At 42.9% G+C, this 57,671-nt stretch carries 50 protein-coding genes and 1 rRNA gene (1 of these 51 running past the window's edge); 30 read left to right on the top strand and 21 right to left on the bottom strand.

The features are described 5' to 3' along the window. Positions 1-204, bottom strand: partial view of a CatA-like O-acetyltransferase gene (locus tag MHM98_RS18225; RefSeq protein WP_239440828.1) — the 5' portion only. Its footprint begins 459 nt before the window's first position; the window shows 204 of its 663 coding nt (coding positions 1-204); it begins with the start codon at positions 202-204; its stop codon lies beyond the left edge, outside the window. A 20-nt stretch (positions 205-224) separates the two neighbouring features. Beyond that, a complete protein-coding gene (locus MHM98_RS18220; protein ID WP_239440827.1) occupies positions 225-1,154 on the bottom strand; it encodes a D-2-hydroxyacid dehydrogenase in 930 nt (309 codons plus the stop codon). 318 nt (positions 1,155-1,472) lie between these two features. Here MHM98_RS18220 and ccsA point away from each other — a divergent pair, with 318 nt between their 5' ends. The 8 genes from ccsA (at position 1,473) to MHM98_RS18180 (ending at position 11,942) form a co-directional block, all read left to right on the top strand. Next, positions 1,473-2,270, top strand: coding sequence for a cytochrome c biogenesis protein CcsA (gene ccsA, locus MHM98_RS18215; RefSeq protein WP_239440826.1), 798 nt, complete (start codon positions 1,473-1,475; stop codon positions 2,268-2,270). Between the two features lie 103 nt (positions 2,271-2,373). After that, positions 2,374-3,672 carry a CNNM domain-containing protein gene (locus MHM98_RS18210; RefSeq protein WP_239440825.1) on the top strand — a complete coding sequence of 433 codons (1,299 nt, stop codon included), beginning with the start codon at positions 2,374-2,376 and terminating at the stop codon, positions 3,670-3,672. A gap of 175 nt (positions 3,673-3,847) precedes the next feature. Beyond that, positions 3,848-5,083 (top strand): HlyD family efflux transporter periplasmic adaptor subunit, encoded by a 1,236-nt coding sequence (locus MHM98_RS18205; RefSeq protein WP_239440824.1) that lies wholly within the window; start codon positions 3,848-3,850, stop codon positions 5,081-5,083. A 33-nt stretch (positions 5,084-5,116) separates the two neighbouring features. Continuing rightward, positions 5,117-5,815: an ABC transporter ATP-binding protein gene (locus tag MHM98_RS18200; protein ID WP_239440823.1), complete on the top strand. Its 699-nt coding sequence runs from the start codon at positions 5,117-5,119 to the stop codon at positions 5,813-5,815. Beyond that, positions 5,812-8,280: an FtsX-like permease family protein gene (locus MHM98_RS18195; RefSeq protein ID WP_239440822.1), complete on the top strand. Its 2,469-nt coding sequence runs from the start codon at positions 5,812-5,814 to the stop codon at positions 8,278-8,280. The genes MHM98_RS18200 and MHM98_RS18195 overlap by 4 nt, the downstream gene beginning before the upstream one ends. 3 nt (positions 8,281-8,283) lie before the next feature. Then, positions 8,284-9,636, top strand: coding sequence for a sigma-54 dependent transcriptional regulator (locus tag MHM98_RS18190; protein ID WP_239440821.1), 1,353 nt, complete (start codon positions 8,284-8,286; stop codon positions 9,634-9,636). Beyond that, complete coding sequence (locus MHM98_RS18185) at positions 9,626-10,885, top strand: HAMP domain-containing sensor histidine kinase (RefSeq protein ID WP_239440820.1); 1,260 nt, start codon at positions 9,626-9,628, stop codon at positions 10,883-10,885. Before MHM98_RS18190 ends, MHM98_RS18185 begins: the two co-directional genes overlap by 11 nt. 97 nt (positions 10,886-10,982) lie before the next feature. Next, positions 10,983-11,942 carry a cache domain-containing protein gene (locus MHM98_RS18180; protein ID WP_239440819.1) on the top strand — a complete coding sequence of 320 codons (960 nt, stop codon included), beginning with the start codon at positions 10,983-10,985 and terminating at the stop codon, positions 11,940-11,942. Between the two features lie 327 nt (positions 11,943-12,269). On the opposite strand, the gene lpdA is transcribed toward MHM98_RS18180, so the two are convergent. From lpdA to ampD, 6 genes are all read right to left on the bottom strand, one after another. Continuing rightward, positions 12,270-13,694 (bottom strand): dihydrolipoyl dehydrogenase, encoded by a 1,425-nt coding sequence (lpdA, locus tag MHM98_RS18175; protein WP_239440818.1) that lies wholly within the window; start codon positions 13,692-13,694, stop codon positions 12,270-12,272. A gap of 166 nt (positions 13,695-13,860) precedes the next feature. Next, positions 13,861-15,831 (bottom strand): pyruvate dehydrogenase complex dihydrolipoyllysine-residue acetyltransferase, encoded by a 1,971-nt coding sequence (gene aceF / locus MHM98_RS18170; protein ID WP_239440817.1) that lies wholly within the window; start codon positions 15,829-15,831, stop codon positions 13,861-13,863. An 11-nt stretch (positions 15,832-15,842) separates the two neighbouring features. Then, the gene (aceE, locus tag MHM98_RS18165; RefSeq protein WP_239440816.1) at positions 15,843-18,512 is read right to left on the bottom strand and encodes a pyruvate dehydrogenase (acetyl-transferring), homodimeric type; all 2,670 of its coding nucleotides are present in this window, start codon (positions 18,510-18,512) and stop codon (positions 15,843-15,845) included. Positions 18,513-18,652: 140 nt separating this feature from the next. After that, positions 18,653-19,420, bottom strand: coding sequence for a pyruvate dehydrogenase complex transcriptional repressor PdhR (gene pdhR, locus MHM98_RS18160; protein ID WP_239440815.1), 768 nt, complete (start codon positions 19,418-19,420; stop codon positions 18,653-18,655). A gap of 280 nt (positions 19,421-19,700) precedes the next feature. Then, a complete protein-coding gene (gene ampE, locus MHM98_RS18155) occupies positions 19,701-20,558 on the bottom strand; it encodes a beta-lactamase regulator AmpE (RefSeq protein ID WP_239440814.1) in 858 nt (285 codons plus the stop codon). A 58-nt stretch (positions 20,559-20,616) separates the two neighbouring features. Beyond that, complete coding sequence (ampD, locus tag MHM98_RS18150) at positions 20,617-21,168, bottom strand: 1,6-anhydro-N-acetylmuramyl-L-alanine amidase AmpD (protein WP_239440813.1); 552 nt, start codon at positions 21,166-21,168, stop codon at positions 20,617-20,619. Between the two features lie 95 nt (positions 21,169-21,263). Here ampD and MHM98_RS18145 point away from each other — a divergent pair, with 95 nt between their 5' ends. The 9 genes from MHM98_RS18145 (at position 21,264) to yacG (ending at position 29,139) form a co-directional block, all read left to right on the top strand. Then, complete coding sequence (locus tag MHM98_RS18145; RefSeq protein ID WP_239440812.1) at positions 21,264-21,734, top strand: TIGR02281 family clan AA aspartic protease; 471 nt, start codon at positions 21,264-21,266, stop codon at positions 21,732-21,734. An 81-nt stretch (positions 21,735-21,815) separates the two neighbouring features. Beyond that, positions 21,816-22,658 (top strand): carboxylating nicotinate-nucleotide diphosphorylase, encoded by an 843-nt coding sequence (nadC, locus tag MHM98_RS18140; protein ID WP_239440811.1) that lies wholly within the window; start codon positions 21,816-21,818, stop codon positions 22,656-22,658. A gap of 229 nt (positions 22,659-22,887) precedes the next feature. Next, positions 22,888-23,403: a prepilin-type N-terminal cleavage/methylation domain-containing protein gene (locus MHM98_RS18130; protein ID WP_275441680.1), complete on the top strand. Its 516-nt coding sequence runs from the start codon at positions 22,888-22,890 to the stop codon at positions 23,401-23,403. A 131-nt stretch (positions 23,404-23,534) separates the two neighbouring features. Continuing rightward, positions 23,535-25,238, top strand: coding sequence for a type IV-A pilus assembly ATPase PilB (pilB, locus tag MHM98_RS18125; protein WP_239440857.1), 1,704 nt, complete (start codon positions 23,535-23,537; stop codon positions 25,236-25,238). A 21-nt stretch (positions 25,239-25,259) separates the two neighbouring features. Continuing rightward, the gene (locus MHM98_RS18120) at positions 25,260-26,495 is read left to right on the top strand and encodes a type II secretion system F family protein (protein ID WP_239440810.1); all 1,236 of its coding nucleotides are present in this window, start codon (positions 25,260-25,262) and stop codon (positions 26,493-26,495) included. Positions 26,496-26,511: 16 nt separating this feature from the next. Further along, on the top strand, positions 26,512-27,405 hold the full coding sequence (locus MHM98_RS18115) for an A24 family peptidase (RefSeq protein ID WP_239440809.1): 894 nt from the start codon (positions 26,512-26,514) through the stop codon (positions 27,403-27,405). Next, positions 27,402-28,010: a dephospho-CoA kinase gene (gene coaE, locus MHM98_RS18110; protein ID WP_239440808.1), complete on the top strand. Its 609-nt coding sequence runs from the start codon at positions 27,402-27,404 to the stop codon at positions 28,008-28,010. Before MHM98_RS18115 ends, coaE begins: the two co-directional genes overlap by 4 nt. A gap of 128 nt (positions 28,011-28,138) precedes the next feature. Then, positions 28,139-28,873 carry a cell division protein ZapD gene (gene zapD, locus MHM98_RS18105; protein ID WP_239440807.1) on the top strand — a complete coding sequence of 245 codons (735 nt, stop codon included), beginning with the start codon at positions 28,139-28,141 and terminating at the stop codon, positions 28,871-28,873. A gap of 44 nt (positions 28,874-28,917) precedes the next feature. Continuing rightward, positions 28,918-29,139, top strand: coding sequence for a DNA gyrase inhibitor YacG (gene yacG, locus MHM98_RS18100; RefSeq protein ID WP_239440856.1), 222 nt, complete (start codon positions 28,918-28,920; stop codon positions 29,137-29,139). 11 nt (positions 29,140-29,150) lie between these two features. Here the strand turns inward: yacG and mutT are convergent, their stop codons facing one another. Beyond that, a complete protein-coding gene (gene mutT / locus MHM98_RS18095; protein WP_239440806.1) occupies positions 29,151-29,537 on the bottom strand; it encodes an 8-oxo-dGTP diphosphatase MutT in 387 nt (128 codons plus the stop codon). A gap of 88 nt (positions 29,538-29,625) precedes the next feature. Here mutT and MHM98_RS18090 point away from each other — a divergent pair, with 88 nt between their 5' ends. After that, on the top strand, positions 29,626-30,486 hold the full coding sequence (locus MHM98_RS18090; protein ID WP_239440805.1) for a D-hexose-6-phosphate mutarotase: 861 nt from the start codon (positions 29,626-29,628) through the stop codon (positions 30,484-30,486). A 23-nt stretch (positions 30,487-30,509) separates the two neighbouring features. On the opposite strand, the gene MHM98_RS18085 is transcribed toward MHM98_RS18090, so the two are convergent. Further along, positions 30,510-31,148 (bottom strand): lysoplasmalogenase, encoded by a 639-nt coding sequence (locus tag MHM98_RS18085; RefSeq protein WP_239440804.1) that lies wholly within the window; start codon positions 31,146-31,148, stop codon positions 30,510-30,512. A gap of 211 nt (positions 31,149-31,359) precedes the next feature. Here MHM98_RS18085 and pssA point away from each other — a divergent pair, with 211 nt between their 5' ends. Continuing rightward, on the top strand, positions 31,360-32,706 hold the full coding sequence (gene pssA / locus MHM98_RS18080; protein ID WP_239440803.1) for a CDP-diacylglycerol--serine O-phosphatidyltransferase: 1,347 nt from the start codon (positions 31,360-31,362) through the stop codon (positions 32,704-32,706). Between the two features lie 22 nt (positions 32,707-32,728). Here pssA and MHM98_RS18075 read toward each other — a convergent pair whose 3' ends face one another. Together MHM98_RS18075 and tyrS are read right to left on the bottom strand one after the other, a co-directional pair. Beyond that, positions 32,729-33,529 (bottom strand): crotonase/enoyl-CoA hydratase family protein, encoded by an 801-nt coding sequence (locus MHM98_RS18075; protein ID WP_239440802.1) that lies wholly within the window; start codon positions 33,527-33,529, stop codon positions 32,729-32,731. 184 nt (positions 33,530-33,713) lie between these two features. Further along, complete coding sequence (gene tyrS / locus MHM98_RS18070) at positions 33,714-34,901, bottom strand: tyrosine--tRNA ligase (RefSeq protein ID WP_239440801.1); 1,188 nt, start codon at positions 34,899-34,901, stop codon at positions 33,714-33,716. A gap of 217 nt (positions 34,902-35,118) precedes the next feature. Here tyrS and MHM98_RS18065 point away from each other — a divergent pair, with 217 nt between their 5' ends. Both MHM98_RS18065 and MHM98_RS18060 read left to right on the top strand, forming a co-directional pair. Beyond that, complete coding sequence (locus MHM98_RS18065; protein ID WP_239440800.1) at positions 35,119-36,555, top strand: peptidoglycan DD-metalloendopeptidase family protein; 1,437 nt, start codon at positions 35,119-35,121, stop codon at positions 36,553-36,555. After that, entirely contained in the window at positions 36,556-37,659 is a 1,104-nt protein-coding gene (locus MHM98_RS18060; RefSeq protein WP_343229223.1) for an anhydro-N-acetylmuramic acid kinase, read from the top strand. It begins immediately after the preceding gene. Positions 37,660-37,794: 135 nt separating this feature from the next. Here MHM98_RS18060 and MHM98_RS18055 read toward each other — a convergent pair whose 3' ends face one another. The 4 genes from MHM98_RS18055 to MHM98_RS18040 form a co-directional block, all read right to left on the bottom strand. Then, complete coding sequence (locus MHM98_RS18055; RefSeq protein WP_239440799.1) at positions 37,795-38,028, bottom strand: hypothetical protein; 234 nt, start codon at positions 38,026-38,028, stop codon at positions 37,795-37,797. A gap of 90 nt (positions 38,029-38,118) precedes the next feature. Then, positions 38,119-42,558: an EAL domain-containing protein gene (locus MHM98_RS18050; RefSeq protein ID WP_239440798.1), complete on the bottom strand. Its 4,440-nt coding sequence runs from the start codon at positions 42,556-42,558 to the stop codon at positions 38,119-38,121. A 231-nt stretch (positions 42,559-42,789) separates the two neighbouring features. Then, a complete protein-coding gene (locus MHM98_RS18045; protein WP_239440797.1) occupies positions 42,790-43,449 on the bottom strand; it encodes an OmpA family protein in 660 nt (219 codons plus the stop codon). Between the two features lie 103 nt (positions 43,450-43,552). Further along, positions 43,553-44,371, bottom strand: a complete 819-nt coding sequence (locus MHM98_RS18040) for an MOSC N-terminal beta barrel domain-containing protein (protein WP_239440796.1) — start codon at positions 44,369-44,371, stop codon at positions 43,553-43,555. 93 nt (positions 44,372-44,464) lie between these two features. On the opposite strand from MHM98_RS18040, the gene MHM98_RS18035 reads away from it, so the two are divergent. Both MHM98_RS18035 and MHM98_RS18030 read left to right on the top strand, forming a co-directional pair. Further along, positions 44,465-47,170 (top strand): bifunctional acetate--CoA ligase family protein/GNAT family N-acetyltransferase, encoded by a 2,706-nt coding sequence (locus MHM98_RS18035; RefSeq protein ID WP_239440795.1) that lies wholly within the window; start codon positions 44,465-44,467, stop codon positions 47,168-47,170. Positions 47,171-47,347: 177 nt separating this feature from the next. Further along, positions 47,348-47,539, top strand: a complete 192-nt coding sequence (locus MHM98_RS18030) for a (2Fe-2S)-binding protein (RefSeq protein WP_239440794.1) — start codon at positions 47,348-47,350, stop codon at positions 47,537-47,539. 12 nt (positions 47,540-47,551) lie between these two features. Here the strand turns inward: MHM98_RS18030 and MHM98_RS18025 are convergent, their stop codons facing one another. Continuing rightward, entirely contained in the window at positions 47,552-48,475 is a 924-nt protein-coding gene (locus MHM98_RS18025; protein ID WP_239440793.1) for a histone deacetylase family protein, read from the bottom strand. A 142-nt stretch (positions 48,476-48,617) separates the two neighbouring features. Continuing rightward, positions 48,618-48,914, bottom strand: coding sequence for a PilZ domain-containing protein (locus MHM98_RS18020; RefSeq protein ID WP_239440792.1), 297 nt, complete (start codon positions 48,912-48,914; stop codon positions 48,618-48,620). An 84-nt stretch (positions 48,915-48,998) separates the two neighbouring features. Between MHM98_RS18020 and arfB the strand changes: the two genes are divergently transcribed. Beyond that, complete coding sequence (arfB, locus tag MHM98_RS18015) at positions 48,999-49,412, top strand: alternative ribosome rescue aminoacyl-tRNA hydrolase ArfB (protein ID WP_239440791.1); 414 nt, start codon at positions 48,999-49,001, stop codon at positions 49,410-49,412. Positions 49,413-49,418: 6 nt separating this feature from the next. On the opposite strand, the gene MHM98_RS18010 is transcribed toward arfB, so the two are convergent. Continuing rightward, entirely contained in the window at positions 49,419-49,670 is a 252-nt protein-coding gene (locus MHM98_RS18010) for a hypothetical protein (protein WP_239440790.1), read from the bottom strand. An 83-nt stretch (positions 49,671-49,753) separates the two neighbouring features. Continuing rightward, positions 49,754-50,569 carry a hypothetical protein gene (locus MHM98_RS18005; RefSeq protein ID WP_239440789.1) on the bottom strand — a complete coding sequence of 272 codons (816 nt, stop codon included), beginning with the start codon at positions 50,567-50,569 and terminating at the stop codon, positions 49,754-49,756. A gap of 319 nt (positions 50,570-50,888) precedes the next feature. On the opposite strand from MHM98_RS18005, the gene MHM98_RS18000 reads away from it, so the two are divergent. The 6 genes from MHM98_RS18000 to MHM98_RS17975 all read left to right on the top strand — a co-directional run bounded on the left by MHM98_RS18000 (position 50,889) and on the right by MHM98_RS17975 (position 57,165). Continuing rightward, entirely contained in the window at positions 50,889-52,325 is a 1,437-nt protein-coding gene (locus MHM98_RS18000) for a HAMP domain-containing sensor histidine kinase (RefSeq protein WP_239440788.1), read from the top strand. Further along, positions 52,322-53,653 carry a sigma-54 dependent transcriptional regulator gene (locus tag MHM98_RS17995; protein WP_239440787.1) on the top strand — a complete coding sequence of 444 codons (1,332 nt, stop codon included), beginning with the start codon at positions 52,322-52,324 and terminating at the stop codon, positions 53,651-53,653. Before MHM98_RS18000 ends, MHM98_RS17995 begins: the two co-directional genes overlap by 4 nt. Before the next feature lie 136 nt (positions 53,654-53,789). Further along, on the top strand, positions 53,790-54,416 hold the full coding sequence (gene upp, locus MHM98_RS17990) for a uracil phosphoribosyltransferase (RefSeq protein WP_239440786.1): 627 nt from the start codon (positions 53,790-53,792) through the stop codon (positions 54,414-54,416). Positions 54,417-54,427: 11 nt separating this feature from the next. Continuing rightward, positions 54,428-55,666, top strand: a complete 1,239-nt coding sequence (locus MHM98_RS17985; protein ID WP_239440785.1) for a uracil-xanthine permease family protein — start codon at positions 54,428-54,430, stop codon at positions 55,664-55,666. A gap of 240 nt (positions 55,667-55,906) precedes the next feature. Beyond that, positions 55,907-56,587: a rhombotarget lipoprotein gene (gene rhlP / locus MHM98_RS17980; protein WP_239440784.1), complete on the top strand. Its 681-nt coding sequence runs from the start codon at positions 55,907-55,909 to the stop codon at positions 56,585-56,587. 416 nt (positions 56,588-57,003) lie between these two features. Next, the gene (locus MHM98_RS17975; protein ID WP_239440783.1) at positions 57,004-57,165 is read left to right on the top strand and encodes a hypothetical protein; all 162 of its coding nucleotides are present in this window, start codon (positions 57,004-57,006) and stop codon (positions 57,163-57,165) included. Between the two features lie 384 nt (positions 57,166-57,549). Here the strand turns inward: MHM98_RS17975 and rrf are convergent. Next, positions 57,550-57,665 (bottom strand): 5S ribosomal RNA (rrf, locus tag MHM98_RS17970). Positions 57,666-57,671 lie beyond the last annotated feature (6 nt).

Raw genomic sequence — 57,671 nt, 5'->3', positions numbered from 1 at the left:
TGGCTCAAGTTCATTGATGGCGATTTGCGTTAAATATAAATAAGCGTGGAAGAAGCTCTTTGAATTCACCTTGCAATAATCTAGCAGCTGAGCTGCATCGATGTCGCTAATAATGTTAAACCACGGATGCGTAGCCTGTTGATAAAATTTAAAATGTTCGGCGCGATTCCAACTCGCCAAATCGATAACACGATAATTAGACATAAAGACTCAATAAAATAAAATTAAACATGCTTAGAAAGGTTAGCTGCCAGCATATTGACTAACCGTTGACGCGCTTCACGCGCCGCCCACGCGATATGCGGTGTAATAATCAAATTATCACCACGATAAGCAAGCAGCGGATGATTTGCTGGTGGCGGCTCTTGTGACAAGACATCGAGTGCAGCGCCACCAATACCGTTGTTTTCAAGCACCTTAAGCAGTGCCGATTCGTCAATCAACGGGCCACGCGCCGTGTTAATAAGCAGTGCACTGGACTTCATTAACGCTAAGGCGCCTTCATCAATTAAATGATGATTGTTATCGGTTAATGGGCAATGCAAGCTAATCACATCAGCCTGCTTTAGCACGGTTTCAAATGCCACTCTGCCATCGCGTATTGTTGTGGCATTGGGCCTATCAGCTATCAAAATTTCCATATCAAAAGCACGCGCAATTTTCTCAACTGATTGGCCTAAACCGCCATATCCTATAATGCCGAGTGTTTTCCCCGCCAGTTCGTAAGTAGTGAAATCTAAACAGCTAAAGAACGGACTCTGTGACCATTGACCTTGCTCGATGTAGCGCTGATATTGATTGGTCTTGCCAATAAGCTGCAACAATAACGTTATGGTGTGCTGCGCAACGGCACCATTGCCATAGCCTTTTACATTAACCACGTCGATGCCAAGCTCAGCGGCGCATGCCATATCGATATTATTAGTTCCCGTCGCTGCGACACCGATGACCTTTAGTTGAGGTAATGCAATCAAATGTTCGCGGCTCAGGCAGACTTTGTTGGTAATAACTACCTGCGCATCTTGGCAGCGTTGAATCAGTAAATCTGCTGAGGTGGTCTCATAGCTCTGCCATTGCTCAAACATTTGCGATAGCGCAGCTAAATCAATATCTTGACCAAGGGTGATTTGATCAAGTAAAACGCCTTTTTTCATAACTAATTAATGTGAACTTGTGAAAATGTTGTTAGTCTACCGCTAACAACCTAGTAAAACTACAAAGCATGCATAAACCAATGAGTGACAATCAACACAACAATGACAAACCACATTGGTCTGAATGTCCCAAATGCAGAAAAATCCGCGCGATCGTACTGTGGGGATTAATCGCTGGTAGTATTTACTTGTATTTTTATTGAGAATAATTTGCAATTAGTAGTGCTAAAACAATGTACTTTTCAAATAGTTCTATATAATGCAATTTTTACCTGTGACCTGAATAATTTCGGCCTTTGAAACTCGACGTTAAAAACTATGTGGATTGACATTTCATCATTTGGCGCAGCCGTTAGTTACGGTGTTTGCCTAACCCTAGTATTACGCAGCTTATTCGCTCATGCTCCTCTAAACGAGAAATTAGTATTTGGCTGCGCGCTCATTGGTATCGGCTTTCACAGTGTTGCCTTAGGTAACGTAATTCTAAGCAGCGATGGCCCGAATATGAGCATGTTAGTGGTCGCTTCTATTGTCAGTTGGCTCATTGCCGCCCTACTTACTGTTGCTATTCGCAAATTTGCCATCGTCACTTTACTCCCCGTAGTCTTTGGTTTTGCCTTGTTAGCGGTTCTCGGTGTATGGCTGGTGCCTTCAAGCTATATCACTCATTTTGAGACTCGCCCAGGCCTGTTACTTCACATAACTATTGCTTTAAATGCATACAGCACCTTGGTCATTGCCGCATTCTATGCCATTCAATTACACATGATTGACTCGCGCCTAAAGAGTAAAAAACTCAATATTGCTAGCACCCCACTGCCGCCACTGATGACAGTAGAAAAGCAGCTTTATCAACTTATTATGACTGGCGCCGTATTACTGACGCTTTCACTCGCCAGTGGCTTCTTCTTCCTAGAAAATATGCTTGCTCAAGGGCAAGCACATAAAACGGCATTATCTGTTCTCGCTTGGGGCTGCTATAGCTACTTGTTGTGGCAACACCACCAGCAAGGAGTGAAAATTAAAACCTCGGTTCACATCACTATTGTTGGCGCTGGCTTGCTGACCTTGGCCTATTTCGGTAGTCGCTTTATCACTGAAATATTGCTGAGCTAGCTCAAGATTGGGCGCTGTTGAGCCAACTTTGACTATTTGCAGCTTGACGCTAAACTTTTATCACCGTATAACGGGCAAATAATTACACAGAGGAACACCTTACTTGGACGACATATCTACCCTAACGCTCTTTGGGATCCTGTTCGGACTAATTTTACTATCAGCTTACTTCTCTAGTTCTGAAACAGGCATGATGTCGATTAATCGCTATCGATTACGCCATCAAGTCAAAAACAAAAATCGAGCGGCAAAGCGCGTCGATACCTTGTTACAGCGCCCGGATCGTCTTATCGGCCTCATTCTTATAGGCAATAACCTAGTAAACATTGCCGCCGCATCGCTAGCGACAATTATCGCAACGCGTTTGTATGGCCCTAATTTAGGCCCTGCAATTGCTACTGGTGCTCTAACGCTAATCGTTTTGATTTTTGCCGAAGTGACGCCAAAAACCATTGCTGCACTGCACCCCGAGCGCGTTGCTTTTCCGAGTTCATTGATTTTATTGCCACTACTAAAAATCATGTACCCATTTGTATGGTTGGTAAATATCATTACCAACGGTTTACTGCGGATGATTGGTATTAGCTCGTCGAAAGAAGGTGATAATCAATTAAACTCCGATGAACTGCGCTCCATTGTGAGTGAAACCTCAGGCATGATCCCAGAAAAGCATCAGCAGATGCTGACCAGTATTCTCGATTTAGAGAAGGTAACGGTTGAAGATATTATGATCCCGCGCAGTGAGATCGGCAGTATCGATATCAACGACGAATGGAAGAATATTCAACGCCAGTTGAGCCATTTGCAACACACGCGCATCCTGTTATATCGCGACAAAATTGATGACGCAGTAGGCTTTATTCACGCTCGTGATTTAATGCATTTACAATCGAAAGATCAGTTTGATAAATCAAACCTGATCCGCTCTGTTCGCGAGCTTTACTTTATTCACGAAGCAACCAGCCTCAACGTGCAGTTGCTTAAGTTCCAAGAGAATAAAGAGCGCATCGGTCTCGTCGTTGACGAATATGGTGACATTCAAGGCCTAGTAACCCTAGAAGATATCCTAGAAGAGATTGTTGGAGAATTTACCACCAACGTATCACCAACCATCAGCGAAGAAATTCAGCTGCAAGATGACGGTAGTTACCTCGTTGAGGGCAGCATGAACATTCGTGAAATGAACCGCGAAATGGACTGGCACTTCCCAACCGATGGCCCAAAAACCATTAACGGTTTGTTATTAGAATACTTCCAAGACATTCCTAACGAAGGCTTGAGTATTCGCCTTGCTGGCTATCCGGTAGAAATCATTAATGTGGAAAACAACATGGTGCAAACCATCCGCATTATTCCAGAGCTCTACCAAGCGGAAAAAGACCAAGAAGTCGAAGAAGACTAACACTTACTTCTAACGCTGTTCTATGTTTCAAAACCGAACAGCGTTGTTGCAACACCGAACACATCTACCTCAAAGCCAATCCCAAAAATCTATAACCACTTGTTTATAAACAAAAATATATATTGGCACAGTTCTTCCTATAACAGCGACATGTTAAACAATATTCGCTTGATTTATGAAAATAGAACTTCCCGCTGCTCGCAGTTATAACAAGCTCATTATCGCTTTGATTTGTTGCGCGGTGTTAATTGCTGCGTTTTACAAAGTCCTAAGCCCCGCAATCCCCTCGGTTAATCGCGACGCAATTGCATTGTCAAAAGTTCAGCATGGTGGATTAGACATCTACGTCGATAGCTATGGCGAGTTTGCCTCTCAGCAAGAGCGTTTACTAACCGCGCCAGCACTCGGCAAAGTCGCAGAAGTGCTAGTGCGCCCCGGTGCGTTAGTCACGCCCGAGACAGTGATCTTAAAACTGGTAAACCCACAACTTGAACAGCAAGTTAGCCAAGCACAAGGTGAACTAGATCGAGTCAAAGCACAGCTAGCTGCCTTTAAGTTTGAGCAAGAGAGTGCTCGCCTTAATCACCTCGGCCGCATTGAGGAGCAAAAAGCAGCACTTGAAAAAGCGCAGTTAGAGCTAAAGGTAAATCAGCAACTGATGACATTTGGCACGGTTTCCAAAATCAAACTGCAACGAGCTCAACTCAATGTTAAACAAAGTGAAAGTAGCCTCGACTTTGAGCAAAAGAAATATCGCCAGTTTGTTGAAATGCAAGGTCACCAGCTCGCTCAAAAAGAAATTGAGGTAACACAGCAAGCACGAAAAGTGGGACTGCTCAATCAGCAATTGGCACAAATGACAGTGCGCGCAGGCCTCGATGGCACTTTGCAAACGCTCGAAGTGACCTTGGGGCAAAGCGTTACGCTGGGCCAATCCATCGCCAAAGTGGGCAGCATGGACAAACTGATTGCTAAAATCAAATTGCCGCAACGCCAAGCGGATCAAATAGCCATTGGCTCAGCTGTAACTATCGATACGCAAAAAGGGCAAATCACCGCGCATATCACGCGCATAGAAAGTTTGGTTAATAATGGGTTCGTACTCGCCGAAGTCGCATTAGATGGTGCATTAACAGCCAACGCCCGTCCTGCACTGCCTATCACTGCTAAAGTGTTTTTAGAGCATCGCGATAATGCCACTTATTTAAAACAATCTGCAGGGTTACGCCCCAACAGCAAAATGAGTCTATTTGTCTTAAATGACAATCAACTGTTAAAGCGGGAAGTCACCTTCGGCAACTTAACTCAAAACCAACTTATCATTGATCACGGCCTGCAAAGCGGCGACACTGTTGCCGTTAGCGATTTGCGTGATTATCAACAATTCTCAACGCTGAACCTAGTTCAATAAACCCAGTTCAGTAGCGCCTCAAGGAGCAAAAATATGACAACTACTCTAGTCACCATTGAAAACATCACCAAAAGCTACGCCAATAAACAAATAGAAACCAAGGCATTAAAAGGGGTATCTCTTACCATCAACCAAGGGGAGTTTGTCGCGATTACCGGGCCATCTGGCTGTGGTAAATCAACCCTGCTTTCCATCATGGGATTGATGGATACAGCAAGTAGTGGCAACTACACCATTAGCGGAATCGATACCCAACAGTTAAAAACAGATCAACGCACCGTGATCCGCAACAAACACATCGGCTTTGTTTTTCAGTCTTTTAACCTCATTGATGATATGACGGTATTTGACAATGTGGCATTGATTTTAGAACACCGCGGCACCGCAAAAGCGGAAATTAAACAACGGGTCGAGCAGGTATTAACGCAAGTCGACATGCTATCGCGTCAACATTATCAGCCGAATCAATTATCAGGTGGTCAGCAGCAACGAATTGCCATCGCTCGCGCCCTAGTAGGCAATCCAGACCTTATTCTCGTTGATGAACCAACCGGAAACCTCGATACCGTTAACGGCGATAAGGTAATGGCCCTATTAGAGAAACTTAACAAAGATGGCGCAACAATAGTGATGGTAACTCACGACAGTCGCTATGTGCGCTGTGCCAGTCGCCAAATTCAACTACTCGACGGCGAAATCATCACCGAAAAACAGTTAGAGGTGGTGGCATGAGTTTAGCGATAAAATCAATTAATCGCGGCTTTGCCCGCATCTTCAACCTGCCTCGGTTAAGCCTGTCATTAATAGTCGCGCTAGGCTCAACACTTGGCGCCGTTTTGTGTGTTGCCGCTATCAGCTCAGCATTAATGCTTAAGCCACTGCCGGGAGTGAGTAATGCGCATAATCTATATGATATTGAACTAGAAGTAACCTTTGGTGGTGCATTAAGCCTAGACTTTATAACCCCTCACGCGCTACATCACGCCAATCAGCATTTTAAAGATGTCGGTGAATGGACGGCAATCGATGCAGTTCAGGGTGATGTTTCAATCAACAATATCAACTATAAAATTACCACGTTAACCGCGCGTGATAATGCTCCTAAGGTACTAGGAAACAGCTTATTACTTGGCAAAAATATCACTACTCAAAACCTAGATTCTCATGTGTGGTTATCACAGTCATTATGGAAAAGTGCCTACAATGGCCTAGATAATGTCATTGGCAAATCGATTGTGATAGGTAATAAAACCTATCTTATCGGTGGCGTATTCGAAGACACCTTAGCCATCAATGGCGATCAGCAAGTATTGCCCCAGCAGCTTTGGTTCTTTAAAGACTACGCACAAGCAGCGCCGTTTAATAATGCCAGCAACATCGGTAGTGGCGCTCTTAAAAACGTTTTGTTAAAACCGTTTGATTCAAATACTAAATTGCCAACCGATGAAGAAATTATGGCGTGGTTTAACGGCTACGTAGATTACGAAATTTCAGTGCCTCATCTCAAAGACTTTATCAAGCAAATGCCAATGACATCGAGCATTACCGACTACCGCAAGAGCTTTTTAGACACTAACTACTATTTGGTAATAGCACTTGGTATCACGGCATTTGGCCTGTTAATCATGGCAACACTTAACCTGATTAATCTCTTTTTAAGCTATTACCAGAGCCGAACCAAAGAATTCGCAATGCAGCTAACTTTAGGAGCCAGTGCAAACAAATTACGCTGGTTAATGGTACTAGAGAATTTGCCAAGTTTTGCTTTGGCTGGCGTGTTAGGTACGCTATTGGGCAGTTGGCTAATTAAAGCCTTACCACTATTTACCAACAATAAATTGCCGTTGCTCAACAGTATTAGTATCGATGCGTTTACCGCAGCCTTATGCGTAACTTTAGTGACGGCATTAGCGGGACTCTTTGGCTTTATTTCCCTGACCCATATCGATAAAAAACAACTGCAAGCAAACCTTAGTAGCAGTGGTAAAGGCACCGCCGTCCAAACTAATCACACGGTTAGTCGCCTGCTGATGGTGCTGCAAATATCAATCGCCTCTTTGCTTTGCACCGGCTCAGTTATGTTGGCCAAACAGAGCTTTGACTATGTCTATGAAGATCTCGGTTTTACCCTCAAAGATACCCGTAATATAGAATTTGTAGTTAAAAATAAAGATTGGCTCAAAGCCATGACGGATGCACGAACAGAAAATAGAGATGTGCCAGAGTACCAGAGTTTTGTCGATTCGATTAAACGTGACCTCGAAACGCGTATTGCCGACAGCAAGGTGCTATTAGCAAACGAAGGCGGCATCTTAGGCGGGCATATTTCGTTGCGCTCGGAGCAAATGACAGACGACCCTAATCAGCAGGTCACTTATTCAGTAAAGCGTTACGATGCTGGCTATTTTGAAGCGATGGGCATTGCGGTACTCGCTGGCACTATTCCTTCGCAAGCTGACATATCAGATAACACACGACGTTATGTTGTTGGCGAGCGCTTTGCCAAAGAACTTTATCCCAACCAAGTATTTTCAGACATCATCGGCCAAGCATTCCCATTTGATGAAACACGTGTAGTGGGCGCGATTGTCGAGAAAACTGGATTTAAAAATTCACAGATCGCGCCGACGATTTATACGCCCTATCTCAATGTTATGGACAGAATGAGTTTCACGGTTGCCATCCCTGATGATGCAGCTATCGATTTCGAGCAATTAAAAGCTCACTTTGATAAAAACTATCCAGATATTCAATTAGATAACATCACGACTCTGACCGATATTTGGTTTGAAATGACCGCTCAAAAGCGATTGACCTTGTATATATTGATTGCAGTAACCCTATTAACTATTTTGCTCGCCGCTATTGGCATCAATGGCTTAACCTTAATGACAACCCACCAAAAGAAATATGAGCTAGCCATTCGCATGGCGACGGGCGCTAAACAAATGGCGCTTATTCGCTTTGTTCTTAAAGATGCCTTACCGCTGCTTATCGTAGGATTAATCTCTGGATTCCTATTGTCGGTATTTGGCTACGACTGGTTCAAAGAAAACCTGAGTTTATTACCTGATTTCAACTGGTTAACTTTAACTTTCTTAGATATTGGCCTGGTGATTGTTGTGCTATTATCAGTGCTTATCCCAACGTGGCGCGTGATCAGGCAAGATCCTCTCAGCGCCTTGCGACAAGAGTAGTTAATGAATAAAACACTATTAATCGCTGACGATGACGCCGATATTAGATTGGCGTTATCGCTGTTGTTTAGCGCCAATGGCTATCGCGTGATAGAAGCGGGCGATGAAAAATCGGTAATAACGAGCGCCTCGCGCCACAATCCCGATCTGATTTTACTCGACATGAATTTCTCTCGTGATACCACTAGTGGCCAAGAGGGACTCGCGTTAGTTGAGCAATTAAGCACTTTTAATATTCCCATCATATTAATGACAGCTTGGGGCTCAATCGAGCTAGCCGTCAAAGGTTTGCAGCTGGGTGCTGGCGATTTTATTGAAAAACCGTGGCAGAAAGAACGCTTACTCAACAGTGTTGAGCAGCAACTCAAACTCGGCCAACTCAGCAACCAAAACCGTGGTTACAAGCAGCTATTAAAGCCTACCCCAAGTAACTTATGGATCAGCCAAAGTTCATCAATGCAGCACGTCGATAACTTGGTCGCTCAAATATCGGCAACCGACGCCAACGTGCTCATTCTAGGTGAGAACGGCACGGGAAAATCACTACTGGCTAGACGCATTCATCAAGCGTCAAACCGTGCTAGCGAACCGATGGTGGAAGTGAACATGGGAGCAATCCCCGAATCATTGTTTGAGAGTGAGTTATTTGGCCATCAAAAAGGCGCTTTTACCGATGCTAAAGAATCGCGTATTGGCCGCTTTGAGCTCGCCAACAATGCCACCCTATTTTTAGATGAAATTGGCACCTTGCCAACAGCGTTGCAACCCAAGTTATTACGCGTTTTAGAAACTGGCGCTTTTGAAACGCTCGGTACTAGTAAAACTCAGCATACCAATGCGCGGATCATTAGCGCCACCAATGCCGACCTTAATGAACTGGTTGCTGCTGGCGAATTTAGACAAGATTTACTCTATCGCCTTAATACCTTTGTTATACAACTGCCACCACTGCGAGAACGTATTGACGATATCGCAGAACTCGCACTGGGCTTTATTACTCGCTTTACCCAAAAATATCAAAAAGGCGCTGTACAGTTATCACAAGATGCTCTTGCTAAACTCAATCGTCATCAATGGCCCGGCAATGTTCGCGAGCTACAACACGTGATAGAGCGTGCGGTATTACTGTGTCAAACTAAGGTTATTGAAGCAGAGCAAATCACCATCGATAACAACAATAACTCACTCCCTCAGCCAGTGAATGACTTATCGCTAGAGCGCAATGAAATATCACTTATTAATCAAGCGATGTCTCAGTCCCAAGGTCAAGTCGCCACTGCAGCCAAATTGCTGGGCATTTCCCGTAATTCTCTGTATAGACGTCTAGATAAATTTGAGATCAGCTATGAATTATGAGCGCCGACTTATCATCGCTTTGGTGACTATTTGCGGACTCATTTTAGGGCTCGCGTTAGCGCTAGCCTATGTTCTTGATTGGTCAGGTTTGGCAATGAGTACATTGCTATTCTGTTTATCAATTGCCCTAGCCTATGCAGCACAGCACTACTATCGCCATTGGCAACTCACGCTAATGAATTTAACCAGCTACACTCAACTACTGCGAGAAGGCACCAGTAATATTATTCCTATTGCCCAGCAACAAAGCGGTTTATATCAAGATCTGGTGCAAGAAATTGAACAACTAGCGACGCAACATCAACAAAATAGTCATCCATTGTTAGATATCGGCCATTTGATGGATGAGTGGCCAATGGCCATAGCAATTTTTGATGATAATAACGCGCTAATTTATAGAAACAATGCCTTGCTTAGCGTCTTGAAACGACCACTATTGGTTGGCAGTAACATCATCGACAGTGGCTTTATTATTGATAGTGCATCACATCGAATCAGTCACCCTAGCTTTGCCGACAATTGGCAATCGCAAACAATGACCTTTAATCGAGGCCAGCAACAATTAACGCTTTTTAGTGCCACCGATATTAGCCATCCGTTAAAAACACATGGCGATATTATCGAGCAAAATCTAATTCGCGTGTTTAGTCATGAGCTCAGAAATTCCCTTACGCCAATGGCATCGATGACTGATACCTTGCTATCGACCAATAACAGTTATGATGAACAAACAACGCTAGTACTTAATCGAATAAATCAAAGAAGTAATCACTTACTACAGTTTATAGCGAGCTATGCTGAATTATCTCAATTACCCGCAGCAGACCTCAATTGGTTTGACAGTGAATCGCTGATCAACGAAGCAAAGACGGTATTACCGGATGATGCCTCTGTCCTATTAAATGGAGAAAAACGCTGTTTTGGCGATCGCAGCTTACTTTCCATGGTATTAATCAACGTGTTTAAAAACGCGTTGCAAGCATCAACAAGCCAATTAGAAATTCAGGTGTCTATCTATGTAGAAGATGATATTCAATTTATTGAAATAATTGATAACGGTGAAGGTTTTCAAAATTTAAACAACGCTAACACGCCTTTTTATAGTACTAAACAAGATGGCAACGGCATTGGTTTAGCGCTGAGCCGACAGATTACGCAACAGCATCAGGGAACATTGTCATTGGCTAATAATGCTAACTCAAAAGGCGCGAAAGTGACTCTGCAATGGTCACTAGCCAGAGCAAAATAGCAGCACTAAAGTTTTATTGACCAACAAAAACACAGCAGTTATTCTTATTTAATATTCGATCACGCGCAGCGTGTTTAATAGAGTCAAGGATGATGCTGTGTTACTCAAGCACAAACTTTACACCAGTCTAATTGTGGCCACCCTATTGCCACTACTCATTTCTACGTTATTTTTTTCAACCAGCCTGCACGAGCTCATCAGTAAAAAGCTCGAAAAACAAGAGTTGCCGATTGCGCTGAGTAACGTTAAAAACGCCATCGAATGGCAGTTATCAGAACCTATTGCGACATCGCGAGCTATCGCGACTAACCTCTTTGTGAAGCAATGGATCCGCGATGGCGAATCGACACATTCCACCGAGCAATTCATCGATTACTTGAACAACGTTAAAATTACTGACGATGCCATCAGCGCATTCATCGTTTCAGACACATCTCAAAAATATTACTCTTATAGTGGTGAGATCCGCGAACTCACCTACCCGTCTGATAATTGGTTTACCGATTTTCTGGCCTCGAGTAAGCGCTATGAATTGGTATTTGATATTAATAAAGAAACGGGCAAGGCCAAGGTTTATGTTAACTACGTTGTTGAAATAGACGGTAATCGACGCGGATTAGCGGGGATATCCCATTCAGTAGGTTCGATGAATGAAATTATTAAACGTCAATCAATTGGTAACAACGGTATTGTCTATTTAGTGGATTCACTTGGAAAAATTAAACTACATCCCGATCAATCCTTAATCGGAGAGTCTATTTCCCTCAATAACATCATTTATGGTCTACAAACGAAAATCGAACGAGATGATAAGGTACTAATCGCATCAAGCATTCCACTAGAGTCTCTTGATTGGCATCTCGTCGCCGAGATACCAGAAGCTGAACTCTATGGCCCCATCGACGATGCTATCCGCAAAAACCTGTTCTTTGGTGGTGCAATTGCGCTTATTGGTATTATGCTAATCGTTATTTTCGTCAACCGCATGTTTAAACCTATTGAACAAATTACCTCTTCAGTATCATCACTCGCCACTAAGATTATTGGCAAACATTAAACTCAAATTTCAGACACAAAAAAAGCAGCTCGAAAGCTGCTTTTTTATCTAGGGCCTGTTGAACTTTCGAGGATGAATTTTGTGCAATTGACAAGGCTTTTTCGCAAGGCATGAGGAGCGACGCCTAGTTTACCTAGGCGAGCGACGAGAAACGCAGCGAAAATGTCTTGTCATTGCATCCGAAGGACAGCGTTTGTTCGTGATTTCTACGGCGTTATCGCCTGCTAGCTTAGCCCACTAAGCGTCGCAGGCTCTGCCTTGTATAAAACCCGAACAATTCGCTGCAAAAACCTTCACCAAAGATCAACAGGCCCTAGCAAATGCTAATTACTTTTTCTTAACCGCTTTTGGGTTAGGTAAGTCAGTAATAGAACCTTCGTAGATTTCAGCCGCCATACCGATTGACTCGTGTAGCGTTGGGTGAGCGTGGATAGTTAGACCGATGTCTTCAGCATCACAACCCATCTCGATTGCTAGGCCGATTTCACCTAGTAATTCACCAGCGTTTTCACCAACTAAAGCACCACCGATTACGCGATCTGTGTCTTTGTCGAAGATTAGCTTAGTCATACCGTCAGATACGTCTGATGCGATAGCACGGCCACTTGCAGCCCATGGGAACTTAGCAACTTCGAAGTTAATGCCTTGCTCTTTCGCTTCTTTCTCAGTTAAACCAACCCATGCAACTTCTGGGAAGGTGTATGCGATTGAAGGAATAACTTTAGGATCGAAGAAGTGGTTCTTACCAGCAATAACTTCAGCAGCAACGTGTGCTTCGTGCACTGCTTTATGAGCAAGCATTGGTTGACCAACAACGTCACCGATAGCGAAGATGTTTGGTACGTTAGTACGCATTTGCTTATCTACATTGATGAAACCACGCTCGTCAACGTTTACGCCAGCGCCTTCAGCACCGATGTTTTTACCGTTTGGTGTACGGCCGATAGCAACTAATACAGCGTCGTAACGGATTGGATCTGTTGGCGCTTTCTTGCCTTCAACAGAAACGTAGATACCGTCTTCTTTCGCTTCAACAGCAGTTACCTTAGTAGATAACATCATGTTGAAACGCTTCTTGTTTGCTTTAGTGTAAATGCGAACCATGTCAGCGTCTGCAGCTGGGATTACTTGGTCGAACATTTCTACTACGTCTACTTCACTACCTAGTGACTCGTAAACTGTACCCATTTCTAGACCGATGATACCACCGCCCATTACTAGTAATTTCTTAGGTACTTCTTCAAGTTTAAGCGCGTCAGTAGAGTTCCAGATGCGTGGATCTTCATGTGGAATGAATGGCAGTTCGATTGGACGAGAACCACAAGCAATAATTGCATTGTCGAAGTTAATCGTCGTTGTTTCTTCGCCTTCAACTTTTAGCGAGTTTGCGCTAGTGAAAGACGCGTTACCAACAACAGTCTTAACTTTACGCATTTTAGCCATACCAGCTAGACCACCAGTCAGTTGACCAACAACGCCTTCTTTGTAACCGCGGATCTTGTCTAGATCGATCGTTGGCTCACCAAAGCTAACACCGTGTGCGTCGATGTGCTTAGCTTCTTGAATTACTTTAGCAACGTGAAGCATTGCTTTTGATGGGATACAACCAACGTTTAAACAAACACCGCCTAGCGTTGAGTATTTTTCTACTAATACAACGTCTAAGCCTAAATCTGCCGCGCGGAACGCCGCTGAATAACCACCAGGGCCTGCGCCCAATACAACTACTTGAGTTTTGATTTCGTTGCTCATTTTCACCTCGATGTGTGTGCACCTGTACTCAATGTACAGGTGATAAGTGTCTTTTTAAGTCTGCGCAATTTTAACCAGCTACAACACTGATGTATAGCCAAATCGGCGACTTTGTTTCAATTAAAACAAAGCCGCTAGTCAGTAATGAAACTAGCGGCTTAGATTATTAAAGTACTAGACGACGAATGTCTGATAGCACCCCAGCTAAAGTTGCGCTAAAGCGCGCCGCTTCAGCACCGTCAATCACACGGTGATCGTATGACGTTGACAGTGGAACCATTAGGCGTGGTACGAACTCTTTACCGTTCCACTTAGGTTTCATTTCTGACTTAGAAACACCTAGGATACCCACTTCTGGCGCGTTAACGATTGGCGTAAACGCTGTGCCGCCGATACCGCCAAGGCTAGAGATAGTGAAACAACCACCTTGCATGTCAGCTGCCTTTAGCTTGCCGTCACGGGCTTTCTTAGAAATCTCGCCAAGTTCGCGTGATAACTCGTGAATACCTTTCTGGTCAACATCGCGAACAACAGGAACTACAAGACCGTTTGGCGTATCAACCGCGATACCGATGTGGAAGTATTTCTTAAGCACTAAGCTTTCGCCGTCATCGCTAAGTGACGCGTTAAACGTCGGATGGGCGGCTAGTGCTTTAGCCACAGCTTTCATGATGAATACTAATGGCGAAATCTTCAGACCAAGCTTTTGCTTTTCAGCAAGAACGTTTTGCTCTTTACGGAATACTTCAAGCTCGGTGATATCCGCTTCATCAAAATGCGTAACATGTGGAATAGTTACCCAGTTTTTGTGCAGGAATGGACCTGAAATCTTCTGGATACGCGATAGCTCTTTAACTTCAACTTCGCCGAATTTAGCGAAATCTACCGGCTTAGACTTAACCACTTCTAGGTAATTGCCATCGCCTGCCGGAGCAGCTGCTGAAGCAGAAGCTTTTGGCTTAGCAAGCTCAGCTTTAACGTAGTTTTGTACGTCTTCGCGCAATACGCGACCTTTACGGCCAGTGCCAGCAACTAGGGTTAAATCAACGCCGAATTCACGAGCGATACGACGTACCGACGGACTTGCGTGGGCAGTGCCTTTCGCTTCAACAGGTGCAGCTGCAACAGGTGCAGGCTTAGTTGGCGCAGGCGTCATAGGTGCTTGAGCAGCAGGAGCCGCTTGTGGCGCAGGTGCAGCAGCTGGCGCTTGTGCAGCAACTGTTTCGCCACCAGCAGTTTCGATCGTCGCGATAATAGTACCAGTTGCAACTTTACCGCCTGTCGCAATTTTCAGCTCTTTGATCACACCAGCAAATGGCGCTGGAACGTCCATCGTTGCTTTGTCAGTCTCAAGGGTAATTAGACCATCTTCTTCAGCAACAGTGTCACCAACGCTTACTAATACGTCGATAACGTCAACTTCACCGTCTTCGCCGATATCTGGAACAGCAACGTCTTTGATTGCTGGTGCAGCGGTAGCCACAGGTGCAGCAACAGGAGCGGCTTCAACAGCTGGTGCGGGAGTTGCTTCAACGGCAGGCGCAGCAGCTGGTGCTGCGCCTTCAGCTTCAAGAATAACGATTAATGAGCCTTCACCCACTTTATCGCCTACGGCAACCTTAACTTCTTTCACTGTACCAGCGAATGGTGCAGGAACGTCCATGGTTGCTTTGTCAGTCTCAAGGGTAATTAGACCGTCTTCTTCGGCAACAACATCGCCAACGCTCACTAATACTTCGATAACGTCAACTTCACCGTCTTCGCCGATATCTGGCACGTGAACTTCTTTCGCTTCACTTACTACTGCCGCAGCAGGCACGGCAACTGGCGCAGCTTCTACTACTGGTGCAGGAGCCGCTTGCTCAGCTGGAGCTGGCTCAGCAGCCGATGCAGATGCACCCGCTACAGCCATAGCGCCAAGGCGTGAACCTTCTGACACTTTATCGCCAACGCTTACGCTTAGCTCGCTAATAGTACCAGCGAAAGGCGCTGGAATGTCCATTGATGCTTTGTCAGATTCAACGGTAATAATCGCCGCTTCTTCTTCGATTGTGTCGCCAACGGCAACACAAATCTCAATAACTTCAACTTCTTCGCCGCCAACATCTGGGACTAGGATATCTTGTAAATCAGACATAATTTTGATCCTTATGCGTATAGCGGGTTAACTTTGTCGCCACTGATGTTAAAGCGCTCCATAGCACCTAACAACACTGACTGTTCAACTTTACCGCGTTTCACTAACTCAGATAGTGAAGCAACTACGATGTAAGATGCGTCAACTTCAAAGTGTGAACGTAAGTTAGCGCGGCTGTCACTGCGACCGAAACCGTCAGTACCTAATACCTTGTATGAACCAGGAATGTAAGCACGTACTTGCTCTGCAAATGACTTCATGTGGTCAGTTGAAGCAATAACTACGTTGTCTTCGTCTTTACCTAGTACTTCGGTAATGTAAGGTACTTTTGGCGCAGCCGTTGGGTTTAGCATGTTTTCACGCTCAACCGACTGACCGTCACGACCTAGTTCGTTAAACGAAGTTACGCTGTATAGCTCAGATGTTACGTTGTAGTCTGCCGCTAGAATATCTGCAGCTTTACGTACTTGCTCGAAGATAGAACCACAACCTAGTAATTTAACTGTGTTGTCGCCCCCTTTCACTGTCGCGAACGGGTAGATACCTTTAACAATACCTTCTTCAACGCCTTCTGGCATTGCAGGTTGTTGGTAGTTCTCGTTCAACGTCGTTAGGTAGTAGAAAATGTTCTCTTGTGCTTCACCGTACATGCGCTCGATACCGTTTTGTACGATAACCGCTAGCTCATAACCGTATGTTGGATCGTAAGATACACAGTTAGGAATAGTACCCGCTTGAATATGGCTGTGACCGTCTTGATGCTGTAGACCTTCACCGTTTAGCGTTGTACGACCTGACGTACCACCAACCATGAAACCACGTGCTTGCATATCACCTGCTGCCCAAGCCATGTCACCAATACGTTGGAAACCAAACATTGAGTAGTAGATGTAGAATGGGATCATCGGGCAATCGTTCACCGAGTATGACGTTGCCGCCGATACCCAAGAGCCCATTGCACCTAGCTCATTGATACCTTCTTGTAATACCTGACCGTTTTTATCTTCGCGGTAGTAAGCAACTTGATCGCGATCTTGCGGGATGTATTTTTGACCTTCGTGAGCGTAAATACCGATTTGACGGAACATACCTTCCATACCGAAAGTACGCGCTTCATCAGGAACGATAGGTACAACGCGCTTACCAATGCCCTTGTCTTTCACAAGTGCCGTCATTAAGCGAACCATAACCATAGTGGTTGAGATCTCACGCTCGCCGCTGCCTTTAGTGATAGCATCGAATGCATTTAGTTGAGGAATTTCTAACTTCTCAGTGAACGCAGGTAAACGTTTTGGCATTACACCGCCTAACTCATCACGACGCGCTTTCATGTAACGCATTTCAGCACTATCAGCTGGCGGACGGTAGTAAGGAATGTTTGGTAGCTCTTCGTCAGAAATTGGAATGTTGAAGCGATCGCGGAATTGCTTAAGCACTTCCAGATCCATCTTCTTAACACCGTGCGCGATGTTTTTGCCTTCTGCAGAATCACCCATGCCGTAACCTTTAACAGTCTTAGCAAGAATAACCGTTGGACGACCTTTAGTTTCTTGAGCTTTTTTGTAAGCCGCATAAACTTTTGCTGGATCGTGACCACCACGGTTTAAACGCCAGATGTCTTCATCTGTCATGTCTTTAACTAGCTCAGCAGTCTCAGGGTATTTACCGAAGAAATGCTCACGCGTGTAGGCGCCGCCTTTTTGCTTACAGTTTTGGTATTCGCCATCAACAGTCTCTTCCATTAATTGACGCAATTTACCTGATTTGTCTTTCGCTAGTAGTGGCTCCCAGTAACGACCCCAAATCACTTTAATAACTTCCCAGCCTGCGCCGCGGAATTCACCTTCAAGTTCTTGGATTACTTTGCTGTTACCACGTACAGGGCCGTCTAGACGCTGTAAGTTACAGTTGATGATGAAACATAGATTGTCTAAGCCTTCGCGTGCAGCAAGACCGATAGCACCTAGTGATTCTGGCTCATCACACTCACCGTCGCCCATGAAACAGTATACCGTTTGACCTGAACAATCTTTAATGCCGCGGTCTGTTAGGTATTTTAAGAAACGAGCTTGGTAAATCGCTTGGATTGGACCTAGACCCATAGATACCGTAGGGAACTGCCAGTATTCAGGCATTAATTTCGGGTGTGGGTATGAAGATAAACCGTCGTCAAAGGCTTCTTGACGGAAGTTGTCCATTTGCTCTTCAGTAAAGCGACCTTCTAGGAAAGAACGCGCGTAGATACCTGGTGAAATGTGACCTTGGAAGTATACTAAGTCACCGCCATCTTTGTCGTTTGGCGCTTTGAAGAAGTGGTTGAAACCAACATCATAAAGGGTCGCAGAAGATGCGAAACTTGAAATGTGACCACCTAGCTCTAAGTTTTTCTTAGATGCACGTAATACCATCGCTTGAGCATTCCAGCGGATCATAGAACGAATGTTACGCTCGATGTGCGGGTCGCCCGGCATGTGTGGTTCATTAACCGTGTCAATTGAGTTTAAGTAAGCAGTAGTGGCGGTGTATGGAAGGTGACCACCTTTGCGGCGGGCACTATCGATTAATTTTTCAAGAAGAAAATGAGCGCGCTCTGGCCCTTCTTCTTGTAACACTGAATCAAGTGATTCAATCCACTCTTGTGTCTCTAGCGGATCGATATCATGAAGATTGATGCCTGACATAATCTTATCCTTTATGGTTGTTTTGCCTTTCCCGTTTATATTGCGGCGGGACAACAAGGCGTTTTTTAATTTTGTTCACGCCTATTGTTAATAGCTATTAAGTAACAGTTATTAGGCGCTTCTACGTAAAAACCCCGCCATTAGGCAGGGTCGTTGTTCTGAATTCTTCGAAGGGCCCGCTGCACTCGCGAATCCTCTTGCCGCAATGACAATAATACATCTTCGATAAACGCCAGGTGGGCGTTTGAGGCACTACGCGCGCCTTCTGAATCACGCGAAACAATAGCTTCGATTAATGCACTGCGATGCTTATTACTCATCTCAACGCCTTTGTCGTGACGATAAAGCAGCGCTAAGTTTTGCTCGATATTCTGACGAATCAGCTCGCTCATGCTCAGTACCAGATGCAGCATAGCAACATTGTGTGACGCTTCTGCGATCACTTTATAAAGCTCGACAATGGCAGAGGCTTCACGCTCAATGCACTTCTCAGTTTGCGCCGCTGCAATATCTTGCTGACAAGCACGCAAACGCTCAAAGTCGGTTGCTGTACCACGAATCGCTGCGTAAAACGCTAACATGCCTTCGGTGGCATGACGAAACTCTAATAAGTCATATTGGTTTTCTGGATCTTGGGCAATCAACTCCAATACAGGATCGCTCAAACTTTGCCATAACTGCTCTTGTACATAAGTACCACCGCCCTGACGGCGATTGAGTAGTCCCTTAGCTTCCAATACCTGAATCGCTTCACGAATCGAAGGACGCGATACTTCAAATTGTTTCGCGAGATCTCGCTCCGACGGCAATTTCTCGCCCGGACGCAAGGTTCCTTCAAGGATCATAGTTTCAAGCGCCTGTACAATCGCATCTGAAAGTTTTGGCTGCCTGATTTTGCGATAGGTCATTTTTCCCTCTTATTATTCTTGCTTCAATCAATTGGTATTACCAATTAACCAAGGAGTGCAAAGTTAACAAATTTTGCGACTTTTGTCTAGCGAGGCATTAATAGGCAATTGAAATTTGGAAGAGGGTTCAAGGAAATGTATTGATGCATAAAAAAACCTCGATAAACATTGAGCCTATCGAGGTTTTCACTTAACGATGAATTATTAAATTTGACGCTTTTGTCTAATTATTTTTGTAAACACACGTTTGAAAACAATGGTAAGACCATTAAACACCTGTTTAAATCAAATAGCCAAAAATGGTCAAAAATGACATCACTACAACGAGTAATAACAAGGTGCGTTTAGCAAGGCTCACCAGACGACAGGTACTTTGCATACACACCCCTTCATCACCTTGCGACTTAGTCATTTGCTCTGCCGCCATTGCCACTTTACTGACGACATCATAGGCTGGCGCTTTGATATTAAGCGTTATACTCAACCACAGGTTAATGGCATTAGAAAAATTACCAACGAGCACATAAGCCAATGCAATAAGGCGAGCGGGAATCCAATCAAGTACAAACAAAACGCGTCTTATCCATGGCATTGGCGGCAATGTTCCCTTAAACGACAATAGCTCTAAACTGCGTAAGCTTGCGTAAAACACAATTGCGACGGGCCCGCCAATAATCATCATAAAGACGATGGCACAGTAAAATCGATAGTTAATCCATGCCAATTGGCGGCCAACGCGGGTGCCCAGCATGGTGACATCATCAACATCAATATCTTCAACATCCGCTAGCTCAGCAGCTAAGTGATAACTGCCTTGGGTATCACCTTTACACACCGACAATAGATAGCGCTTATATAACTCTCGGTAATGGACACACCCGATACACATTAACGCTAGTACCGTCCATAGCACCATCGACAGCAGCCCAAACATCACACCTTGTACCAAATTCAGCAGAAAATAAGTAAGTAGCGCAGGTAAAACACTCACCACTAACGCGAAGCTAATACTCGTCGGTTCGAGTATTTTACGAGTGCTATCGATGAACCCTAAATGTAGATGTTGAAACTGCCATTGTTTAGACAACGATGAAGTTCGTTCGATAATCAATGCTAGCAATAATGAAAAAAGCGCCATAAATTCGCCTAACCAGTTGAAGTTTGTTTAAGTAGTTAACGACAACAGTCTAACACGGCTATTTTTTCGCTAACATTGAAAAATAGCCCGACCAGTCAAAGGCTTGTCCCGGATCAGTTTTGCGGCCGGGAGCAATATTGCTATGCCCAGTGATGCACTCTTCCGCTACTGGATACTTGGCCATGATCGCTTTAGTTACCGACACTAACGCTCGATACTGCGCTTGGGTGTAAGCAAGTTCATCTGTGCCCTCTAATTCGATGCCAATTGAAAAATCATTACAATTGTCACGCCCCTTAAAATTAGAGACTCCCGCATGCCAAGCGCGATCGTTGAAAGACACAAACTGAATAACCTTACCATCACGCTCAATCAAACAATGTGCTGACACCGTTAGCCCTTCAAGATCTGCAAATGTTGGATGTGCCTTACAATCGAGCGTATTGATAAACAGTTGCTCGACATAACCAGTACCAAACTCACCAGCAGGTAAGCTGATATTGTGAATAACCAGTAAAGATATTTCACAGTCCTCTGGACGTTGGTTAAAGTTCGGTGATGGGCAATGACGTACGTCACCCAGCCAACCATTGATATCGACTTGTAACATAAAAGATTAATTCACTTAGAAATATTAAAAAGTAGTGTACACTAAAGCGCTCGATAGTTAATGACGCTTTTGATATGGAACGAACTGGAAAAATAATGTGGGTGATATTTTGGTGCCTTGTCTTGGCTGCCCTCACCTTCTATTTTAATGACAGTTTGAGCAAGAAATACAACCCGAATCAGATTGTAGAGTCTACAGGTAATGGCCAATCAATTGTCTTAAAACAAAATCGCCGTGGCCACTATGTTGCAAGCGGACTGATTAATGGCGAACCAGTAACCTTTCTACTCGACACTGGCGCAACATTAATTTCAATTCCTAGTCACCTTGCCAATCGACTGCAATTAAGCAAAGGACAAACCTATCCAATTTCTACCGCGAATGGCTCTATCAACGTTTTTGCCACACAAATCGACTCACTAGAGCTTGGAAGTTTGCGCTTTACCAATATTGAAGGCCACTTAAACCCCGGCATGGATGGCGATGTTATCTTATTGGGCATGAATGCGCTTAAGCATCTTGAATTACGTCAATCGAATAAGACACTTACGCTGACACTTCCTTAGAAATAAGTCACAGAGAATCTTCGCATTAATTTTATAGATGATTTAAAATCATCTCACGAAAATAAATCGAACGAACCAATGATGAATCAACAAGAAATCGAATTAGCCGTTACACAAGCGTTAAATGAAGACCTAGGTAATCTTAATTACACGGAAGGAGACATCACCGCCAATCTCATTCCTGAAGATAGTCAATCACAAGCCACTATTATTACTCGCGATGAGGCGATTTTCTGTGGCAAAGCTTGGGCAGATGAAGTGTTTAAACAATTAGGCGATTGCGTAACCATTGATTGGATAGTTGAAGACGGCGACAAAGTCACTCAAAACCAAGTGTTATGTAAATTAAGTGGCCCCACTCGTGTTTTACTTACCGGTGAACGTAGCGCACTGAACTTTATTCAAATGCTATCTGGCACGGCCACCACAGCTAATAAATACGTTGAGTTGATCAAACATACAAATACCAAGCTACTAGATACCCGTAAAACCATCCCTGGGCAGCGCAATGCACAAAAGTATGCGGTAACATGTGGTGGTGGCAATAACCACCGTATCGGTTTATTCGACGCCTATTTGATTAAAGAAAATCACATTATGGGATGCGGCGGGATCGACAATGCCATTAAACAAGCCCGTGATTTATATCCAATCAAAACTGTCGAAGTGGAAGTAGAAACATTAGACGAATTACAAGTAGCACTCGCTGCTGGAGCAGATATCATAATGATTGATAACTTTACCGTTGATATGATGAAGCAAGCGGTTGAGATAACCGATGGTCGAGCCAAACTCGAAGTGTCTGGTAATGTTAACGATAACACTATTGCAACATATGCCGAAACGGGCGTTGATTACGTTTCAGTGGGCGCTCTAACAAAACATGTACAAGCTATTGATTTATCGATGCGTTTAGTGAAATAACTTTAATATTAGATCAACTTAACTTAATAGCACTTTATTATGAAAACACTACTTTTGTAGTAGTTTTTATTAAAAAAAAATTGTTATTTAATGTTACAGGTGATAATTTTGAAGAGACTGTTATAGAGCGCTGCATGCCTTAGTAACAGGCCATAACAGTTCGCTGTTTTTAACAGTTTTGATAAACAAACTTAAAGTCTATTAAAACTTATTTACATAAGGAAAAATTATGAATTCGCAAAAAGGTTTTACCCTAATTGAATTAATGATTGTTGTTGCAATCATTGGTATTCTTGGTGCAGTTGCTGTACCACAGTATCAAACATACACATTACGCACTACTGCCGCTACGCAAGCAACGGCAGCGATTCGCCCATTACAAAATGCTATCTCAGAGTGGGCTGCTTTAAAGGGTGACTTACCTGAAGATTGGAGTGAACTAGCTAAAGTTGGATTAGTAAATAAATCGACTGGTGCAACAATCACCGCAGCAACAGAGCTAGCAACTGGAAACGTTGCTTCAGTAAACTGGGACGGAAGTGCAATTACAGTGACTTATACAGGAACTGATTCAAGTGAACTGGATACAAAAACATTAATAATTACCGCGTCAGTAAATGCAGTTGGTGCAGTTATTTATTATGTAGACGAAGGTACTGCTGGTGGTACAGTATTAGCACAATACCGTCCAACGCTAGGTGATATACCAGAATCAGGCGAAGGCGAAGGCGAAGGCGGCGAATAATAAGCCTTTTTCTCTTCATCTCTATAAAGCTCGGATTGTTCCGAGCTTTTTATTTAGTTTTATTTTTTAACATTTAAGATAGAATCAAATAAAAAGAAATATCATTAAATATCACAACAAGGAAACACGTGATGACTCCCTCCTTCCACAGTTTAACCAATACTCTTTTGCGCCACGAGTTATTAGACTTGGAAGTAATTAATTCTTCAGTTAAAAATGCCAGTAACGACGGCGTCCCATTGTTAACATATCTTGTTAACAGCAATCTAATAGACTCTAAAAAATTCGCAAATGTATGTAGTGTAGATCACGGCACCCCAATATTCGATTTAACGATTTTTGACGATAATCAATTACCTTCTGACCTTATGAACGAAAAACGGGTAATCAAGCACTCTGCTCTACCTCTTTTTGTGCGTGGAAGTCGTTTATACGTAGCTATGGGGGATCCTACTAATCAGACTGCTCTTGAAGAGTTTCAATTTAATGCAGGAATGCGTACCGAACCCATTCTTGTATGTGAAAAGCAACTGCAAGATAAAATAAAGAAAATATTCGAAACAGATTCAAGCGCTTTATCAGTTAGTGAATTTGACGAACAAGAACTAGCTAGCCTTGAACTCAGCGATCCTGAAAGTTCTTCTTCACAGGAAAGTGAGTTAGATACGGATGACCAACCCATCGTCATCTATATTAACAAGCTTCTAATGGATGCGATTCGAAAAGGAGCTTCTGATTTACATTTTGAACCCTATGAAAAAAACTATAGAGTTAGATTTCGTATCGATGGGATTTTGCACGAAATAGGTTCTCCGCCTGCGTATCTAGCATCTCGACTAGCTGCACGTTTAAAGGTCATGTCAAAGATGGACATTGCCGAGAAACGTGTGCCACAAGATGGACGTATAAAGCTAAAAATCTCGGCAAAGAAGTCAATCGATTTTCGTGTCAGCTCGTTGCCAACGCTGTTCGGCGAAAAAATAGTGTTACGTATTCTCGACTCTTCTATTGCTATGATGGGCATTGAGCAATTGGGTTACGAAGATGAACAGCGCGCACTGTATGAGGAGAACTTGCAACGCCCCCAAGGAATGATCTTAGTAACTGGTCCCACAGGCTCTGGAAAAACAGTTTCTCTTTATACCGGTCTTAACATTCTCAATACACCTGAGCGGAATATTTCAACTGCTGAAGATCCTGTTGAAATTAATTTAACAGGCGTTAATCAGGTTCACATAAATCCAAAAGCCGGACTAGACTTTTCTTCAGCATTAAAAGCGTTTTTACGCCAAGATCCCGATATAGTGATGGTAGGTGAAATTCGTGACTTAGAAACAGCAGAAATTGCTATTAAAGCAGCGCAAACTGGCCATTTAGTTTTATCCACTCTGCACACTAACTCTGCCGCTGAAACTATTACACGCCTTATGAATATGGGGGTTCCAGGTTATAATATAGCAAGCTCGGTGACTTTAATTATTGCACAACGTCTGGCTCGCCGGCTTTGTGTGCATTGTAAGGAACACGAAAATATTCCTCAGGAGCAGTTACTAAAGCTAGGATTTTCAAGCGACGAACTTGTAGATGATATAAAATTTTATATAGCGAAGGGTTGCGATAAGTGTTCCGGTGGGTATAAGGGGCGAGTAGGTATTTATGAAACAATGCCTATAACAGAATCTATCGGGCGTATTATTATGGAAGGTGGTAACTCTTTACAAATCGCAGATGCCGCGCGCGAGCAAGGCGTCAACTCTCTGCGAAGATCAGGATTAATTAAAGCACTGCAGGGTGTAACCAGTCTCGCGGAAGTGAACCGTGTAACTAGTTTTTAAGATAAACGGTACCCTTAATTTATGGCAAGCTCAAATTCAAATAAAAAAGTCACTGTTCATTCTTATCAATGGCAGGGGATCAACCGCAAGGGAGATCGTGTCAATGGTGAGTATAAAGGGACGAGTGAGAAAGATGTCAAAGAAAGCCTTAAAAGACAGGGCGTAAACCCGACAAAAATCAAGAAAAGACCGGAACCAATTCTTAAACTTGGCGCAGCTTATAAAATATTGCCGGTAGATATAGCAATGGTTTCTCGCCAATTAGCAACAATGCTTACTGCGGGAGTTCCTTTGGTTCAAAGCATGGGAATAGTTGCAGAAGGTCACGAAAAGCCAAAAGTTAGAGAATTATTAAATCAAATAAATAGCGATATACAATCGGGAGTTCCCGTTGCCGATGCCTTAAAACAACACCCTAAATATTTTGATGATTTATATTGTGATCTTGTAGCTGTGGGTGAACAATCAGGATCTCTTGATCAAGTTTTTGACCGCATAGCAACCTATAAAGAAAAAACTGAAGCGCTCAAATCAAAAATTAAGAAGGCGCTTTTATATCCTATTTCGGTAATAGTTGTCGCATTTTTTGTGACACTATTATTATTAATTTTTGTGGTACCACAATTTGAGTCCATATTTGCAGGATTTGGTGCAGAGCTCCCTGCTTTCACAGTCTTTGTTTTAGAAATTTCAGAGGTCGTTCAGAAATACTGGTACTTTATCATCGGTGGTCTATTCCTAGCGGGCTACCTATTCAAACAAGCGCATTTTAAATCGGAAGTAGTTCGGAATAATACCGACATATTTATTTTAAAAATTCCTATTATTGGTCCAATTATCCGAAAATCTTGCATCGCTAGATTTAGCCGTACTCTTGCAACTACTTTTACTGCGGGTGTGCCTTTGCTAGAAGGACTGGAATCGGCAGCGGGGTCTTCCGGCAACTTTATTTATAAAAAGGCGATACTAGAAGCAAGAAAGGATGTAGAGTCTGGACTAATGCTTAATATTGCAATTCGAGCATCGAATATTTTTCCTAATATGTTAGTTCAAATGATAATGATAGGCGAAGAGGCTGGCACTATAGACGACATGCTTAATAAAGTTGCAAATATTTACGAAATGGAAGTTGATGATGCAGTAGAAGGCCTAACTACTCTCGTTGAGCCCTTAATCATGGTTGTTATCGGTGGACTTGTTGGTTCATTAATTGTCGCTATGTATCTTCCTATTTTTGAAATGGGTAATATTGTTTAGTCTTTTAGAGTATTTCATGAATCAATTCGTTGTTTTGCTGCAACAGCAGCCGCTGTATTTTTACGGCCTTGTCTTTGTATTTAGCTTGCTGATAGGCAGCTTTTTAAATGTGGTTATTCACCGCTTACCTATCATGATGGAGCGCGCATTCAAAAACGAAGCGAAAGAATATTTCTCATTAGAAAACGCCGAAAGCCCATTAGATAAAAATCAAGACAATGAGATATTTAATTTAGCCGTGCCACGCTCGGCATGCCCGCAATGTAATCATCAAATTACCGCATTAGAAAATATTCCGGTGATTAGCTATCTAGTACTTAGGGGCAAATGCAGTGAGTGTAAAACGCCAATTTCCAAGCGCTATCCGTTTGTTGAATTTATCACTGCCCTATTATCTCTCGCTGTAGCCATGAAATTTGGCGTTAGCTGGCAAGCAATTGCAGCTATTGTACTAACCTACGCCTTAGTGACACTAACCTTTATCGATTTTGATACCATGCTACTTCCTGATAGCATCGTTCTGCCAATACTGTGGCTAGGGCTGTTTGCCAATACAGGCGGCTTGTTTACCGATCTTAATAGCGCCTTTTTCGGCGCTGTCGCAGGTTATTTGAGTTTATGGGCTGTCTATTGGAGCTTCAAGCTGCTAACCGGTAAAGAAGGTATGGGCTATGGCGATTTTAAACTGTTCGCGCTTATTGGTGCTTGGTTAGGCTGGCAATATCTCCCACTGACAATACTTTTATCTTCGGTGGTCGGTGCAATTATCGGCATTGCCTTGATGGTTAATCGTAATAAAGGCCGAGAGATGGCAATTCCTTTTGGGCCTTATCTCGCCATCGCGGGTTGGATAGCGCTAATGTGGGGCGAGCAAATCAATACTGCCTATCTCGGATATATGGGATTATGAGCCAGCTAATCATTGGGTTGACTGGTGGCATCGCCAGCGGTAAAACCACGGTTGCCGATATGTTCGCAACTTTGGGCGTTGATTTAGTTGATGCCGATATCGTTGCCAGAGAAGTGGTTGCTGTTGGCACACCTGCGCTCATTGACATCGAGCAACATTTCGGCGCTGGTGTTATTCAAGAAAATGGTGAGTTAGACCGCTCAGCACTACGCAATATAATCTTTAACGATGAAAACGAAAAACAATGGCTGAACAATCTTTTACACCCGTTAATTCGTCAAACCATCGTATCTCAGCTTAATGACTGTCGCTCCCCCTACTGTATCTTGGTAGCTCCCTTATTGTTAGAAAATAACATGCAAGGCATGGTCAATAGCGTTTTAGTCGTCGATGTAGATGTCGCAACGCAGATTTCCCGCACCATGGCGCGTGATGGTAGCTCACTTGAACAAGCTCGTGCCATTATCGCCTCACAAATCGATCGAGAGCAACGACTGAAAAGCGCCGATTATGTTATAAAAAACACAGGAATGATCAATAAGTTGACTAATGATGTAAAAAAATTGCATCATGAGTACTCAAAAATTGCACAGGAAGGATCCTGAGGCATTATTTTTAGAAAGTAACGATTCAGCATTCCCTAATAAAAAATAGAATTTACAATCAGATATAGGGGCGGATAAAGGCAGATTAAGCCGACTAGAATCGCTATTTTAACTGTTACGTTGCCATTATGTCAGAGACAATTATTTATGAGTATCCGCTGACGGAAAAGATCCGTTGTTACTTGCGGATCGAAAACCTCAGCGACCAATTGCTGAGTTACAAAGCAGTTCAACAACCTGAATTATTTAAACCCTTCTTTGGCTTATTGTTTTCGCTTGCCGAGCAATTTGATCGCGGCGAGTTAAAAAAAGAGCTTATCCGAGATCTCGATACTCAAAAACACTCCTTAAATCAGTGGCGTAATGAAGAGAATATCGATCAAGAACAATTGACTCTGCTAATTGATAAATTAGAAACCTTTAAAGCAGCTCAATCTCAGCCCAATAAACCGCAGCAAAATCTCTGTCAGGATCCATTGCTAGCTCAAATCAAAAACAAATCATCACTCCCAGGTGGTGGTAGCCCTTTTGATACGCCATTACTTCATTATTGGAACCACTTACCACAGCAGAAGAAAGAACAAGATATTGAACGTTGGTTAGCGCCTTTTGAGCAATCAATAGAAGCTATAAGACTCCTACTGCAATTAACAAGAGAATCTTCGTCCTACCAAGAAGTAACAGCTCGTGAAGGATTTTATCAAAATAGCTGTGAACAACTACAGCTACTGCGTATTAAGTTAATGGCTCATCAAGATCATTATCCAACGATTAGCGGCTATAAAAACCGCTATGCTGTTCGTTTTCAGTCATGGAATGATCACCCGGTGCAAGACGTCAAATTTCTACTTTCTTGTTGTTGATACTGACGTTATGATCTCCCTATTAATTGATATTTTAGAGAGTCATCATGACCGTAGTTAATTGTCCAACCTGTAGCAAAGAAGTTGTCTGGGCACCAAGTAGCGAATTTCGTCCTTTTTGTTCAAAGCGCTGCAAACTTATTGATTTAGGCGAGTGGGCGAGTGAATCTAACACCATAGAAGGCCCATCACTCACCGAGTCATTAACCTTTGACGAATTCGACCTGCCAATTAACGACGACCTATTCAGGCCAGACGAAGACTAAACCCTCCAGTGCTAACTCATTAACTCATCAATAATGGGTTGATTGGCGTCTGGAAATTCAAACTCTGGCAACTTAGCGACATCAACCCACTTTATTTCCTGCCCCTCAACGCCGTAAGCATTTCCGCTAAAGTCACTGACCCAATGAACGTGTAGACATACTTTTTTGTCACCATAATCGTGCTCGAGCATCATTTTAGGTTCAGTTGCATTAACAATTAACCCGACTTCTTCTTTAATTTCGCGGATCATCGCCTGCTCTACGGTTTCGTCTTGTTCAATCTTGCCGCCAGGAAACTCCCACTTTCCTCCTTGATGAAGGTGTTTATGGCGTAAAGCGAGTAACACTTGATGTTCGCTGTTTAAAATCACCGCCACCGCAACATTCACTGTTTTCATAAATATTAATTCTCAGAATAAAATTTCCGGGAATTATACCGATAATTATTGCTACAATCTCTGCCAAAATCTCACTCTATTACTATTTATGAATTCACCTTACATCAGTTATAGCGACACTCGATCTCTTTACCAAGGCGAAGAATCGCTACCGTTAATCATTGTTGATTCACCGTTATGTCGTGCGGTGATTTCACGCTATGGCGGGCAAATCTTAGAATTTCAAGCCAAAGATAAGCAACCTCTTCTTTGGCTAAGTAAGAAGGCGATATTCAAATCAGGTAAGGCTATTCGAGGCGGTATTCCGGTGTGTGCCCCTTGGTTTGGTAACCATCCAGATCATCAACTGAGTCATGGTTTTGCCCGAACCAGTATGTGGCATGAAGAATCTATAACAACGACGGAAGATAACAAAGTTACTATTACACTCGCCTTAATGGAAAACGAGCTGAGTCAGCAATATAACTATCATGACTTTGCTATCAAGGTCATCATTGAACTTAGCGATGAATTAAACCTAAACTTCGTCTTTGAGAATCGCAGCCGTAAATCTTTAGAATGTGAATGGGCGTTTCATAGCTATTTCGCAGTCAATAATGTGGAAGATATTTCAGTCGACGGCCTAGACGCTCAACATTATTTAGACAAAACCAAAGAAAACGCACTAGCTGTTTTAGATGGCCAACAAAGGTTTACCGAGGAGGTCGATCGCGCCTTCGTTACCGCCACTCAAACTCAACAAATCAACACGACGACACCTGTTATTATTGATGGTGACAATTGCCCAAGCGCCATTGTTTGGAATCCGGGTAAAGAGCTGGCCAGTCAAATGGCAGATGTGTGCGACTATCGCAATTTTGTGTGTGTAGAGCGCGGCGCTATCAGCGACAATAAATGGCAAATAGCACCGAACGAGTCAATCTCCGCTAGCATGCGAATTAGCTATTAATGCACTGTTCAACAAAGAGCTTGCTAAGACAATAAAATAGCTTGGCTGAGGAGCCATTGTGCGCCAAAGTAGGTGAGTAAAATTGCCCACTGCGCACCTCTAAACGGCTTTTTAAACTTATTCCAAGCCAGTACAGAGTCAGAGCAAGCAAAAACAACGGCGCCGATAAACAACGCGGCGCTCAAATAACTAGAGCCTTGCCAAAATAACTCCCCCGCCATCCAAACCATGGTAATAATGACACTGATATAAACGATAACAGGCAACTTTAAAGCGCCGAGATTAGGTAATAATAAACGATAAAACACCGCGGCAAATCCAATTAGAGATAGTGCCCACCACCAAGTAAGCTGCCAATCGAACAACTGATAAAAGGCCACGATATAGGCGATATGAGCGACTAAAAAACTGGCTAAGCCCTCGATAAAGCGATCTTTGGGAAGCATTAAAAACACGTCACCCATCAAGCTAAACAACAGTCCTACAAACATCGCTAATGCAAAGGTGTTGTTTGGCAGCCCTGCCCACACGATATAGCCGATGAGCAACAACATGGTAAATGGCTTAAAAATATAGTGTAAAGTGCGATTGTGAGGCTTATCGCCAACAATACTCATCACAGCGGAGCTAAGTACCGCGACATTAAATGCAGTTGCAAACATCTTCGGTTAATCCAATAAATTGACAAAACTAAGCACTAATTTAACCAGTTTCAGTAAAATTAGCGATGGCGTTTGGCGACAACTATCACCAGCGCTGTTCATAAATCATCCAGCGCCTTAAAATTTGCAGTTTTAATAGCGGTATTTCTTTAAAAAATGCTGATTGTTAGCTAAAGTGACAGGCAATAAAAAGAAAACTCTTCAGAGACTTATGGTTCATCTTTACAACCGCAAACAAACGTTAGAAAAACTACCTGCTGCATCCATCGACGCTAAAGATATCAGCGTAATTTTAAACGCTAAAGATTATCTGCAGCAGCTATTGACACTAATTGATAATGCACAGTCTCGAATCTACATTACAGTGTTATATCTCGAAGATGACGAAGCTGGCCGCCTTGTGGTTAAGCACTTGACCGAAGCTAAAGAGAGAGTACCTAGTTTAGACATCAAGGTTTTTGTTGATTTCCATCGTGCTAGACGTGGCTTAATCGGCCAAAAGGACAGCGAAGGTAATGCGGCGTTTTATCGTGAAATTGACGAGAAATATCCAGACTTTATTCAGTTTTATGGGGTTGCGGTTAAACAAAAAGAGCTCTTTGGTGTATTGCATCTCAAAGGTATAGTCATCGACGATACACTAGCCTATACCGGCGCTAGTATTAACAACATTTATCTGCACTACGGCGAGCGTTACCGTTATGATCGTTATTGCTTACTAGACAATAAAGCCCTAGCAGATAGCTTTGTTGAATATCTCCAACATGCCCTTATTCCAAGCGAGGGAGTTCACCTACTAGGACGTCATCCACTGAATTTGGATAACAAATTTAAAAAGCAAGTCGCCAGACAGCACAAACAACTATGTAAGCGTAAATATCACCTAGCGGGTTGCAACAAAGATGATGCTATTACAATTACGCCACTAATTGGCCTAGGGAAACGCAATAATCAGCTCAATAAAGTGATTCATGAGCAGATGCTGCAAACACAAAAATCACTAGTGCTATATACCCCTTATTTTAATCTACCTAGTGTATTAAAGCGCGACATCAGCAAGCTATTACGCAAAGGTATTAACATTGAAATAGTGGTTGGCGACAAGCGCGCTAGTGATTTCTTTATCCCGGAAGATCAAGAATTTAGTAAAATAGGTTTGGTGCCATACCTCTACGAAACATCATTGCGTCAGTTTGTGAAACGCCATCAACCGTCAATTGACAGCGGACTATTAACTGTTCGTCTTTGGCAGCATGACGCCAATTCATTCCATTTAAAGGGCATGCAAGTAGATAAACGCTACCACCTTCTCACGGGCAACAATCTAAACCCACGAGCTTGGCGTCTCGACATTGAAAATGGTTTGATGATTGATGATAAGAACCAGCAACTAAGTGAAATGTTTGATAATGAACATCAAAAGATCATTGAACACACGTCAGTTATCAAGTCATGGCAAGAAATCGATGCACTTGAAGACTACCCACCTTTAGTCAAAAAGTGGCTAGGTCGACTTAGAAAAACCAACCTAGACATGCTGTTCAAGCAATATATGTAATATTGCTGAAGCGCCAAAGAAATTAACCATTTTGGCGCTTTTTAAATCCCAATGGGCTTTTAAAGAAATTACGGCTCGACGCGACAAGATGATTCCAACGTCCTAACAGTTTCTTTTGATAAGCAGTTTCAGTGTCTAGCGCAGACTTGTCGTCGCTAACCCAAGTATCATTAAGCAACTTTTTACCATACATCACCGCATCTGGTGAACGGGTTGATAATTGTTTTGCAAACTCCAACGCATCGGCTAACGGATCGTCACATATTTTCGTAATTAGCCCATATTCAAGTGCTTGCGGCGCTTCAAATATTCGTCCTGTCATCACTAAATCTTTAGCGATATCGATTCGCGTTAATTCGCGCAACGTGACGCTCAAACTCATATCGGGAATCAGGCCCCATTTTGCTTCCATAATAGAAAAACGACAATCCGCCGTTGAGTATCTAAAATCAGCACCTAGCGCTATTTGCATACCGCCCCCAAAACAACTGCCATGTGTTACTGCAATGACAGGAACGGGTAAACTGCGCCATAAATAGCCAACGTCTTGCGCCAAGTTTGACACCTCTCCGTCTTCTTTCTTAAGCAGCGTATGAGCATTGAGTGGATTTTTCAGCACGGATACCATATCGAGTCCAGCGCAAAATCCTTTGCCATTGCCTTTTAAAATCACAGCGCGAATAGACTTATTCTCTTTGAGTTCGGCAACAGCAGAAGTAATACCGTCAAACATCGCCATATCAAGTGCATTGTATTTTTCACCGCGATTAAGGCTGACAATAGCAATGCCATCTTGATAGTCGATTACAACTCTCGGTTCCATACCCATTCCTCTAATTATTGTTATTAGCGTGTTATTTAACCACAACTAGAAAATTAAACTAGTGTTTGATTGGTGTAAACGTATTTTAGGATGAAACACAGATTTCAGGGCGAGACACAGACAATAAAAAAGGCTGCATAAAAATGCAGCCTCTTTAAGCTATAAGTCTCAGTTGTAAATCAACTTAGCCAATCGTAATACGGCTAAACTTACGCTTGCCAACTTGAACAACGAAAGTGCCGCCTGACTCAAGCTCTTGCTTGTTATCTTCACACTTAACGCCATCAATCTTAACCGCGCCTTGTTTGATCATGCGATTTGCTTCAGACGTACTAGCTACTAAACCCGCTTCTTTTAACAAGTTAGCCATTGGCAATACACCAAGCGTTAATTCAGGCATTTCATCTGGGATTTTGCCCTTTTGGAAACGCTCTGTGAACTCTTTATGTGCATTCTCAGCATCTTGCTCAGTGTGGAAGCGAGCAATGATCTCTTTCGCCAGCGCAATTTTAACGTCGCGAGGATTAGCGCCGTTGGCAATATCTGTTTTGAACTGCTCGATTTCAGCGATAGGTCTGAAGCTTAATAGCTCGTAGTAACGCCACATTAATTCATCAGAAATTGACATGATTTTACCAAACATTTCTGACGGTGGCTCATTGATACCAATGTAGTTATTAGCCGATTTAGACATTTTCTTCACGCCGTCTAAACCTTCTAACAATGGCATCATCACAACACATTGCGGCGATTGGCCATTGGCTTTTTGCAGCTCACGGCCCATCAATAAGTTGAATTTTTGATCCGTACCACCAAGCTCAACATCGGTTTTCATTGCAACGGAATCATAACCTTGTAACAACGGATATAAAAACTCGTGAATAGCGATTGGTTGACCACCGTTATAACGCTTTTTAAAGTCGTCGCGCTCAAGCATACGGGCAACAGTTTGGTTGGCAGCTAACTTGATCATACCAACAGCACCCAACTCTTCTAACCAAGTCGAGTTAAAAGCAATTTTTGTTTTTTCAGGATCTAAGATCTTAAACACTTGATCAGTGTATGACTTAGCGTTTTCTAACACTTGCTCTTTAGTCAGTGGTGGACGAGTCGCATTTTTTCCAGTTGGATCACCAACCATTGCGGTAAAATCGCCAATTAAGAAAGTTACTTCATGCCCCAATTGCTGAAATTGACGCATCTTGTTTAAAATTACCGTGTGACCAAGATGAATATCTGGCGCGGTAGGATCGGCGCCTAATTTAATTTGCAGTGGACGACCGAGTTTAAGTTTTTCAATTAATTCTTCTTCGACAAGAATTTCATCTGCACCGCGTTTAATTTCGCTCAGTGCATCAGCTACCTGTGACATCCACAGCTCTCCTACAATGGTGAAAAAGCCCGAGTTGATGAGAAAAATCAACAAATATGCAACAAATCACTGAGATCGCGGCTTAAAATAAGGCTTATAGGTTTAAGGATATAAATAAAGCTGGTAATCTTACTCGATTAGCGATGGAAAATGAACTTATAAGCTACTAAAAATCGTTTTCTGTCTGAGAAATTGCTTAAGTTAAAATTTTTAGATTATGACTCACATATATCATCAACTTCCCCGTCGTCATAAACAGCTTTTACTCGCTGTATCTGTAGTGACCGCAATACTTTTTCTGTTGCCAAGTGATGATGCACAAGCCTCCCGTTCTGATGCCAAAGACACAACATTAAAAGTTGCTCAGCGTTATGAAGTCGCGATCAATGGCGACAAAAAATCACTGGTTGCCGTAAACAAACCACAGGCAACAACCGAAAATAGCACGCAGAAACTCACGCCATCAAACACAACGCCAGTTAAGGTTCACACAGCAGGAACGGAATCAACCACTATTTCGCAGCAGCAAGTTGACGCTATTGTAGAAGAAACTAAGGTTCCTACGTTGCAATGGCAAAGTGTGAAAGTGAAATCAGGTGATAGCCTAGCCCTTATATTTGACCGCGCAGGTTTTAGCCCGCGTACCCTGCACAATATCACCACGGTTGGCAAAGCAACGAAAGCCCTCAAAAAAATTATGCCCGGGCAAATTATTAAATTCGGTGCCGATAGCGATGGAAAACTGCAAGAGCTGCGTTATCAACAAGACATTGTAACAACCTTAGTGGTGACCGCTGCTGAGAAAGGTTTTGAAGCCACCACAGAAAAACGTGAACTGGAAACCCGTGAAAAACTAGCAAGCGCAGTGATCGAAACCAACTTCTGGAATGCAGGGATCAGCGCAGGCCTAGAGCCAAATGTGATTATGAATCTGGCCAACATCTTTGGTTGGGACATTGATTTTGGGTTAGATATTCGCAAAGGCGACCACTTTAATATCATCTATGAAACCAAGTTTTTGGACGGTGAAGAAGTAAAAACCGGTCAAATTATTGCCGCAGAATTTGTTAACCAAGGGGAAAGCTATCAAGCGATTCGTCATACCGATGGCGAGTACTACTCAGCATCTGGACGCAGTATGCGCAAAGCGTTTTTGCGCGCGCCAGTTAACTTTAAATATATTAGCTCTAACTTCAATCCTCGTCGTTTGCACCCTGTTACAGGACGAGTAAAAGCACATAACGGCATTGACTATGCCGCGAGACGCGGTACGCCGGTGATGGCATCAGGATCAGGTACCGTCATCGCCTCAAGTTACAACAAATACAATGGTAATTATGTATTTATTAAACATGGTGAAAGCTACGTCACTAAGTATCTCCATTTGCACAAAAAGTCCGTTAAAAAAGGACAACGTGTTAAACAAGGTCAAAAGATTGGTACAGTAGGCGCAACAGGCCGTGTAACCGGTGTGCATTTACATTATGAGTTTCTAGTTAATGGCGTACACCGCAATCCAAGAACGGTTAAATTGCCCAAATCGCAACCGATTGCTAAGAAAGAAAAAGCGGCTTTCCTCGCCATTGCACAAAAACGTATGGCACAGCTAGAAACCAATAAGCGTATTATGTTGGCGAGTAATCAGGATAATTAAGTGAGTGCACAGCTGTATATTGGTTTAATGTCTGGCACTAGCATGGATGGTGTCGATGCGGTACTAGTGGACTTTAGTGGTGAGCAACCACGTGTAATAGCCACCCATGAAGAGCCAATTCCAGAGCATTTACATAGCAATTTACATCGCCTCGCCGATCCGAAAACAGGTGATATTAACTTACTAGGCGAATGCGATCGCGCTTGCGGTGAGCTGTTTGCAACAGCGGTTAATAACTTGCTATCTCACGCCGATATTGATGCTAGCTCAGTGACCGCCATAGGTTCACACGGGCAAACCGTGCGTCATATGCCTAATCTCCCCTACCCATTTTCACTGCAAATAGGCGATGCAAGTACCATCGCGGTACAAACCAATATCGATACTATCGCCGATTTTAGGCGCAAAGACATCGCGCTAGGTGGTCAGGGGGCACCACTAGTTCCGGCATTTCATCGGGCTATTTTTAACAGTGAAAAAGATCGTGTCATTCTCAATATCGGCGGTATTGCCAATATAACTTGGCTAGGAAAATCAGGTGAAACTACTGGCTTTGATACAGGGCCTGGCAATACCTTACTCGATTTATGGTATAGCCAGCATCACGATGGCCACTATGATGCCAATGGCGCTTGGGGTGCAACAGGAGCAGTTAATCAAGCATTGCTTGATAGAATGTTAGCGCATCCCTATTTTGTCATGCCGGCCCCTAAAAGCACAGGCCGCGAGTTATTCAACATTTCTTGGCTCAATCAGCATCTGAGTCACTTTCCAGCCATTGCAGCACAAGACGTACAGGCAACACTCGCCGAGCTTACTGCAATATCAATAACTTCCGAAATTAAAAAACTATCACATAATGCCGACGTCTTTGTTTGTGGCGGCGGGCTTTTTAACACTGATTTAATCGCCAAATTGCAAGCTAGACTGCCTAATTCGAATATTAGCTCTACCGCAGACTTGGGTATCGATGCCCAGTGGGTAGAAGCCATTGCCTTTGCATGGCTAGCTTATTGCTTTAAAAATGGCATTACCAGTAATTTACCCGCAGTAACTGGCGCCAATAAAGCGGCAATTTTAGGTTGCTTACACCCGGCAAAATAGTGCCACAGTGTCAATTTTTTGCCTCCACAAAAAACATAAAACCTTATTATTCATAAGGTTATATCTTACACTTTTTGTTTCAGGCAAAAAAAAAGAGCCGAAGCTCTCTTTTTGAATTCTATGAAGACTCAAGTTTTAGAACTTGATTTTACGCCAGATTTTTGAGCCTTGTGCATCTTTCTTAGCAGTTTCAACTGGATTGAACTCAGTACGGCGCCAGTCATTAGACTTTTTAACATCTTTATCTGCTGTTTCTACTTTTACAGCGTCAGTACGGAATACCGCAGTGCTGTCCATTGAAGTTGCAGCCATTGCTGAACCTGCTACCAAAGATAAAACTAAAGTTGATGCTAATACTAATGATTTCATAGTTAACTCCTAGTTAAGTTAGTTAAATGTCAATTTTTTGTAATTACATTTAACTACTTGCCAGTAGCGTGCCAGAATGTAGTATTAACTCTAAATTGAACTCAAATACTTACTGCCCACTTGTTGCTTTAACAAATACGACGTGAAATCTTGCTCAGATAGTGGGCGGCTGTAATAGTACCCTTGAATCGTTTCACAATTTAATTGCTTAAGAGCGGCAATTTGATCGCCTTCTTCAACCCCTTCAGCAACAACAGATACGTCCATGTTATGGGCTATTGAAATAATAGATGCCACCATATGACGATCACTTCGCTCACTACTTAGATCATCAATAAAGGCCTTATCAATTTTTAATGTGTGAATTGGGAAACGACGTAAGTAACTCAATGAAGAATAGCCTGTACCAAAATCATCAAGCGCTAAATGAATGCCTTTATCTACCAGCTTTTGCATAGTGGTGATCGCCAGCTCGGGATCTTCAATAACAGTACCTTCGGTAATTTCAAGCTCGAGGTTAGCTAAAGGCAGCTGGGTGCACTCCAATATGTGGTCAATTCGTTGTAACAGATCCTCTTGGGAGAACTGCTTAGCAGCGAGATTTACTGCTACCCTGCCATTAAAGAGGCCACTCTTACGCCATTGCTGCGTGGCATAGCATGCTTTATCTAAAACTTTTTCACCAATGGCTATGACAAGACCAGTATCCTCGGCAATAGGAATAAACTCTGATGGGCTTATCATGCCTAGCTCAGGGTGTACTAAACGCACTAGCGCCTCCATCCCCATGATTGTTTCGGTTTCTAAGTCAATCTTCGGCTGATAATAAACTTCGAACCAATCATTCTTGAGTGCCTGCCGTATCATGCCTTCTATTTGCAGGCGTCTAACCGCAGATTCATTCATTGAGGAGTTAAACAATTGATAGCTAAAGCCCGATTCAGATTTAGCGTGATACATTGCCGTATCAGCACTTTGCAACATGCTTTCAGTGGTCTCGCCATCATTTGGATAAATGGCGACACCAATACTGCAGTTCATTACCAAACTTTCACCGTTTAACTCAAATGGGTTTTGCATGACCCCTTCGATATCATAAAGTACCTGGGTAATCATGCTGATATCGTTGATATCTTCAAGCAACAACGCAAACTCATCGCCACCTAATCGACACAGTAAATGCTGACAATTAATCTGTGTATCGATGCGCTCGCTGATCATACACAACAATTTATCGCCTTCATCATGCCCCATCGAATCATTGATCTTCTTAAAGTTATCGACGTCCATCGTCAATAAAGCATGCGGCTCTTTGCGACGAATCAGATTGCGATGAGCATATTGAAAATACGAACGATTTGGCAATTGTGTTAGCGGATCGATGTTGGATAGGTCACGCAATTCTTGCTCAGTTTGTTTACGTTGCGTGATGTCAGAAAAAGCTGCCACATAATGACTAATTTCATTGTCATTATCACGCATCGGATTGAGGTGTAATTCAATTGAATAAATCTCACCATTAGGCTTGGTTGCTTTTGCTTCACCATTCCACGCCAAGCCTTTTGTTAGCTGCGCTTTAATTACAGCTGCAATACCGCCGTGATAAGTAGCAAAGATACGCTGATTATTCAGTACTTGTTGCGGAGTTAACCCTGTAATTTGCTCAAAGGCATCGTTAACGTCGACAATATTGAAGTCCAAATCCATTACATAAATGGCGTCGGAAATCGTCGACATAACGTTTGCCTGCATATTGAGGCGTGCTTCTGCATTTTTTAGAAGGTTGATATCGCGAATATTTCCCGACATACGCAGTGGCTTGCCATCTTGCGATCGCTCAACGACCTTAGCACGGTCAACAATCCACACCCACGCATCTTCATTGTGACGCTTGATTCGATAGCTTGCCTCGAAAAATTCCGATTCATCTGCCAAGTGTGCAGCAAGGCGAGCAGACACTTTCTCACGATCTTTAGGGTGAATTTTAGCGAGATCTTTCTCAGCCAAACCAGGGTAGTCAAACTGTTGCCAGTGCTCACTGTGATAAACGTGGTTGTTAACAATATCCCAGTCCCACATTAAATCACCACTCCCCCACAGTGATAACTCAAGTCGCTTCGCTGCATGCTGGATTTCTCTGGCAGCGCGTTTACGTTGATTAATGATATTTAACACTGTCATCACCAATGCCACGCACAATAATCCATAAAGCGCTAAAGCTATTGGCGACAACCAAAATGGAGGTAGAACAATCACTTTAAGGCTATTCGTTGCCAGCACTTCATTTGTGCTTGCATCAAGCGCTCTTACGACAAATTGATAAGTTCCAGATTCGAGACTGGTATAGGTAGAAGTTCGGCTCTTTTTACCCTTGAGCCAAGCGTCATCGATGTCGATAAGTTTATATTGGTATTTTACTTTTTGCGGCTGTGGGTAATTGATTAGATTATAAGTAATCTCAAAAGGATAATCAGAATATTCAAGGGTAACTTTATCTGTTGTTAGAATAGAGCGTTGTAGCTTGACATTACCTTCAACTTCTTCGCCGATTTCTACGGGGTTATTAAACACCGTAAAATCGGTAAACAATAATTGAGCACCAGCAATTTCTTCATCACTTCGTTTATTTGTATCGAAGTAACTGACACCTTTTGAGCCGCCAAATAAAACAACATCTGAAGTCGTTTTCAAGGCGCTATTATCGTTAAAATCTACGCCACCTATGCCGTCTGAAACATCGTATTGATAAACAGCCAATTGCTTATTAAGTTTAAGCACGCCTTTATCTGTCGACATCCATACATTGCCATTGGCTCCCATAAAGGCGGAATATATCGTTCTATTAAGCAGCTTCTCATAAGAATAATGTGCCACGACCTTACTTAAACCGTAATCAAACTTATACACACCACTATCACCAGTGCTAACTATTACCTCATTTCCACCTTCAGACACATAGCTGATCCGTTTGCCTGACAATTCAACGACTTCTCGTGACAAGCCGCTATTTAAGTCAAACACGTAAAAGCCATTCAATGTCCCGACATACAGCCTGCTGCCTACTCTCTTTAACGTTGTAATATATGGCAAGACATCTTTGCCAAATGACATGCTTTCCACAGCGGCAGAGTTGCCTTCGCCTGTGACATCGATTCTAAATAATCCTTTTCCCCAAGACGAAGCATAAACATAAGTAACATCACTCGCTAGATAGGCAACTTCTATATCCAACAACTGCTCTTGCTTTTGTAACGCATCTTTATCATTCAGCGTATAACGAAAAAGCCCTTCGTTAGAGCCAATAAATAAAGAATTATTTGTATAGGAAAGCGATTTAATACCATCAATACCTGATTCATAGAATTTGGCAGTATTGGCTTTGAAATCAAAACGTGAAAGTAGTGATGCATTACTAGCAACCCATACGTTTGATAGCTCATCTTCCACAATGGACCAAACAACGTCGTCACTCAACATATCTTGAGCTAAAGAAAGGTGACTAAAAAGCTGATTTTTCTTTAAATAATGTCCCAAGCCACTTTGTAAAGTACCAAACCACAAATTCTCATTACGGTCACTGATGATAGAAAAAATTTGATTTGATTGGGCATATATTCCATTAACGGTTAAACGACTATTAACCTCGTTAAATTGATACAAGCCTTGTTCTGATGAAACCCACAAACTATTATCTTTGTCCAAAACGCCTCTCATCAGCTTATTCGCTGAATCTTGTGGTGCTTCGTAAAGCTTTGTGAGCCGCTCGTGCTTATACTGATAGATGTCGCGATCGCGAATAATCAAGATTCGTCCACTGGTTGGGATAAACTGATTAATTCGACTGTCCGTCAGCATAACACCCGTCGGATTGTCTTCAGACAGCTTGTGTAAATTGTTAAGCAAAGGGTCAACGATATAATTTTCACCACGATCGGTAGATAACCAAACAAAGCCTTTTTCATCTTGGAAAATAGTACGGACTTCTTTCAATGGGAATGGCTTTTCTTGTAATTTAAAATTAAGTTTTTCAAACGACTTATTTACCAAATCAAATAAATACAGCGTATCACTAGCGCCAATCCAATAGCGGTTTTGACTGTCTTCGAAAATACTCCAGATATGTTCGTCAGCCAGCCCGCGCTCAAAGAATGATTCAAACTTTTCCAAGTCAGGTTGATACAAATTCAAACCTGTTTCAGTACCAACCCATAATTGCTGCTTCGAGTCGATATACAGCGAGGTAATAAATGCGCCGGATAATCCACTGTTAGCAGGGGTAAAATGCTTGAAGTTTTCGCCGTCGAATCTAAACACTCCCGTCGGTGTACCCAGCCAAATAAAGCCTAATTTATCTTCAACAATATAAATAACAGTAACTTGGTCAAGCCCTTGCGCTTTGGTGTAGTAATTAAATTTCGTTGTTAATTTAATTTGCCTTTCGTCTGAAATGGACTGAGCAGCTGAAAAGAATGAAAGAAAAGTAGAGAGAAGAATCGCAAAGCAAATAAAATGTCGAAGAATTGGATACATAAAGTAACAGCCCAAAGTCAAAGCTCGCCGCTTAGTAAAATAGTTTTATTTTCTTATCAAAAATAATCCTTTATAGATAGAAAATACAAGTTAACAAAACAAATTAATAATTGCTATTAAAAGCCAGTTCAATTGGCAAGTTTGTTAATATACTAGGGGAAGATGGGAATGAGAAGAGTTTAAATAGCGTTTAAAATTAAACGCTATTTAATTAGGCTGATTTAATCGTTATTACTGTGGATTAGCGACAATATCCAGCTCTACACGACGGTTCGCTTGACGACCTTGCGCTGTTTCATTAGATGCGATTGGCATCGATGAACCAAAACCGCGACTCATTAAACGGCCCGCATTAATTCCACGCTGTTGAAGATATCCCGCAACAGACTGAGCGCGGTTAGCCGATAACGTTTGGTTAAATGAGGCATTGCCTGTGCTATCGGCGTGACCAGCTACCATCAAGCGTGTGTCTTTGAACTTAGCTAATACGCGGGCAACACCGTCTAACGTATTGTAAAAGTTCGGGCTAATGTCATATTTACCTGTCTTAAAAGTAATATTGCCCGGCATAATTAAGCGAATCTTATCGCCATCTCGCTGAACTTGAACACCTGTGCCTTGCATTTCTTTGCGAATTTCAGCTTCTTGTGAGTCCATGTAGGCACCGATACCGGCACCAATAGCACCACAACCCAAACCAGCGTTACGAGCGTGTTTACTATTCTTTTTCGAACCAATCAATGCACAAACAACAGCAGCGCCCAGTCCATAAGTTGTTGCTTTGTTGGTACGGCTTTCACCTGTATATGGGTCAACAGTCTGACAAGCACCTAAAGTTAATGTGGCAGATGCAACGATTACCGCCGTGAGTTTTTTAGTCATTGATTTCATAAATAATTCCAATTTAAGGGAGAGCTTCGCGATGCATTATAGCTTAATTAGCTTTGCTGAATGCAGCCTAAATACGTTACTTTTCAATTCTTTTCATTAGATGTCATTTAGCACCATATTTTATAGGTTCATGAGTAGACAATACCTCAATTTCATCGCCTACTTTAATCATTCCCGAGTTAACAGCAATTAGATTTTCACCGAACATTAAGCGGCCTTTAGGATCTGCACGAAACTGTTTCAGGGTTGCTAGCGGCTCTCTATTTTTTCTAAATGAGTAATCATCAAAATTCACCGTTGTCATCACACAGCGCTCACACGGCTTTACAAATTTAAACTCCACTTCACCGATTCGGACCCGCTGCCATGTATCCTCAACGAAGCCCATCTCGCCGTCGAAAACCAAATTTGTCCTAAATTGATCCATAATAGAGTCTTCAGTCGCTCGCTGATTCAATTCGTTTAACGAGCCTTGGCCAATGATTAGCAAAGGATAACCATCTGAAAAAGCAATTTCCTGCTTCGAGTCAGCAACATAGCGAGCAGATTCATCGCAAACAGATACCAAACGCACATCACTATTCAACTGCTTACTAAACCACGCATTAACAGACTCATCAGCGCAAGCTGCTTTCATATCATGACGCCAGATATTCACGTCAACAGATTGCTTAAACTGAGCACGAGCAATCGATAACTGCTCACCACTCGGCCCCACTACTACCCATCCTTTATCATCTAATAAAACTTGAAATGCTAATAAGTGTGGCCACTTTCGCGCCGTCACGAACTTGCCATTTTTATCCACCAGCATCAGTTGGCGATCGAGTGCCAACCCCGTTTCGCCAACAAAGGCATGCGAAAGTTGAATACCGCCCAAGGATTTAATCGGGTAGACATTGATTTGCGTCAGCGTTGCCATAGAATATTCCATTACAATGAGTTTGATGCTGCCGACTATAACAATTGAGCCGCGCACAAAACAGCAAAAAGACAAGTTAGGACGACAATATTTATGAATCCAATTAATCGGTTTTTCAATCCCAAATCTATCGCCGTAATAGGTGCGTCTAACTCACCACAGCGCGCAGGTAATCTCATCATGCGCAATTTGCTGCAGGGAAGTTTTGCTGGACCAATCATGCCGGTAAATGCCAAACATCAATCAATATGTGGCGTATTAGCTTATAAGAAAATAGCCGATTTACCGCAAATCCCTGATCTAGCCATCATTGCCATTAATGCCAAATACACGCCGCAAGTGATGACAGAATTAGGTGAGCTAGGATGCCAACAAGTCATTTTGCTCGCTGCTGGTATCGATCAATTACCAGTTGTTGATGAAAGCAGTGGTAATGATCAGGTTAAAGAGATCGCTAGAAAATACGGTATTCGTATCCTTGGTGGCAGTAGTCTAGGCATGCAAATTCCCCATTTAGGTCTCAATGCCAGCTTTGCCCACCAGCAAGCACAGCCGGGGAAAGTAGCCTTCATCTCTCAATCGTCATCAGTCGCAACCACGGTCCTTGATTGGGCAAACCATAAGAATATGGGCTTTTCTTACTTTGTCTCTGTTGGCGAAACCATCGATCTTAACTTTAACGAAATCCTCGATTTTTTAAGTCGCGACCCTAAAACACAAGCTATCTTGCTTTATATCGATGGGATTAACGATCATCGCCACTTTATGTCGGCGGCAAGAACTGCAGCCCGCGCCAAACCGATTATCGTTATAAAATCAGGCTCAACCGATGAAGGCGCAATTGGCGTTTCCCATCACACCGGCGTTATGGCGGGTTGTGATGCAGTTTACGATGCTGCATTTAGACGTGCAGGTATGCTTAGAGTAAATCACCTACGAGAGCTCTTTGCCGCCTTTGAAACCCTCGCCCACACCAAACCTTTGACAGGCGAACGTCTTGCCATTGTAACCAACGGCGGAGCACCGGGCATTATGGCGGTAGATACATTAATATCTCGTGGCGGAAAATTAGCTACGCTTGAAGATGAAATTATCCAGCGCCTGTCAGCGCTCTTGCCAAATCACTGGTCGAAAGCAAACCCCGTCGATATCGCCGGCGACGCAAGCCCAGAGCGATTCGCTAAAACACTTTCTATCTTGCTAGACTCGCAAGAAATCGACACCTTGTTAGTTATCCATTCGCCATCGGCAGTAGCAAGTGGCGAAGAATTCGCACAAGCCATTATTAAAAGCATTAACCAGCACACTCGTGGCCGGCAAATAAATATTCTCACCAACTGGATGGGAGAAAGCTCGGCTCACCAAGCACGTAAAATCATCCGCAAAGCAGGAATTCCTAGCTTTAGAACGCCTGATGGGGCTGTTGGCGCCTTTATGCACATGGTTGAATACCGTCGCAATCAGCGATTGCTACAAGAGACACCAAAATCAATTTCTCGCCATTATCAAACCGCACCAGAAGAAGCACGAGCAATTGCTCAATCTCTACTAGCCGATGGTTTTAACAGTATCGATTTACATAAAGCGGCACCGCTGTTATCGCTTTACGGCTTACCAACATTAGACACTTATCATGTAGCTAGCAGTGAACAAGCTGTAGCTATCGCCAATGAATTAGGCTATCCGGTGGCACTAAAACTTAGCGCTCCCGCACTCACTCATAAAGTATCCATTGACGGCGTAAAGCTTAATTTGATGAATGAAGAAGCAGTGCGAATTAACGCACAGGCAATGCTGGACAATCAAACCAATCATCACGGCATCGAAGTTGACGGTCTCAACATTCAAAAAATGGCCAATACAGCAGGTACCCAAGAGTTGCGTTTTGCGATGCATAACGACGCTATCTTTGGCCCAGTCTTATACATTGGTGAAGGAGGCTCAAGTTGGGATCTGACCCGAGATGCGGCAGTCGCATTGCTCCCTCTTAATACGGCGCTCGCTCGTTACCTCATCATAGGTGCAATAAAGAGCGGGAAAATCAAGGCCCATCGCGCGTTAACCGATCTCGATATTAATGCACTATCAGTCACTATTACTCAGCTGTCTTATTTGATTATAGATTGCCCAGAGATTGCGTCACTAGATATTAATCCACTGCTGATCCAAGGTGACCAAGCAACGATCTTGGATGTAAATATCCAGCTTCAGCACTGTGAAGGCGATGGCGCAGAGCGCTTAGCGATTCGTCCTTACCCGCGAGAGTTAGAGCAACTTATCACGTTAAAAGACGGCCGCGAAGTCATGCTACGTCCCATCAAAGCTGAAGATGAACAAAGTCACTTTGAGTTTAACGACAGCCTCAGTAAAGAAGATAGATACAAGCGTTTCTTTGGCGAAGTGGGACAACTGAGCCATGAACAAATGGCTAAAATGACTCAAATCGATTTCGACCGTGAAATGGCCTTCATTGCTTCTTATCGCGATGAAAATGAGAAGTTTCATACCTTGGGGGTCGTGAGAGCGATTACCGATCCGGAAAACCTAGAAACAGAGTTTGCCGTTGTAATACGTGGTGATATTCAAGGCCAAGGATTAGGAAAGACCTTAATGCTCAAAATGATCGATTACTGCAAACAACGCGGTACTAAAATCATGAGTGGCCTCACCCTGCCACAAAATGCGGGAATGATTAATCTCAGTCGTAAACTGGGCTTCAAGGTTAAATTTGATATGGAAGAAGGCTGGGTCGAAATGCGCCTCGACTTGCAAGCTTATCAATCAAGCAGCGGCAAATAACCTCCTCATCTATGTGGGTGGCAAGTTTTTTGGTCGCCCACATGTAGCTAAACTATTGATTGTCAAACACTGAATAAATAACAACGTTTACAGCCTCACAAAACATTCAACCAAGCATTTAAATAATAATTAATATCATTTATACTTCATTGCAAGTTTTCAATGAGAATAGTTATTATGTTTGTTTGTGTATGCAAAGGTATTACAGATAAAGACATCCGTCAGGCTGTCGATCAAGGCGATCAAAGCATAAAAGCTATTAAAGAGAAATTTGGCGTCGCTAGTCAATGCGGTGGATGTGCAACGCTTGCCAAAGAGATCATCGACGATCAACTCATTGCTAATGCACAGTTTTATCAGGTCGCTTAAGAAAATAACGATCTACAATCTCGCCAACGCTTTAATGTGCGCGATGGCGCTTCTACCTAAGACCCCCTGCTCATATCCCCCCTCAAGCATTGAGATAATTCCCAGACAATTATCACGCTGCGCATAATCAGAAAGCTGTTGAGTAACCCAAGCATAATCAGGATCATCAAGATTGATATGTCCCATGTCGTCATTGCGATGAGAATCAAAGCCAGCAGAGATAAAAATTAATTGTGGCTCAAATTTCTCGATTGCAGGCATCCAATGCTCTGACACTAGTTGCTTAAATTCTTTTGAACCCTCGCCTGCCGCCATTGGTGATTTAATGTGATTCTGATGCTGAGGCTCAGGATCACTAAAGGGATAAAACGGATGTTGAAACAACGAACAAAACAACACATCGTCACTGTCTTTAAAAATGTCTTCAGTGCCATCGCCGTGATGAACATCAAAATCAATGATAGCGACACGGCTTACTTCGTCTAACGACAGCGCATGAGATGCGGCAATGGCAATATTATTGTAAAAGCAAAAGCCGCTAGCTTTATCGCGATAAGCGTGGTGCCCCGGTGGCCTTACATTACAAAACACCGCTTGATGACTACCTTGCATCACTAAGTCAACAGCTTGTACACCAGAGCCTGCCGCGCGATTTGCAGCCTTAAGTGTATTAGCACACATTTGTGTATCACCATCAATATTCACCAGCCCTTCATGAGGAATACGCTCATATAAACTGCGAATATAAGACACGCCGTGCACGCGCAACAAATCGGCATTGAGCACATCGTTAGCATCAAAATGATCAATACTATATTCCAAGCCACTAGCAATTAAACGATCAGAAATATCGTCAATACGCCCCGGCTGTTCAGGATGTAAAACATCCATTTTGTGACGCCGGCAATCAGGATGAGAAATAATGGCAGTGGTCATTTTCAAAGTCTTTTTATTTGTCGTGATGACCGCATAGTAACAAAAATTAACCACTAACAAACTGGACTTAAGTTCAATAATCTTCAGGCATTAAAAAAGGCTTGATAAAAATCAAGCCTTTCAACGGATACGAGAAATTGAACTAAGCGCTAATTTGCATTTTACAGGCGACTTCAAATTCGCCGTTTGCCGCTTCAGTGCATCGCAGCACCTGAGCATTTGCCATTAGTGGTGGAATGCTACCACCACCCGAGTTCACCTCAATAAACAATTCCGCATCTTGTGGCAGAGGTTCATTGGTTGCAAAAGAAACGCCTTGGGCGCTCAAGTTGTGAACCGTGCCATACATTAAATCACTTGAACCATCCATTTTAAATCTAACGCCACAATCGACATCCATTCGTGTGAAACTTCGGTTATCATCTACGGTAGTAATCATAACGTTTCCCCTAAAACATTAGTTGACTATTTAAGCTTAGTTTAAATTTAAAACAAGTGACGGAAAATTTCGCCGAAGAAAACCATGTTAAAAATATCTAATTCGCTAACTATTCCAGCTAACGAAATTGAAATGCAGTTTATCCGAGCTCAAGGTGCTGGCGGACAACATGTGAATAAAACCTCGACTGCGGTGCATCTGTTTTTTGATATAAAAAGCAGCCAATCGTTGTCTGCCCGTTTAAAAACAAAACTACTCAATACATCCGACCATCGAATTAGCAAATCAGGAAAAATAATCATCAAAAGTCAAAGCTCTCGCAGTCAAGACTTTAATCGAGATGAAGCGTTGAATCAGCTAAAAGCCATTATATTAGACGCGAACAAGGTGCAAAAGAAACGTATTGCCACCAAGGCAACTTACTCCTCTAAACTCAAACGTCTTGATAAGAAAAGCCAGCGAGGCCAGCTTAAAAAAATGCGGAGTAAAAACTTTTAACTCGTGTTATTTGAAAAAAACCTTGCCGCCGATCATTTTGTAGGCCGCCACGCCGCGAATTAGCGTTTCTCTAGCAAAGACTTGCTGGCAATTAGGGCACTGACAAGGCGTTTGAGTATAATCTTGGGAGATCCGCTCAACAAAGCATTTAACTAATGCCCCTTTGCCGCCTTTGCGGTATTTATAAAGTTGTGCTTTACAGGATTGGCAAAAGATATCGACGGTTTTTGTCGGTCCTTTTTTATTTGGCTTGGCCATTTGTCACTCTCAATAAAAAACCTCGGCTATAATAGCCGAGGCGTTCAATAATAGAAACTAAGAGAGAGATAGTGAGAGCTTAACTATCTTTTGCTATCAAGCATTTGTTGTAGCTTATCCAGCTCTTCTGGTGAAAACTCACCGTGTTTGATCAATTTAAGAATGGCATCAACATGACCTTTCATCATGGTATTTCCTTCGCCTAAAACAAAGGTTTGCACCATTTTCTTACCTTTTTCACCATTGATAACAATTTCACCATCGCTGCCATCAATGACAAATACGCGTTTATCTTCATCGTCTAATTCTTCGATATTAACGGTGATCGACTCGCCGTGCTCATTTAAACGTTCGCGAATCACAAAAGCGTGTTCTTCATCCATTAGTTCATTAAGAATTTCAAGCTCTTTGAGTCCTTTTACATGTTCAAGCTTTTTAACGCTTTCAAGCTTATCTAATTCCAACATTTTAATGCGTAATTCTTTGCCGTGCAGTTCAGACAGTCTTTCAACCTCTTCAAGTTCAGCTTGAGTTAGCAACTTGTCCTGCTTAAGCTCATCTAGACTCTTCTGCACATTGGCTAGCGCCTGTTTAACCTTAGCCATGGTCCTTTCGTCTAGATTCTCTAGTTTTGCTGTTACCTTACTAATGTTTTTGATCTCTTCAGGCGACAACTCGAAAAAGTGTTCTTGATCATTACTATTAACAAAAACACGCACTGGTTTACCGGCTTTTGCCTTGACTTCAATACGACGTTCAATCGCTTTTTTAGCCGCTTTTGCTTCCTGTACTTCTTTTTCTACAGTTACAAACTCAGCTTCGTCTGCGTATAAAGGACCGTGGATGACAAAAAGTGAAGCCACTAAACTATTAATAATTGATTTTGAAAAAACTGACATATCATATTCTCCGTTTATCGTTGTGTCTGGGTTTACAACGATAAATACAAACAGCGTACCAATTAAAAATTAATCAATAAAAACAACGCATTAAATAAAACACTTAATTAATTCACTTAAATATTACATAGAATATTTCCTCATATCGGGATATCTTATCCTGATATGGGGAATTAAGTTTATATCAAATGATAATTACCATTAGGACACTTTACCTAATCGACTGATTTATAAAACTTAAAATACCTCACGTGAGCTGGCCTAACTATTGAATAGTAAAGTCATATTACCCACGTTCACTTATGAGCCAAGGAACAACATGTCTTTAAAGCGTTACATATTCTTACTCATTGCTTTTATCATTCTAATATTGACGGCAGTTCAACTGAGCTTTGTTTCTTATATACAGGACCAAGTTAATCAAGAGATCCAGCAAACCTCTAAAGCGCTTTCGGCGCAAATTATCGAGTTTGCCCAAGAGAGCTTTGAGCAAGCGCCATTGGATAATAAAACAGCCGAAAAACTAATGGCCAACGCCTCAATTAATCAGTTCTACAATATCAGGTTGCTCCAACCCGAGAAGAAAATTATCAAAATCAATCAGCATTACTCGTTAGAAGTGGATAATGGCAAGCCTGCCATAGAGCTTATCCCGCATTTCGATAATGCAGTGGCAACTCAAGATTTAAAAATGCTGCTTAACGCCATCGATATTGTGCAAAACGACGATCACGAAAGTTTCTCCCTCATCAAGCAAACCAAAGACAGCCTAGAGCAAAAAACCTTTGAGTTTCAAGAGCAAAATGAAGCCACCAACAACTACTTCAACAACCTGTTTCTACTTACCTTCGCCATGGCGAGTTTCGGCTTGATCGCCGCCTACTTTATCGCGAAACACATTAGCGATCCTCTAAAGCAGTTAAAGTACGGATTTAATCAACTAGAACAAGGGGATTTTGAAGTTACTGTACAAGAACAAGGCATCGCTGAAACCCGCAAAATCCTGACCCAATTTAATGCCATGACTCAGCGTTTAGCCGAACTAGATGAACAATCAAAACACTATGCAGCGGCTCAACACATGTCAGATATTGGAGAAATGACCCGTGGCTTAGCACATGCGCTGCGCAACCCTATTAACACTATAGGGCTCTCATTAGAACAGATGGCACAATCAGATTTGACTGATGAACAACGCCAAACAATCGCAATTGGCGCGCGGGAGAAGATCATTGCGATGGATAACACGATCAAGTCACTGCTCACCCTAGCTGCAGATGACTCACTCACCCCCACTCAGTTTAACCTCTATCACGTGATGCAGGATATTGTGCTGGAAACCGCAGCAACGAGCCGCCATATTGTCAAAATCAACGGCGATAAAGATTTGATGTTTAACGGCCACGAAAGCGAAGTTCGCTCGATAATTCATACGATTGTGGTCAATGCTATTGAAGCATCCCCGGCAGAACAACCAATTACTATCTCTGCTAAGAGAGATGACGCCGCCATTTGTATAACGATACAAGACAGCGGCAGCGGTATTGCACCGCAAATTCAAGAACAGCTATTCAAACCCCACATCACTACTAAAGCTGAAGGTGCGGGTATGGGACTCTACATCGCTAAACGCTTATGCCAACTCCATTATCAAGGTGATATAACACTAGAAAATGCCGAACCAAATGGCGCAATAGCCCGCATCACACTTGAGCCTATTACAGTTAACGAAAAGAATGAAGAAAATACCCCATGATCAATTTACTCATTGTTGAAGACGACGAACAACAGCGCAATATCATCGAAACCATTGTTGATAATGGCAACTTTCAAGTCACTAGTAGTGCGAGTGTTGAAGAGGCGATACTGATCTTAAAATCACAGCCTATCGATGTTATTTTCAGTGATTGGAAACTCGGTAACCTCAGCGGAATTGACCTACTCAACTTCATTCGTAAAAACTATCCGCATATTGGTTTTTCTATCGCAACGGCTTACGGCACTATCGCTCATGCAGTAGAGGCAATGGAAGCAGGTGCTGATGACTACCTTGCTAAGCCATTTCAACGCCAAGCCTTGTTACTATCGGTAGATAAAGCCGTTAAGGCAATGCAACTACGCAGTGAAAACAGCCAACTCAACGAGGCACTGGTCGAGCAGAACAATCTAGCCGGGATCATTGGTAATGCGCCATGTATGGCAAAAGTCTATGAGCGCCTCAAACGCGTGTCACATACCAACGCAACTGTCCTAATTAATGGCGAGAGCGGCACGGGTAAAGAGCTCGCTGCCCGTGCGCTACACGAGCTGTCCAACCGCAGTGGTAAATTCATTGCTATTAATTGTGGCGCCATTCCAGAATCGCTTGCAGAAGCCGAATTATTTGGCGCTATCAAAGGTGCTTATACCGGCGCCGATAGTGACAAGGAAGGAAAAATCCAAGCTGCCGACAAAGGGACGCTTTTTCTCGATGAGATAGGCGAGCTACCGCTAACATTGCAAGCGAAACTCTTACGCTTTTTGCAAGAAGGTACCGTTGTGCCTGTCGGTAGCCATAGCGAATCTAAACCCGATGTGCGTGTGGTTGTCGCAACGCATCGCAATTTAATGGAGATGGCGGAGCAAGGCGAATTTAGAGAAGACCTTTATTATCGCCTCAACGTGGTGCCGTTAGTGATGCCGCCACTTCGCGAACGCCGCGAAGATATTCCCAAGCTTATTAATCACTTTCTCGATAAGTTTGCCAAGCAATATCACAGTCCATTACCCGAGTTAGATAAGAATGTATTAAAACAATTGCTCGATTTTCACTGGCCGGGCAACGTGCGTGAGCTTAGCAACCGTGTTGAAAGATACATTTTACTCGACGATGTTAACGAGCTAATCAATGGCATGAACCAATCAAGTGTCGAGCAACACTCATTTACCCTACCGAGCAGTGGAATCAACTGGGAGGAGTTTGAAAAACAGTGTCTACAGGACGCTTTGCGTCAGAACAATGGCAACAAAACCAAAGCCGCTAAATTTCTGCAATTGGGTTACAAGGCCTTTTTATATCGTCTCGAAAAACACAGCATTGGTTAATAAGTACGCAAAAGAAGACTTTAGTGATCTAATTCACGTTATTACTTGATCCAACACAACGTGCTCCCTAAAATATGCGCTAAATTGCCCACGCCCTGTGGGCTTGTCCACTTCCCTTCTCATACTGGAGTCAAAAATGAACACTATCGAAGTAAATCATCCACTTATCAAACACAAACTGGGTTTAATGAGAAAGGGAAAAATCAGCACTAAGCACTTTCGTGAACTAGCCTCAGAAGTCGGCACCCTACTAACCTACGAAGCCACCAAAAACCTTGAACTAGAAACTACGACAATCGACAGCTGGAATGGTCCAATTGAAGTAGAACAAATCAAAGGCAAAAAGATCACCGTAGTACCAATTCTACGTGCAGGCCTTGGCATGATGGATGGCGTATTAGAGCTTATTCCTAGCGCCAGAATTTCAGTAGTTGGCATGTACCGCAACGAAGAAACGTTCGAGCCAGTATTTTATTTCGAAAAACTAGCTGCTCAAATCGATGAGCGTTTAGCACTAGTGATTGATCCTATGCTGGCAACAGGTGGCTCAATGGTAGAAACCATTAACCTACTAAAAGAGCGCGGCTGTACCAACATCAAAGCCTTGGTATTAGTGGCCGCTCCAGAAGGTATCAAAGCGATGAACGAAGCGCATCCAGATGTTGAGCTTTACACTGCATCTGTCGACGACTGCCTAAACGATGCCGGCTACATCTTACCGGGATTAGGCGATGCAGGTGACAAAATCTTCGGCACTAAATAAAGAGGCCTGAGATGACTACTAACCAATCAAAAGCATCACTTGCCAAAGAAATGCTCACTGGTACACAAATGTTATTTGTTGCCTTTGGCGCCTTGGTGTTGATGCCGCTATTAACCGGACTGGATCCCAATGTGGCCCTTTGTACTGCTGGTATAGGTACTTTGCTATTCCAACTTGTAACTAAGGGACAAGTACCTGTATTTCTAGCATCGTCATTTGCCTTTATCGCACCGATTATGTACGGCACTCAAACGTGGGGAATTCCTGCGACTATGGGTGCATTAATGGTGGTTGGCGTTGTGTACGCCTTATTTAGTGGCATTATTAAAGTCCGTGGCACTGACTTTATTCAAAAATACCTACCGCCAATAGTAACTGGCCCAATTATTATGGTAATCGGCCTATCGCTTGCGCCTGTTGCAGTAAATATGGCCCTAGGCAAAACTGGTGACGCCAGCGCGCAACTCGTTGATACCCAAATAGCGCTGATGATTTCTCTACCAGCACTAATCGCAACCTTAATCGTATCTGCCTTTAGCAAAGGTTTTATGCGCCTTGTACCTATCTTAGCGGGTATTGTTGTCGGTTACGGCATTTCGCTATATCACGGCATTATCGACTTCTCACCAGTCGCCGCAGCGCCATGGTTTGCAATGCCAAACTTCACTGCGCCGGAGTTCAACTGGCAAGCCATTGTTTACATGCTGCCAATTGCGATCGCGCCAGCCATCGAGCACATCGGTGACGTGCTAGCGATTAGCAATGCTACTGGTAAAGACTACATCAAAAAACCAGGGCTCCACCGTACGTTATTAGGCGATGGCGTAGCAACGACTACAGCATCAATGCTTGGCGGTCCACCAAATACGACCTACTCAGAAGTTACTGGCGCGGTAATGCTTACTAAAGCATTTAATCCACGTATTATGACATGGGCAGCCATTGCGGCTATCTTAATGGCCTTTGTTGGCAAGCTAGGCACATTATTGCAAACGATCCCGCCAGTGGTAATGGGTGGCATCATGATGCTGTTATTTGGTCTTATTGCCAGCGTTGGTCTCGGTAGTTTAATCAAGGCGAAAGTTGACTTTGAACAGCCGCGAAACTTCATCATTTTCGCCATTGTATTAGTATTTGGCATTGGTGGCATGGCACTGAACTTTGGTGGCTACAATATCCAAGGCATCAGCCTGTGTGCCTTAGTCGCTATTCTACTTAACTTAGTTTTGCCAAAAGAAATTAAAAACTAGTCTTAAGTTCATCAAGCCATATAAACACGCCAATCAAAAGCCAGCACTTCGCTGGCTTTTTTCTATTTAAAAACCCACAAAATAATACGCCGAGTATCGCCACCTACGCCTTTTAACAGGTCGCTTGCCGAGATGATTTGGCTCAGCCACCATTCAGCCACTTTAATTACAGAGAGCAAAGCGATGAACCTTTTAAAACCCCTTATAATTGTCATGTTCCTAGCTACAACTAGCGGCTGTATGTCCACCACAAAACACATTAACAGTAGCGTCGTTGATTACCTGTATAGCGACGAAAAAGTAACTAACCAATCACTTAAGCAAACCTACCTAAAACTACCTCTCAAAGTCGGTATTGCCTTCGCGCCAACGAATGTCTCAGCCACTCGCTCACCTATTACCAAGCCGGAGAAAATAAAGCTGCTGGAACAAATCGCCGATAACTTTCGAGACTACGAATTTGTCGATAAATTAGAAGTCATTCCGGCAGCATATTTGCGCACTAAGGGAGGCTTCGACAATCTAGAACAGATAAGTAAAATGTACGACATCGATGTAATAGCCTTAGTATCTTACGACCAAGTGCAATTTACCGACGAAGGCGCGCTATCGATGACCTATTTAACCATAGTCGGCGCTTACATTTTCTCGGGCGAAAAGAACGATACCAGCACTTTACTAGACACCACCATCTACGACATCAACAGCCGTAAACTCCTATTTCGAGCCCCAGGCTCAAGTAATGTCAAAGGCAGCTCAACACCTATAAATTTAAGCGAAGCATTACGAGAAGACAGCCTCAAAGGCTTTGAACTTGCGACTCAGGATATGATCGAGAATTTACAGCTGGCATTAGCAAAATTTCGAAACAGTATAAAAAACACAAATAGTGATACTAAGCTATTGCAATCAAGCCGTTAAATTGACTTAATGAAGCTTCCTAAACTAATTAAGGACTATGATGTTTAAGAAGCTCTTTATCCTCACACTACTATCAGCGAGCCATTACTCTTATTCTTATAATCTTTCCACTACTGAGATAGAGACAAAGCTTGAAACAAACATTCTTCAGCTATTATCTAATTTCCAAATGAGTGAAATTTCTTATACGCCCAGAAGAGATATTACCCAAATACTTTCTCAGCAAATCAATTCAGGATGCGGCACTCACCTCTTGCAAGCTGAGTCTACGGAGTTTCAACTGAAAGGAGCCTACACCTTTCATTTCGTCACAACTAGAGAATATTGGACTCCACTATACGATAACTATCAAAAGCTTAATCACTGGCAAGTCACATCAGTAACTGAATAAAAAATAAATTTAGTTTTAACGTAATTTGGCAACGAACTGCTCTCTTGATGCACAGTCCGTCGAACAAGGTTCGACGCAACAAGCATCAAGCATCAAGCATCAAGCATCAAGCATCAAGGGCGATGTTAGTCCGTTGCACGCAGTGCATCGCAACAAACATAAGCAGTGTTTGGGAAGCCCTGCGTAGCAGCGGATGAACGTCGGGAGTAGGAACTGCGCGGTAGCTCTTTAGAGTAAAATCCCCGCCCATACGATGATTTCAAATGTATCTAGATAATTAACTCACACGCAGAAACGAAAAAAGCCCCCGCACTCAATACGGGGGCTTTTCTCTAAATAGGTGTTTGGCCATGTCCTACTCAGGTAAGCCGAGACCGTTAGTCCAGCGGACTGACGCAGCTCGGTTTACCAAGTTGGGGAAGCCCCACACTGTGTTGTAGTATTTGCGAAAGAACCTTAAGTATATTGCACTCGCTCCGCGAGCGACGATCGCTGTCTCGGCGCTAAGTCATTTCACCGATTAGAAGCAAAAAAGCCGCTACATTTCTGCAGCGGCTTTCTCTAAGTAGGTGACTGGCAATGTCCTACTCTCACATGGGGAAGCCCCACACTACCATCGGCGCTAAATCGTTTCACTACTGAGTTCGGAATGGGATCAGGTGGGACCAATTTGCTATGGTTACCAGTCTAATA

This window comes from Psychrobium sp. MM17-31 (assembly GCF_022347785.1).
Classification (GTDB): Bacteria; Pseudomonadota; Gammaproteobacteria; order Enterobacterales; family Psychrobiaceae; genus Psychrobium.
This window is presented reverse-complemented; position numbering and strand designations above follow the sequence as displayed.

What these genes read in the sequence shown, in the direction of transcription:
- MHM98_RS18220 (WP_239440827.1), bottom strand. Translation starts at nt 1,154, where the DNA reads ATGAAAAAAGGCGTTTTACTTGATCAAATCACCCTTGGTCAAGATATT.
- ccsA (WP_239440826.1), top strand. Translation starts at nt 1,473, where the DNA reads ATGTGGATTGACATTTCATCATTTGGCGCAGCCGTTAGTTACGGTGTT.
- MHM98_RS18205 (WP_239440824.1), top strand. Translation starts at nt 3,848, where the DNA reads ATGAAAATAGAACTTCCCGCTGCTCGCAGTTATAACAAGCTCATTATC.
- MHM98_RS18200 (WP_239440823.1), top strand. Translation starts at nt 5,117, where the DNA reads ATGACAACTACTCTAGTCACCATTGAAAACATCACCAAAAGCTACGCC.
- MHM98_RS18195 (WP_239440822.1), top strand. Translation starts at nt 5,812, where the DNA reads ATGAGTTTAGCGATAAAATCAATTAATCGCGGCTTTGCCCGCATCTTC.
- MHM98_RS18190 (WP_239440821.1), top strand. Translation starts at nt 8,284, where the DNA reads ATGAATAAAACACTATTAATCGCTGACGATGACGCCGATATTAGATTG.
- MHM98_RS18185 (WP_239440820.1), top strand. Translation starts at nt 9,626, where the DNA reads ATGAATTATGAGCGCCGACTTATCATCGCTTTGGTGACTATTTGCGGA.
- lpdA (WP_239440818.1), bottom strand. Translation starts at nt 13,694, where the DNA reads ATGAGCAACGAAATCAAAACTCAAGTAGTTGTATTGGGCGCAGGCCCT.
- aceF (WP_239440817.1), bottom strand. Translation starts at nt 15,831, where the DNA reads ATGTCTGATTTACAAGATATCCTAGTCCCAGATGTTGGCGGCGAAGAA.
- aceE (WP_239440816.1), bottom strand. Translation starts at nt 18,512, where the DNA reads ATGTCAGGCATCAATCTTCATGATATCGATCCGCTAGAGACACAAGAG.
- pdhR (WP_239440815.1), bottom strand. Translation starts at nt 19,420, where the DNA reads ATGACCTATCGCAAAATCAGGCAGCCAAAACTTTCAGATGCGATTGTA.
- ampE (WP_239440814.1), bottom strand. Translation starts at nt 20,558, where the DNA reads ATGGCGCTTTTTTCATTATTGCTAGCATTGATTATCGAACGAACTTCA.
- ampD (WP_239440813.1), bottom strand. Translation starts at nt 21,168, where the DNA reads ATGTTACAAGTCGATATCAATGGTTGGCTGGGTGACGTACGTCATTGC.
- MHM98_RS18145 (WP_239440812.1), top strand. Translation starts at nt 21,264, where the DNA reads ATGTGGGTGATATTTTGGTGCCTTGTCTTGGCTGCCCTCACCTTCTAT.
- nadC (WP_239440811.1), top strand. Translation starts at nt 21,816, where the DNA reads ATGAATCAACAAGAAATCGAATTAGCCGTTACACAAGCGTTAAATGAA.
- MHM98_RS18130 (WP_275441680.1), top strand. Translation starts at nt 22,888, where the DNA reads ATGAATTCGCAAAAAGGTTTTACCCTAATTGAATTAATGATTGTTGTT.
- pilB (WP_239440857.1), top strand. Translation starts at nt 23,535, where the DNA reads ATGACTCCCTCCTTCCACAGTTTAACCAATACTCTTTTGCGCCACGAG.
- MHM98_RS18120 (WP_239440810.1), top strand. Translation starts at nt 25,260, where the DNA reads ATGGCAAGCTCAAATTCAAATAAAAAAGTCACTGTTCATTCTTATCAA.
- MHM98_RS18115 (WP_239440809.1), top strand. Translation starts at nt 26,512, where the DNA reads ATGAATCAATTCGTTGTTTTGCTGCAACAGCAGCCGCTGTATTTTTAC.
- coaE (WP_239440808.1), top strand. Translation starts at nt 27,402, where the DNA reads ATGAGCCAGCTAATCATTGGGTTGACTGGTGGCATCGCCAGCGGTAAA.
- zapD (WP_239440807.1), top strand. Translation starts at nt 28,139, where the DNA reads ATGTCAGAGACAATTATTTATGAGTATCCGCTGACGGAAAAGATCCGT.
- mutT (WP_239440806.1), bottom strand. Translation starts at nt 29,537, where the DNA reads ATGAAAACAGTGAATGTTGCGGTGGCGGTGATTTTAAACAGCGAACAT.
- MHM98_RS18090 (WP_239440805.1), top strand. Translation starts at nt 29,626, where the DNA reads ATGAATTCACCTTACATCAGTTATAGCGACACTCGATCTCTTTACCAA.
- MHM98_RS18085 (WP_239440804.1), bottom strand. Translation starts at nt 31,148, where the DNA reads ATGTTTGCAACTGCATTTAATGTCGCGGTACTTAGCTCCGCTGTGATG.
- pssA (WP_239440803.1), top strand. Translation starts at nt 31,360, where the DNA reads ATGGTTCATCTTTACAACCGCAAACAAACGTTAGAAAAACTACCTGCT.
- MHM98_RS18075 (WP_239440802.1), bottom strand. Translation starts at nt 33,529, where the DNA reads ATGGAACCGAGAGTTGTAATCGACTATCAAGATGGCATTGCTATTGTC.
- tyrS (WP_239440801.1), bottom strand. Translation starts at nt 34,901, where the DNA reads ATGTCACAGGTAGCTGATGCACTGAGCGAAATTAAACGCGGTGCAGAT.
- MHM98_RS18065 (WP_239440800.1), top strand. Translation starts at nt 35,119, where the DNA reads ATGACTCACATATATCATCAACTTCCCCGTCGTCATAAACAGCTTTTA.
- MHM98_RS18055 (WP_239440799.1), bottom strand. Translation starts at nt 38,028, where the DNA reads ATGAAATCATTAGTATTAGCATCAACTTTAGTTTTATCTTTGGTAGCA.
- MHM98_RS18050 (WP_239440798.1), bottom strand. Translation starts at nt 42,558, where the DNA reads ATGTATCCAATTCTTCGACATTTTATTTGCTTTGCGATTCTTCTCTCT.
- MHM98_RS18045 (WP_239440797.1), bottom strand. Translation starts at nt 43,449, where the DNA reads ATGAAATCAATGACTAAAAAACTCACGGCGGTAATCGTTGCATCTGCC.
- MHM98_RS18040 (WP_239440796.1), bottom strand. Translation starts at nt 44,371, where the DNA reads ATGGCAACGCTGACGCAAATCAATGTCTACCCGATTAAATCCTTGGGC.
- MHM98_RS18035 (WP_239440795.1), top strand. Translation starts at nt 44,465, where the DNA reads ATGAATCCAATTAATCGGTTTTTCAATCCCAAATCTATCGCCGTAATA.
- MHM98_RS18030 (WP_239440794.1), top strand. Translation starts at nt 47,348, where the DNA reads ATGTTTGTTTGTGTATGCAAAGGTATTACAGATAAAGACATCCGTCAG.
- MHM98_RS18025 (WP_239440793.1), bottom strand. Translation starts at nt 48,475, where the DNA reads ATGACCACTGCCATTATTTCTCATCCTGATTGCCGGCGTCACAAAATG.
- MHM98_RS18020 (WP_239440792.1), bottom strand. Translation starts at nt 48,914, where the DNA reads ATGATTACTACCGTAGATGATAACCGAAGTTTCACACGAATGGATGTC.
- arfB (WP_239440791.1), top strand. Translation starts at nt 48,999, where the DNA reads ATGTTAAAAATATCTAATTCGCTAACTATTCCAGCTAACGAAATTGAA.
- MHM98_RS18010 (WP_239440790.1), bottom strand. Translation starts at nt 49,670, where the DNA reads ATGGCCAAGCCAAATAAAAAAGGACCGACAAAAACCGTCGATATCTTT.
- MHM98_RS18005 (WP_239440789.1), bottom strand. Translation starts at nt 50,569, where the DNA reads ATGTCAGTTTTTTCAAAATCAATTATTAATAGTTTAGTGGCTTCACTT.
- MHM98_RS18000 (WP_239440788.1), top strand. Translation starts at nt 50,889, where the DNA reads ATGTCTTTAAAGCGTTACATATTCTTACTCATTGCTTTTATCATTCTA.
- MHM98_RS17995 (WP_239440787.1), top strand. Translation starts at nt 52,322, where the DNA reads ATGATCAATTTACTCATTGTTGAAGACGACGAACAACAGCGCAATATC.
- upp (WP_239440786.1), top strand. Translation starts at nt 53,790, where the DNA reads ATGAACACTATCGAAGTAAATCATCCACTTATCAAACACAAACTGGGT.
- MHM98_RS17985 (WP_239440785.1), top strand. Translation starts at nt 54,428, where the DNA reads ATGACTACTAACCAATCAAAAGCATCACTTGCCAAAGAAATGCTCACT.
- rhlP (WP_239440784.1), top strand. Translation starts at nt 55,907, where the DNA reads ATGTCCACCACAAAACACATTAACAGTAGCGTCGTTGATTACCTGTAT.